The organism is Clostridium sp. AM34-11AC, from assembly GCF_003435375.1.
GTDB classification, from domain to species: Bacteria; Bacillota; Clostridia; order Lachnospirales; family Lachnospiraceae; genus Pilosibacter; species Pilosibacter fragilis.
Genome location: NZ_QWGL01000014.1, coordinates 1 through 57,383, shown reverse-complemented (window position 1 = coordinate 57,383; position 57,383 = coordinate 1). Strand labels below are relative to the sequence as shown.

Genomic DNA, 57,383 nt, shown 5'->3' with positions numbered 1-57,383 from the left:
CTCCCATATCAAGGTGAATGATGTAACCGTCTACGGCCATCTTTCGCAGATATGCCGACAGGTTGGTAATGCCAAGTTCCGCCATGCGTTCTTTTACCAGTTCGGCCTCCGCTTCGGACATGACAAATTCGACGCGGACGGATTTTTTGTTATGCCTGCCCTTCATCGTTCCAACCCTCTTTTATGAGATGAGACCTCCTGTGTTGAAACCACCGTCTTTGCTCTTTTGAGTTTTTCCCGCAGGGTGGTCTTTTCCAGCTTATCAAGATATTCCTCCAGATTTCCGGCTGTCGCATGATAGCTGCGTTTGAAGCGTTCCCGTTTTAGGATCATCATCAGCTCCGGCTCATTTTCCGGCAGATAAGTCATTGTTTTAGGGACTCCATGCTCTGGCATAAGCCGGTTCATAAGCTGTCTCCGTTCCTGATAGGGAATCGTGATAACATTTCCATCCTCAAATGCAACGGCTACATTTCCGATTGGACAGGTCAGCTTTTTCATCCGTTCCACATGTTCTCTATAATTTAGCGGATAGAGATCGCCAAATATTTTTCCGTCCCTGACTTCTTTCGAAGAGATGGCATAAGCCAAAACTGGATCATTTGTCTGTTCATGGTAAAACCGCCACACTTTATTTTCATGGCTTCCATCCAGATAAACTTCCCGTTCGCGCAGGGTATAGGTTCCGCAGGAGCGTGACATCCAAAGAAGCTGTTTATCCTCTGAACGTTCTGACACAGCCAGTTTTGAGATTAGTTCTTTATCCAGGTCAAAGTCCTCTTTATAATGTTGGGTATGAAGATCTACGATACGGGAAAGAGCACCCAGAAGATCTACATCCTCAAATCTTACCTCGGCCATCAGCGTTCCCTTTCCGGCACAGGAGGGATCATCTGCCTTGCTTCATGCTCCGGTTTGTCTGCTTTCAAACGGTCCATCAAAGACGGCTTTGCTTCCGGCACCAGCTCCCGGATTTCTTCATCCGTCTGTCCGTCTGTCAGATCCGGGCGCACAGGAGGTTCGTTGTTCAGCCTGCCATCCAGCATATTGTAGTTGCCGGTCTGACCTTCCTCATAAAGTTCCGCATTGCGCAGATAACTCTCCGGCGCCTGAAATGGCTGTCCGGCAAACAGAATTTCTCTTTGGGTGGTAAACTGTGCAAGGACCCCATTTTGCAGTCTTGCAAATTCTTCATACTGGCGCAGGGTAAGCCCTCGTTCCAGCATTTCCGCCTGGGTATGCGCCCAGCCTTCTCCATAGAGAAAATAGTACATGTCGGGCTGATCACAGACAAAACACAGGGAACCGTCCTGATTGTCATAGTAAGATGGCTGCATATTCTGGTAATGGCAGCGTTCCTCACGCCCCAAATACACACGGTTGTCCGCACCCAGCATAGCGACCATACCCGCGTAATTACTATGGACCGCAGAGCGGATTTCTACCAGCGGATCTGTTTGAGAAGGAATCTGTCTGCCCGGAATCTCATTTTGTTTTTCCGCTGCATCATTTCTTGGTATCACTTCTTCATGGCTGCGTGCATCCAGCTCCGATTGAGATGTTCCTTTCCGAACAGCACCGGGCTCCGGTTCTTTTTCTTTCACATAGTATCGGACATTTGCTGTCGTATGTTCGTTGGCTTCCTTTGCATAGTTTTCAGCAGCAGCTTTGGTATCAAACTCCAACGGTTTTCCATTTTCCTTGCACCAGCTTTGTGCCGGTCCGAAAATAGAAGTGCTGCTTCGTACTGCCCATACACCATAGGTCCGTTTCCTTTCCATTTCGCATCCCTCCTTATCGTTCCTGCTGTTTGGAAGTTTGTTGCTTTTTTACTGGGTCTGCCGGTTTTGTTGCCTTTAGCTGCTGACGGAGAGAATTCTTATGCTCCGGTTCGGAATCTGTGATGTTGACATATTCGCCAATGATACAGAGCGCTTCTCCATAACTGCCGGAAACAAATACCCGATCAGACATTTCTTTTGCCTGTTCTTTCAAACCATGCTCCCGCAAAGTACGGGAAGCAATACCCAGCAGATTAAAAATGTTCCCATCTGCTCCGATCAGCGGACAATCCGGTTTATCTGCCAACGCTTCCGGTGTTTCTATAAATCCGCCTAAATAATTCGGCACAAAGTCCGACAGCCATGTGCCGCCATAGACTTCATGGGTCTGTAAACGCCACAGGGCAAGTTTTCCTATATCCAGTTTCACATCATCAAACGGGTAAAGCAGACAGGTCAGTTCGCCGTGCTGAAAAGCAGCCACATTCTCAAACTGACAGCCATCTTTCAATATGCCTGCTTTTGTCAGCATTTCATTGATCCCGTCCACCCACTCTGTCAGATCCCCGCCACAGCCCTGTAAAATCAGTCCTTCCTTATCCGGCATGCGGCGAAGGTCCTCCGCGGTAATCGTGTTGATATTCAAAAAATCGCCTCCTATCGTTTTTGTTAAAATATATGTTTTGTCTGCAACTTAACCTCATTTCAAAGCACCGGAGTATTCTTATACAGCTCCCTTGAAAACAGGTGCAAAAAGCCCTTGAAAATCAAGGACTTTTAAGGCTAAGTTGCGGACATATCATGGTTGGTTTTGCCGCTTCCGGCGTTTGCGTTCCCGCTCGGATTTCCGTCTTGCATAGACCCGGCAGGCAGCGGAACAATATGCCTGGCTGGTTGTAGGAAGATATGCCTTTCCACACACAGGGCATATTTTCTGTCTCATGGAGGTGTCCTCGCCGGTAATGGCTGATTCCAGTGCTGCATCCACCGGCAGCACCGCTTTTTCAAAGTACCTGCAATAAGCACCGGTCCACCATTTATTCAGCATGTAACAAGGGCTGTCCAGAGGAAGGCAGATCTTATCCTGGGAGTCATAGTTGGCGCAAAGCTCCGTAACCAGCTTTCGGATCGTAGCCCGCTCCGAGCGGTTCAATTCTCTCTCCGCCATAACGCCTACCTTTCCGGGGCTCTGCTTTGCCGACCGCTGGAAATTTCGGTTGTATCAGTAACATTCCTGGGCTGTGAAAGGGCATCGGCGATAGAGTTCCGCTTTTTCTGTTTTGGTTCATGGTAAATAAAAAGTTCATTTTTTCCTGGTACATACAACAATCCATTTTCTTCGCAGCGGAAAATATCACATTCTTTGTCTGTTGAAACGGTATAAAAGTCTTTGTAATCATAAGGTGCTTTTTGCCGATCCTGATAGGTACACAGCCCTAAGTTGGGGTCACTTGCCAGCCGTTTCGATATGGCGAAAAAGTCGCCTTCTTTTTTGTGAAATTTTCGTATGGGCGTGAAGTGATAACCGCCATATTCAAAGGTTTTTCGATCGCTCATTTACGCCTGCCTTTCTTTACTGGAAATTCCAGCTTGAAATTCACATATTTACCGCCGGTATCATCCAGAATCACTTCCGCATCATAGGTCCTTCCTGTTTTTTCACTGTAAAGCCCGGACATAGAAATGCGGCCCTCTTTCAAAAGAGCCGCTGCCACAGACTTTGTGATAGATTTTTTCTTGCTGGAAAAGAAACGGTTATCTTTCCAAAGAGCAAAAGAACATTCCCTGTTGCCGCAGAAAAAACCTTTCTTTCCTTCAAATACCGGGGCACCGCAGCGGGGACATACCCCCACGGCTTCGTGTGCAGTTCCTTTGGAAGAAGGAAACAGATCCGCAAAACGTTCTTCCGGGGTAGTATGTTCTTTTACCAGCGTCCGGCTCATATCTGCAATCTGATCCATAAAAGATGTTGCCGACAGTTCGCCATGTTCCACTTGTTTCAGCATGGATTCCCATTCTGCAGTTAAGATGGGAGATTTGATATTGTCCGGCAGGACTGCGATCAGGTTCTTTCCTTTTTCCGTAGGAATGAGCTGCTTTTTCTTTCGCTGTACAAATCCGGCAGAAACCAGCTTTTCCAGTGTTGCCGCACGGGTAGCCGGAGTACCCAATCCTTTACGCTCGGCATCTTCCGGCATATCTTCCGCACCGGCAGTCTCCATAGCGGACAGCAGTGTGTCCTCCGTATAGTGTTTCGGCGGTGAAGTTTTCCCTTCACGGAGACTTGCTGATACAGCTTCAAAAGTCTGTCCTTCCTGCAGCACAGGGAGAGCGACAGCTTCATTTTCTTTGTGTTCCGTTTCACTCTGCCTGATACTCATACGGTGAATCCGTTCCACCTCTTTCCAGCCGGACTGTAAAATAGTCTTTCCTTTTGCCGTAAAAGTATATCCCTGGCAGTCCAATATAGCGGTGACCGCTTCAAATCGGTGTACCTGCGTTGTGGCACAAAGCAGTCTGACGGCAAGCAGGGTAAGCACATCCCGCTCCCCGGAAGGAAGCTCTGACAGGTCTGTCCGTGCGATTTCCACAGTTGGGATAATGGCATGGTGGTCAGTCACTTTGCTGTCATCTGTTACCCGGTCAATGTCCGGCTCTCCGGCGTAGCCTTTTCCAAAGGTCATATTGTCACGCAGCCACAGGATCAGGGAAGCGGCGGTTGCCTGCATGTCCTTCGTCAAATACTGGCTGTCCGTTCTCGGATAGGTTGCCAGCTTCTTTTCATAGAGAGATTGCACATAATCAAGGGTCTGTTGAGCCGTATAGCCATAAATACGGTTACATTCCCTTTGCAGAGTTGTAAGGTCATAAAGGCGGGGAGGCTGTATAGTTTTTACCTGCTTTTCCACAGAACGCACAAAAGCGGAGTTGTGGTCACAGTCCATACGGATTTTTTCAGCCTCGGATCGTTCCGTCATTTTTTCGCCGGAAGCAGTAAAACCTCCGCAGGTGATTTCCGGCACATAAAAAGGCTTACTGATGAAGGATTCAATATCCGACTCACGCTGTACCAAAAGTGCCAGTGTCGGTGACATAACACGGCCGACATTTAGGGTGACACCATACAGGACAGAAAAAAGCCGGGTGGCATTGATCCCGATCAGCCAGTCGGCTCCTGCCCGGCAGACCGCCGCATCATAGAGCTTATCGTAATCACTGCCGGGGTGGAGATGGTCAAAGCCCTCACGGATCGCCGCATCCTCCATACTGGAAATCCAAAGGCGCTCCATAGGCTTTTTACATCCGGCATATTCATAGACCAGACGGAAGATCAGTTCTCCTTCTCGTCCGGCATCCGTAGCGCATACCACGGAATCCACCCGTTTGTCCTTCATCAATCGGCACAAAAGGGCAAGCTGCGTTTTCTTATCCTTTGGCACTTCATATTTCCAGTTTTCCGGTAGGATCGGAAGATCCTCATACCGCCATTTGGCGTACTGTTCTTTGTAAGCCTCCGGCTGTGCCAGTTCCAAAAGATGTCCCACGCACCAGCTCACCAGATAGCCGGAACCTTCGAGATAACCGTCTTTTCTTTCCGTTGCGCCTAATACTGCTGCCAGTGACATAGCAACAGAGGGCTTTTCTGCAATCACAAGTTTCAATTTTTATTCCTCCTTCATAGTTTCAAATTCTTTATCCGCAAGTTTTCCGGTTTGCATAAGACACATCAACATAACGCCGGAAGCCATTCCTCCGGCAAAGGTAAGGAAATGTGAAATCAGGTTCCACATAAGCATTCCTCCTAAAAATGGGTAAAGAAAAACGCCCACTTCAAAGTGAGCGCATCAACAGGTATCTATTTTGTTTTTGGTTTCAAGTGATCCGGCAGGACGATCTCTCCAACCGGGATTTCCCGCAGTTCCTTTTTCATCCGATGGGTGAAGCGGATCGTCTTTGCCGTACCGCCGGTTTCCCGTCCGTCATATACAGCGATCACTCGGTCGGAGTGCTCCACCATATAGCGGTTTCTGTGGGAGTAGACGCTTGGGAGATATTTTTCCTGTATGACAACAACATCCGCACAAGCCTCCAGCAGTTCACGGGTTCTTGTTTTCTTATTCAGGCTGTCCAGACGTTTGCGGTAAGGGATCACTGCGATCAGCTCCAGCGCCGGATTAGTCTGCTTTCTTTCCAACACCAGCTCTGCAAAATACTGATCCACGCCATCTGCAAAGCCACTCATAAAACAGGTAAATCCATCTGTAACGGCAGCATCGATCTCATGTTCCAAAGCGGCTTTTATTTTGTTGATCTCATTCTGCGGCAAATCCCTGTGTCCGGTAACACAGCAAGTCTTTCCTTTCATCGGTCATCCCTCCATCTGATAGGTAAAATTCTTCACTTTTCATATAGTAATAGATTTAATTTAGCAAGTCAACGATAATACCCTTTTTCCTTTTGCGGATAATAAAGGGGCGTGAGGTACAATCTATTACAGAATGGGAGGTGAAGGCGATGTATGAAGATTTTGTCCCGGAACGATTAGCGAAGCTGCGGACACAAAAAGGAGTTTCCGCACGCGATATGTCTTTATCGTTAGGTCAGGCAAACAACTACATCAATAATATTGAGAATAAAAAGTCACTTCCCGCTATGCAGTCTTTTTTCTACATCTGCGAATATCTGGGTGTGACACCGCAGGAATTCTTTGATGAAGGAAATACCTACCCGGAAACCTTAAAGGAATTCATTGCAGAGGCAAGACAGCTTGATCCTCAATCCATGCAATATATCCTCGGTATTATGAAAGAACTCAATAGCAGAAAGTAAGCGGTCACGGTAATGGCCGCTTTTTTCGTGACTTTCTTTATTATATTTTATAATGTTCTCGAAATGTCCGCTCCCTATACCGATAAGTATTCAAAAACTGTTCTCCAAACAGCCTTTTTCTATTCGCCGGTACTGCCAAAGCTGCCGGTTCCTCGTTCTGTTCCCAGATCGGTTACAAAATCCGCAATGACGATCGGCGTGATCACAAGCTGCCCGATACGGGCTCCCTTAAAAAGAGACTGCGCCTGATTGCTTACATTGCTGATGATCGCATGGATCTCTCCACGGTAGCCGGAATCCACAGGCGGCAGTTCACAGACCAGACCTTTTACCGCCATGCTGGTACGGGGAAAGATATATCCCGCATATCCATCCGGTATTTCCAGTCCAAAACCCAAAGGAATTTTGGCGATTTCTCCGGGCTGTAAGGTACAGTCATAGGGCAGATAAACATCCGCTCCGGCATCATTGCCATGCGGACGGTAAGGACGCTGGTGCTCCGGTACGCCAAAGTCGATCAGTTTTATTTTCATCGGCAGTCTCCTTCCCAAAGAGCAGGATAATCTTTTTCCAAAATATCCTCTGGCGTCATATTTGCCTGCAGTTTTCGTCCGCAGGTCATTTTCCCTTCCAGACATCGATCCATCTGACAAAAAGGCCCGGTCAGTGATGGGGCAAACAAAGTAGGGCTTAGTTCATAAAGTTCTTTCCAGACCTTTAGCAGCACGATCCTTGTTTCATCTGTATTTCTCCGGCATACCCGCTGGCTGATGATATGTTTCCACTGATAAGGGGTGGCGCTGATGAGCAGTACATTCCGCAATCCCTGGGGCGTGGCATAGCCGGCCGCATCGTGCCCGCTTCCGGCAGTGCACAGGGCTTCATAACATTTCATGCTTTCATTACAGCTTTTTAAGTACAGTTCCCGTACCACTGCCGGAGCCGTCATAATAGAATACGGGACAGCGAAATCCGCCTGTCCCGTATAGTTGCTGTACTGCAGCGATGCACTCATAAATTTTACTTCGTTCTGGTGGCGGGTGATCTGCGCCAGAAAACGCCTGCTGGCGCCGACAATGGCTACCGTGATCACCGCAAATTTCTGGATGGTAGGATGGGGAAGCGCCCCCATAGCTGCTACTGTCTGAACGCTGAATGATTTTTCGTAGAGCTCCATCAGGTCGTCCATTGAGGCAATCTTATGTCCCTGCTGGGTAAGCCTTGCCGCAAAGACCATGTTTTTTTCTGCTTCCGCTACCGCCTGGCAGTTCAAAATTTTTACTTCAATCTGTTTAATTGGTATGTCCCTCCTTTACAATCGCTTTCAGTAAGAACAGATAGTTAAGACTGTCTGTGATCTTTTCGTCCCATGTGTCCATCGGATAAACCACTTCTTCGGCAAAGCACATATCGTATAGAGAAACAATATGCTTTGCCAGCATACCGGCAAGGGCACGCTGGGGCGTTGTGTGCTGTAAAGCTGCCGCTGCCTTAAATGCACCCAGCCGGTCCGGGTCATCCCCGGTGTATTCTTTGGTTTTCCGTTTCAAGGTATCAGCACAGAGCCGCACCTGTTCGTCAAAAACGGCATTGACTTCATTTTGCGTAATATAGCATCCCTCCTTTGAAAACAAGAAACCGGCTATTCTAAAGCATCTTAGAATAGCCGGCAAATAAATGGATATGTAATTGTTTATAGTGTATTGATCTCTTTTTCCAGTTCCTGGACCGCTGCTATGACTGTCTCAAATGTCGGAACATCCCCATACAACATATCCTGCATAGAGTTATAGTCCGCTTCCAATGCTGCAAACCGATATTCCGGCGGGAGTAATTTTAATGTGCCCGGCACAGCCTCCGGGTACTTCGCCCATGATCTGGGATAGAATTTCATTTTGAAATCTACAACTTTCTTCAGGAGGTCAAGCCTGGAAAAAGCAGCTTCTTTAACCGGTGTTGCAGCCATGCGGTAGAGATCATAATAATGTCTGGAATACCGCTGCGGCATTTCCAAATGTTCCGGTCTGTTCGCTTCATGGTGCAGGATTGTGGCTTTTTCCCAGAAGGTCCGTTCCGGGGCAACGGTAAGGATTGCGGTTTCTTTTTGCTCAAAAATCTTCGGATAATATTTTGCCGCGTATGGTTCGATCAGCGCTGTTTTTGCAGGAGTCCACGCTGCCAGCGCACCAATCTCTAAACGGATCACCTGTAAAGTCGCCGTATTCGTAAAAAGGTGCGGATAGGCGAAAATGACCGTCTGTTTATCCTTTTCATCTATGTAGACATTTGCTTCACAACCGATTTCCTGGGATAAGCCGGCTTTGACTGCCGGGCAGAATGTTTCGGACAGAAATACCTCTGCACGCACATTGGCTTCTTTGTTAAAAGCATCCTGTTTTGTATTGGAACGTTTCTCCCATGGTTCATCTTTGCCATATCCCAATACACGCCAGTCCAGAATCAAATCAATATCTTCTGAAAACCGGCTGATCAGGTGAAAGGCTTTTGAAAGGCTGGTACCACCCTTAAAGGTGATGGACTCTTTCCATGGTGAGCGGTGAAATAAATAATCCAGCGTAAAACATACCCAAAAGTCTTTTTCCACGATGGCATCATTCAGCCCCATTTTATCTGCTGTATTTCTGAACAGCTCCCTGCGGTCGTTATCTGAAAGTCTTGCTATATTTCTCATTGTACCTTTTCACCTCCACAAATCTGCCGTATCGTATCGTAAACCCAATCCGTAGACTCGGTTGCTTCCTTCAAACAAGCCTGTTTATCCTTGTCTGTCAGTTTTTCGGAAAGCATCTGTATGACTTCTGGCGTAACATTCGATCTGCCAAGCGTTTTTAATGCCTGTATAACCAAACTTGTCATATAGGACAATCCGGTAATCTCCTTATTGGTCCGGTGCTTAAATTCCAGCTTTGTAGAGTTCCACTCGTAGGTCTTATATGGACCATCGCTGATATAGGACCATACTGCTGTTACCTGTGTTGAAAGACCTAACAGGTTCAATGCTGTATTCCCACATGGGGCAATCGTCCAGTGATAACTTCGTGCCAATGCGTTCGCCACCGCTTCCGGGTCTGCCGCCACATATTCATCCAGAAGTTTGCTATATTTTGGTTTTTCATAAACTCCTTTCAAAATACGGCGCAATGTTCCTGATTGCACTAAACGGCTTAAACTTTGACGAATAGTGGATGTATCTGCAATATCCGCAAAATCAGACATCACAAAAACAGTTCCATCTTCAAGAGAAAGAACACGCTCTCGTATTCGTTTTGTATATCCGTTGTCCACAATACCGCCTCCCTTCATGTCACGAATATTATATATTATTCGTGACATGATTGCAATAGGTCCTATTCCTCTTATTTTGAGTGTTCCCATTAAAAATCTGATTTATACATCAAAAATCAAAAATTTTGCAAGGCAGTACAGTTTTCATATATGTCACATATTTTATATATTATTCGTGACATCAGGCAGTTGGCAGGTAGATCCAGTCGTGCATCAGGCACACGCTGGGTTCATCCTCCCTGGGAACCAGACGGTAGGTACATTCCCCATAGACCGTGCGTTTGTCCTCGATCTCCATGCCATAGGCTTTATAAAAGCGGTATTCCAGATTGGAGATAATACAGCGCAGGGTTTGCAGAGCCTCCCTTTGAGCTGATACGATCAGGTCACGGTCAATGCTGCGCTTCAAAAACAGCAGCGATTTGTAAAGCTGTACCTCTGTGCGGTAAGGGCGGCAGTCTTTCGTTTCCAGCCATCCGCAAAAAGCGACCGGTCCGCTCTGGATCACACTGCGGTCCGGGTGATAATACTCATAGCAGTCCAGGTTTGCCGTATTCAGAAGATAGAGCATTTCCCGGACTTCATTTTCCGGCATGTCGTAAAACCGCAAAAGCGAGCGGTAAAGATGGACATAGCCGGGAATGGAAATCATGGTATTTACCATAAAATAAAATCCTCCTTGTAAACAGCAGGTGCGGGAGCTTTTGCCCCCGCACCGTCTAAAATCTATATTTCGTTATCTACTTTCACGAGTTTTCCCATGACAAGAAAGCGTCCTGTGCCGCCCGGCGTACAGGTAGAAAGGGTCAGTACCTTATCGCTGCAGGTCACAGTCACATCACTTTCCACCGCAGAACGTTCCTTCATAGCTGTAAGCCAGGTAGTATAAGCACCGTCATCCTTCCAGGAAAGCTGCCAGGGAGAAGTTTTACTGCCGGATTCTTCCGGTTTTGCTGCAAATGCCGTAAAGATCTCCATGACATAACCCCCCTTCGGAGTAACGAGATACATCTGCCTGTGAGTATCAAAGTAACTTTGTTCATCGTACCGGTTCAGCAAGGCAAACATGGAACCATCCCGCATATTATGACCGTAAATGATCGTATTGCGGTCTGAAAAATCTGCCCGGTTTTCATAGTCGGCAAACAGGCAGCCAACCTTGTTATAGGTCCCGTCATAAAGATGGTTCAGGTAATACTCGTTGTTGTCGGTCTGCGTCACCGGATAATTGAGCACCGTATCAGGAAGAGAAAGCCATCCGATGATGTCCGGTCCATTTTCACGGAGCGTTTCAAAGTCTACCGAAGGCAGGACAATATCGGTATCGTCCCGTTTTGGTTCTGTCGGATCGGGTGCCGACTCCGGGGAAGCTGTCTGCTCCGGCACTTCCACATATCCGGCAAGATCTCGATAGGCATCTTTACTCTCAGCATACTGGTTCAAGTCACGGAACACCAAAAAACCGCTGCCAAGAGCCACCAGAACGCAGAGTGAAAGGACAGAAACCCCGACAGCCGTTCTTTTCAGGGAAGTCCTGCTGTATTTTCCCTTTTTGAAATAATACACAGCAAATACGCTGCCGCCGATCAGTGCGGCTGCCAGCAGTCCGCCATACAGGAAAATATACGGATCATCCCCGGTCTGCGGTACCGGCTTTTGAGGGGTGGAAGGATTGGAGGGAACAGAAGGCTTTTCCGGGTTCTTTGGGTTATCCGGCTTTTCCGGTTTTTCATTAAAGAACTGGACCGTAGATGTCTGATCTGCCTTGATCTCCACCGTAGCGGCATCAGGAATGATGTAATCCTTGCTTGCCCGGTTTGCAACTTCTGTTACGGTATAAATACCGACACGAAGGCCCTTAACTTCAATCACGCCGGATTTTGGAGTGGTGAATGTCTCGCAGTAGGAGCCGTCCGCACTCTTAACCTCGATGGCAAAACCATCTTTGCGCCCGTCGCTGGAATCCTTTGTGATCTTTAAGTTGCCGCGGTAAGCCTCATTGGTAAATCCGTGCCCGGCTTCTCCATTTTCCACAACTGCGACCTGTCCATCTTCTGTGATGGAAAAATAGTAAGCGTTTGAGTCAGGCTGATAGCCCTCCGGCGCTTTGCTTTCTTTGATAAAGTAGCCGCCAGCCAGAAGGTTTTCCGCCGTATGATAGCCTGCATCGGTTTCTTTCAGCGTACCGATCTTTTGATCGTCAGGATCATATTCCTGGTTGGCGTTGGAATCCGCATACAGGTCGAACACTGCACCGGGCAGGAAGCGCAGGAAAGAATTCTTGTCTTTCTTATCCTCCTTTTCCACAGGGGACGGTTCCTCCACAGCTTCGGTTTTAGTTACCTGCACACTGCCGCGGATCAGGGTGTTTTCCACACGGATCTCGATATGCTGTCCGTCTGCACCGATATATACATGGTGCTGCTGCGGGCTTACCGTATAAAGGTCAGGGGCAGAGATCTCCTTGACGATCCAGGGTCCGTAAGGAATGTTCTCAAAGGAAAAACTGCCGTCTTTTCCGGTAATAGCAGTAAGCAGCGCATTTTCTTCAGTAAATTCTTCGGTATCAGGTCTAAACAGACCCATGAGCGCACCGGCAAGCGTGACATCCTCGCCGCCTTCCGGGTTTTCCCCGACTTTTACACCGTCTACACGCCCACGGAGAAGTTCATTGGAAACAGCCTCGCCTTCATTGACAAGGATCTGTACCAGGGCGGTTTCCTGACCAGCATACTCAAAGACAACCGGATATTCCTGATTCGAAAGGATATAGGCGCCGTTGGTTGTGCGTTCCTTGACATAATAGCTGCCAAAAGGCAGGTCGGAAGCGAAGGAAGCGCTGTAACCGCCGGATTCCTCAGACGAAACAGAGACCACTTCCAGAAGTCCACCTGCCGGGATTACGCTGCCATCTGCCGCCGTCAGGTCTGCGGAAGCATAAAGTCCAAAGGAAATATCCTTATATTCCTCGTTCATGCCAAGACCGAACAGGTCATCGGTCTCCATTGCCTTGAAAAGTGTGACATCCACTTTCTGGCGTTCGTCATAAAGACCGGCCGCTGTCTGTGTAACCTCTACGGTCTCACCCGCATAGGTCAGTTCCACATATTCCGGTTGAGGATTCAACACACAGCCGGAAGGCGCCTGACGTTCCTCCAGACGATAACGGCCAAGATAGAGAGACCCGCTTTTCGCTGTGCCGTCCTCGCCGGTCGTAAGTGTTTCCACAACCGTATCTTTTTCTGCCCGCAAGGTACCGTCACCGGTATAAATATCTTCATCTGCGATCACATCATAGACCGCTCCAGGAAGTCCGGCAACCTCATATACCGGTTGGTACAGTCCGTCGTTTTCCTGGACAGAAGCAAATACTTCTCCGGTCTTTGTGATGGTAAGCTGGCCTTTCTGCGGCATATTGTACTGAGTGACCGTCACAACCGCCTCGCTGCCGTCAATGGTAAACGGTACCGGCTGATCGGAAAGCACATAGCCATAAGGGGCAGCCACCTCATAAAGTTCATAATCCCCGGCGGCCAAAGGCTCCGGCAGCATCAGCCAGCCCTCGTCAGAAACATAGAAGGTATCCAGTGTTTCCGGGTTCGGATAGTAGACGGTCTGGGTGATAAATTCCCCGGTGGAAAGATCCTTGATCTGAAAACCGGTTCCGGTCACAGGGATAATCTTTCCGGTCTCTGCGTCACATTTTTCAACTTTCAGACGGGCTGTGATGGTGCGGTTGTTCAGGATATAGCTGTAAGTCTTTCCGTCAGAGGAAATGAATACCGTAAAGTCCGGGACAAAGGCTTTGCCTTCCTCGCCTGCGATCTGATGGACCGTATAATGTCCATAAGGAAGCGGTTTACTGGAAGCAAAACCATCCGCATCCGTGGTAAGAAGGTCACGTTCACTTTCCTTTGCCGCGTCATAGCTCCCGGCTGCCTTTAAGTAAACTTCAAAGACTGCGCCTGCTTCCGGGCGTTCGATGATACCAGCATTGGGATCGTCGGTATTTTCGCCCTCAGGCACATCCGGGTCCAGGTCATCGGTGTGCTTGACAAGCTGGATATTTCCGTAAATAACCGTTTCCGTCACCTGATTTTCTGTGGTATTGAGTTCCACTTCATACAGGGAAGGGGATGCACCCACTTCATAAATGGTTTCATTCAGAAGATACCCGGTGCTCGGTTCGATTTCCCGGATCGTCCAGCCATCCCCGCATACATAATAGCGGGTCATAAAGCTGCCATCCGGTCCGGTAGTATAAGTGTCGATCAGTTCGCCATCACGGAAGATCCCATAGGCCGCCCCTGCAAGCGTGGCATCCCCCTGAGCATTTCCGGTGTCAGCATCACTCTTTACCACATGGACGCGAAATTTCTTCAGAATATTGCTGAAATGTACCGAAGAAGTCTGCCCGCTTTCAATGGTCACGTACTGTGCGGAAGGGGTCACATAGCGGTCCACCGGAAGTTCTTTTACCAGATAGGTTCCCGGCAGGAGCTTCTTTTCAATCTGGCCGTTTTCTCCGGTCGTAACTTCCTCATTGACTTCATTTCCCAAAATGTCCGTACCGGAGATATGGAAGGTGATACCGGAAACAATGCCGTCCTCACTGGTCTTGACAAGTTTTGCGGTACCGTAAGTTTCCGTTTTGAATTTTACAAAGAAGGAAACCGGATCGCTGGCGCCGGTCATCATGGTCTGGTAGCCGGGTCTGCCCCAGATCAGCATGTCGTTTGCCACCGGGATATTCTTTCGGAATTCAAACAGCACCGGGTCCATCATCATCTGCCTGCTGGTAAAGGTGTATTCATTTCCGTTTCTTGTCACAGAAACGCCGCTGCCTTTCAAAGCCTCCAGATCGATCTTCAAGTTATTGGTATCTGTGACCGTCAGGGTATAGACCTTTTTTTCTACATCCCATTTCAGTTCCAGTTCCGGTGCTTCGCTTTTCTTAGAAGAAGTAAAGGAAGGTACTGTGGAATGGGAAGCGACCTGTGCAAGAATCCAGTCATAGGCTTTTTCTGCCGGTCGTCCGGCGATCACGCTGAAATACTGGTCGGCGTCTGCGTGGCCGTTTCCGTGGCGGTTGTACGGATCGCTTCTAAGTTGCTGCTGGTATTCCCAAAGGATGATCTGGGTTGCCATCTTATAGTCATCCTCGTTGATTCCGGAAACAGGGAGCGCCGCACCGGGTTTCCAGCCATAGATCGCAGTCAGGGTGATCCCCCTCCTTGCCTCGGCAGGAAGCAGGTTCAGGTATTGGCTGTTGGTCCCGCTTTCCGAAACATAGGTATTTTCCGAAGTATGGTAAGGAATCCCGCTCTCCACACAGTAAACCTGGTGGCTGATCCCGTCAGAATCCGTCAGCATATAGTGCCGGTAAGCATTGCCCCCGGAACTGGTGTGTACATCGATGGTTCCGTCTGCATGGTAGGCAAGATAGGTGTAAGGCGCCGGGGCACGGTAGTGGTTCCCATCAGAGCCCACATACTGGTCGCCCAGCCAGGAGCTTGCCGTCTGTCCGACAGACATGGCAAAAGCCTGAGCCGGAAGAAGCCCCAAAATGCTTGCCATACAAAGCAAAAACGCCAACAGCTTGCGAAAGCCGCGGCGTCTGGTTATGATATGTTCCATGAAAAAATCCTCACTTTCATAAAATCTAAAAGGACAGCCTTATTTGCTGTCCTTGTCGTCAAAATCATCCTCGGAAAGATATTCCGGTTCCCCGTATGCCTCATCCGGGTCAAAGCCTTCGCCATAACCGTCATCCTCAAATTCCGCATCGTCCTCGGCCTGCTGTTTCGGACGCACGATTTTTACATAGTAACCGATCCCGCCGACCGCAAGTAAGGCAGCAAGGATAAACAGGATCGTGCCGACGCTGCCGGTTTCTTTCTTCGGCTTTTCCGGTTCTGCCGGTTTTTCAGTTTCCGCCGGCTTTTCTTTTCCTTTGCAGCCATTTAAGTCATTTTTGCAGACCGGACAGCCGGTATTAACCTTTCCTGCCTCACATTTTTCTGTGCAGTTACAGCTTTCTTCCTGGGGGATCATGCTCATGCTGCCATTGTTCTTTTCTGCAAGTGCCATCAGGTCGGACTCTGTGACGCCGTTTAAGAAGTAGACATTGTTATCTTCCCGTTTCCCGTCGATCACCAGATAAAAGACATTGCCCGCGTCCGTAGTGATGGTGTAAAACTGTTTTTCCCCATCCGTACCGCTGATGTTGTCCTGTACCGTTCCGGTGCCTTCCGGGGTAAATGCACCTTCCGGGATCGCAGAAGTATTTTCCTGCTGTCCGGTACTGTTATCTGAACCGGAAGAATTTCCGCCGCCGGAAGGGGTTGCAGCGTTTGAGCCGGAAGGTTTTTCTTCCTTAGGCGGTTTTGTCTGTGTACCGGACGGACTCTGGGGTGCTGTCGTAGCAGGTTTCTTTTCAGGAGCCGGTTCTTTGTAATACGGATTATCCAGCTTTACCACATCAGAACGGTTGCCGGCATAATCTTTTGCGTATATGCTTACCTGTTTTTCTGTTCCGGCATAATCTTTCAGTGCGACCGACGCTTTCCCGTCGGTGAGGGAGTTGATACGGTTTTCATCAACAAAGACCGCCTCCACGCCGGATAGATCGTCACTGCTTTCTATTTTCAGGGCATCGCCCTCCATGGAAGCAGTCAGCGTTGGCGGTGTGGTGTCTTTGGAACCGCCGGCATGAGCCGTTACAGGTAATGCGCTGACACTTACAAGAAGCGTAAGCGCCAGCAGCAGGGAAAGTTTTTTAAGCCTCATGCACATCCTCCTTCTCCTGCGGTAAAACAGTTTCCGAAGGGGCTGCCTGCTGTGATTTCAAAAAATCCGCAAGCTGCTGGGGCGTCAGTTTGAAACTGCGCGCCACCGCTACATAATCGGTATTTTCCAGCTCTGTTTTCTGTTCCTCCAGCTTATGGAGCTTTGCCTGCATTTCCGCAATCCTTGTTTTGGTCTTTTCAATTTCCTTTTCCAGTTTTTCAATTTTAGGATTCAATTTATTACCTCCAATCTGTTAAGGCAGACGCCCAAATGTATAAAAATGCTGCTGCCAGTAGCTTGTATTGATGTTTGCATAAGAAATCGGGTCTCCACAGTGGATCATCATTCCATTTCCCACATAGATCCCTACATGGCTTGCGCCGCTGGTGTTGTAGGTCCCCTGGAAGAAGATCAGGTCGCCCGGTTTTGCATCCGCACTTGATACCGGCGTACATACACCTAAAAGACCATCCGCGGTCAGCCTTCCGAAATTCCAGCCAACGCCGCAGTTGTTGATCACCCAGGACACATAGCCGGAACAGTCAAAGGAAGTGGAAGGGCTTGCGCCTCCCCATACATACGGATAGCCAAGATATTTTTCCGCCTCGGCCATCATTGCGGCAAACTGTTCATCCGCAAGGGCTTCCGGTGGAATGTCATAATCGAAGTAGTTTCCTGTGCCGCCTGAACCAACTTCCGGCAGGTGCCGTTCGCTGGTATCGCCGGTATCGGCAAAATACAGGGGATTCAAATACTGGCCGTCAACCAGGACTTCTAAGTGCAGGTGGGCCCCGGTAGAATTTCCGGTATTCCCGACCTTTGCGATCACATCCCCGGCTTTGACCTCCTGCCCGGCAGAAACAAGGATCTGGGAACAGTGCCCGTATTTGGTCGTCAGGGTATGTCCTTCGTATGCCTCGCCTTCAATAGCGACACACAAGCCATAACCGCCGGCATTTCCCGCAAGGGTGACCGTTCCGTCATGCCCGGCAAGGATCTCTGTGCCCTCCGGCATCCCGATGTCCACACCGGTGTGATAGTTCTTTTCCCCACTGATGGGATGTACCCGGTAGCCGTAATAACTGGTCACATAAGGGAGCCAGTTGGTGCCAAAGACATTTTTGACATACTGGCGGTTTCCTTTTGTCTGCAGCAGGATCTCGCAGATCTCTTTCTGGTCTGCGTTCATCCGGGAAACGACCAGGTTTTCTAGAGGTGTGACTGTGAGCTTGACATTTAAGATGCGCCATTCATAAGGCACTTCCTCCTGGGTTTCTTCCCCGGTTTCCGGATCAACGGAAGTTTCGGTGCGGTAACGGATCTCGGTTTCTTCTGAAAAGGACAGGGTATATTGTTCCTGGAAAAGCTGCCGCAGCACGCTTTCCACTTCATCGTAAGTAAATCCCTGATAAGCAGAAGTCAGATACCCCATCAGCACATACGGGTCATGCTCGATTGCGCCCAGGTTATACCGGTATTCGTCATAGCCGGGGCGGTCTGATTCCACCCGGTCTATTTCCATTTGCAGATCCGTTTCCCATTCGGTATAGGTAAGCTCCGCCTGGTTGATGTCCTGATCATCTGCAAGATAGGTAGAAGCAGCCAGACTTCCCAAACCGCCGGTCCCGATATTGGAGAACGTGGAAAACAGGGATGTGATCAGGAAAATTACCAAAAGGAGAAGCAGGAGGACAAGGCAGATTACAGGGTGCCGTTTGACCGCATGGACAATACCGACGCTGACCCTCTCTGTTGCGACTGCGGCATTTTTTGCCTGTTTCCCGGCTTCACGGGCAGCCTTGGCATACTGCCTTTTCAGTTTTTGTTTCTGCCATATCCGGGCAATCGCATGTTTCTTCAGCTCCGGGTGGTCGCTAAGAGCCTGCCGGTAAGCAAGTCTTGCGTTTGCTTTTGCTGATTTTTGCTGTAATTTCGCTGCCTTTCGGTAGGGGGCAGTTTTATGCCGGTGATATGCCGTGCGAAGCCCTGCCTCGCCCACAAGTTCAGAGCGGTGGGCTGCCTTGATGCCCACATTTTCATCCTCTGCCTCATAAATCTTTTTATGAGCGTAACCAATGGCAGTATTGGCGCCCGCCTTGACCGGACGCAGGGGTACAGGTCCTTTTACATGGACCTTTTGGGATTTGACCTCCTTTTCAAATTTTAAGTGTTTTTTGGCTTTTCCGGTCTCCGGGTCGGAAACCGTCTCCATGCGCAGTTTCTTCCGGGCAGGTAGACGATTTTGCGCCTGCTCTGCTTTTTGTGCAGTCCGTTCCGCCTTCCGTCTTGCATGGGTGAGCTTTTTATCCTTTGTCTCCGGCGGTAGTTCATCCGCAGTAAATTCCAGCTTGGATGTTTTCGGCGGTTCGCTATCCATACCCTTTTCCTTCTGCGCTGCCTGTTCCTCCGCCTGTGCCGCTTCCTGAAAACGCTGCTGATATTTGTTCCCATGCTGGTGTGTTCGGTAACGGTGTTCCTGACCGGATCTGTCTGTGCCGTTCGGTGGGGCTGAGCCTTCGGAAGAAGGAGCATATTTTCCGGTATCATGGTCTGTCACATCCTCTGTTACAAAAGAACGCCTGGAAGCCTCCTGCCGGAAATTGCTTCGCACGTTGTCCTGTATCGGGGGCGCTGTCCTGGTAGCATCCGGTGTCTCAAAGTGTTCCGAAAAACCATCCAAAGCGGTTGCATACGCTTCGCCCTGTTCCAGCAAGGACGCCGGTGTTTCCGGTGACAGATGGGAAAATTCCGTCTGTACAGGGATGTCCTGCCTGTGTGTCTTGCCGTTGACAGAAGAAGGGGTGTCCCGTGCCCTGCGCAGGTCAAAATCCTGTTCGGTCTGCCTGGCTGCCGGTTGATCCTCCCCGTGGGAATCACGCACCGGCATCCGGGTATCTTTGCGCTTCCTTTGAAATTCCCTGTCGTGTGCCATTGTTCTCACCTCCGATCCATTTTAATTTTTGTCTCACGCTTTGGTCCCCGCTACTTCATCCGGTCTTGTGGTAAGCACGCTGTACAAGAGTGTGTCCTTCGGGAAGTGGTCCACAAAGGGGATGATCACATTTCCAAAGAACAAAAGCCCCTCGCCGGGACCGGAATGGGTCACATACGAAAGCTGGTGCGGGGAGATTCCCAACTGCTTTGCCAAAATCTGACGGTCTCCCTGGGCCTGGTTGAGCATATAGATAAAGTCCGAGTTCTCAAAAATATTTTCGATCTCACGGGAAGCCAGAAGGTCCTTGACATTCTGCGTTAAACCTGATGGGATTCCGCCCCATTTACGGAAGCGTTTCCAGATCTCCACGCTGAAACTTCCTGTCTGCCCTTTCAAAAGAAGATGGAATTCGTCGATATAGAACCAGGTTGTTTTATGTTTGGAGCGATTGGCCGTGACACGGTTCCACACCGCATCCTGCATGATCAAAAGCCCGATTTCCTTTAAGGCTTTTCCCAGTGACTTAAGCTGGAAACACAGTACCCGGTGTTTATCCATCTGGATATTGGAACGGTGGTTGAACACGTTAAGGGAACCATTGACATAGATTTCCAGCGCCGTTGCGATATTCTGTGCCTCCGGTTCAGACTGTTTCAAAAGCAGCTCGTAAAGATCACCTAAGATCGGCATATTTTCCGGGCACGGGTCCTGCAGGTATTCCCGGTACACCAGTCTGGTACAACGGTCGATGATCGTCCTTTCAATGGGGGAAAGTCCTTCTTTGCCGCCGATGATAAGGTCACACAGCGACAGGATAAAATCACTTTTCAAAGTGATCGGGTTTTCATCATCGGAATAGTCCAGATTGATGTCCATCGGGTTGATGTAGTTCGTGGAAGTAGGGGAAATATCAATGACCTGCCCCTGGGAACCGAACTGCTGTACCAGCGGCCCATACTCATTTTCCGGGTCGGCGATAATGATGTCGTCCTCCGTCAGAAGGAACACATTGACGATCTCACGCTTGGCAGAGAAAGATTTGCCGCTTCCTGGGGTACCGAGAAACAGCCCATTGGGGTTTTTCAGCGTTTTTCTGTTCGCCATGATCAAGTTATTGGAAAGGGCGTTCAGGCCGTAATACAATGCCTCGCCCTCCTGGAACAGTTCACAGGTCGTAAACGGTACAAAAATCGCTGTGCTGCTGGTCGTAAGCCCGCGCTCAATTTCAATCTGGTTCGTACCAAGAGCAAGCGAGGACATAAGCCCCTGTTCCTGCTGGTAATCCAGCCGTTTTAAGGCACAGTTGTATTTCTGTGCCACACCCGAAGCGGCAAAAATATCATTGAACAGCTTTTGGCGTTTGGCAGCGATATTTTCCACCAGTACCGTCACAAGGAACATGCGCTCATTGCGGCTCTGCAAATCCTGCAAAAGATTTTTGGCTTCCTCTCCATAGGTGGCAAGGTCGGTGGGAATGATGTCCATGTCATACCCGGATCGGACCGCTTTCTTTTGTTCCTCAATGGTCATTTTCTGCAGGTCCGACATTTTGCGCTTGATGTTTCGGATCGCCTGCGCCTGGTCGATAGACTGGATATGCAGGTTGACGGTCACGGCGTCGTTTAAGTCAAGAAGATCCGCTAAAAGCCGGTCAGTAAGCTCCGGCGCTAGAATCTGCAAAAAGGAGACAGCACCGGAATGGTCGCCTACCCGAAATGTCTTTCCATCCTTTGAAAAAGACAGCCCGGATGGGGAAACGAAGTCTTTGGTAGAAAGACCGGTCTTAGGCAGATCCGACCACTGGAAATGAAACTTTTCCTGGCCGTCCGGGTGAAGCTGGCTGTGAAGAAGTTCCAGACGTTCCAGTCCGTTTAAGGATCTCGCCTGAACTCCCAGAGTCTTGAAATTTGCCAGCACATCCGTTTCAATGCGTTCCAGACGCATTTTCGCAGTACGCAGGTCATCTGCCTCGATCCCAAAGGTAATGTATTTGCGTTTGGTGAGACCGTTATTTCCTTTCTGCAACTGGTTCTTTAACATATCCCCGTATTCCTTGCGGATTCCGTCATACTCGTCGCCGCGGGGAGGGATGTCAATGCTTTTGGTAAAATCCTGCATATTGGCTCGCTGGTTGATAAAGGTAAGCTGCACATGGATCGAGGCGTCGAAGTAATTTAAGAAATCGCAGTAACCCTCGAAGATCTGTGCTTTATCATCTGCCTGTGCAAGCTGATAGTTAATATCAAAAAACTGCACCGTTTTGGTGTAAAGGGTATCGGTCAGCCGGCAGATCCCATCCCGGTACATTTCACGGTAGGGAATGCTCTGCTGGACCGTCTGCGGGGCATCTGCTTTCAGCCCGGCAAAAAAGCCGCCTTTTTTAGACGGCTTGGAACGGGCAGACTTAGTTTTGCCCTGCTTTGCATCGGCTCCGGTCTTTTTGGCCTGCCTGATGTTTTTTTGCAGACGCTTTTCCTGAGCTTCCTGCTGCTTGTTTTTTGGCAATCTTTGTAACCTCCTTCTTTGACATAGATTTATACAGGTTATCCGTCCTGTATGGACGGTCCTTCGGCCAGAGCTTATAACGGAGCCGGTTCTTCAAGATCTTTTCTGCCTGCTGCCCGTCACGCTCATACATGGCGAAGAAGAAAAAGGGCATCATCAGCCCGATCATCAAAAGTACAGCCGCCGAATTGCCGATCGCCCCGCGGGTAAAGAAATACACCGGAAGGCCGACAAGTCCGGCAAGGCTGAAACAAATAAGCTGGCGCTTCGTCAGATTGAAGGCCAGCTTAGTCTTAACTTTGGTTAAATCCTTTGGTACAGGTACATAAGGCATCTATACACCTCCCATCGTAATATAATTTCCGGCCCATTACCGTGCACCGAAATCGCGTACCGGTTTCTCCACAGCCGGACATTCCCGCACTTCCTGAGCCGCATTTTGCAGCCGTGCCAGGACAGAAACAGCCGGCTCTCTCTGACACAGGTATTCCTGGCTGTCTCGGATTCCGGCAATATTTTCCCGAATATCCATATCCACGTCGAGCACATCTGAAACCGGCATAAGCCAACGGTCTGCAAAGTATTTCAAAGGATTCTCAAGCGCCAGCACATCATCCAGCATTTCATCCCTGAACTCAAACTTTGTTGTCAGATAGGAATACGCCTCCTGCATGGCTGTAATTTCAGCAGCTTTTTCAATTAAGGATTCCTTATCTCTTGACATAAGGCTTTCCCTGTAAGCAAAGTAATTCTGTCCCAGCCGTTTCATCAGGAGCGTATATTTGTCCTGTGCGGAAGGTTCGCTTGTGAAATGTTCAAATTTTTGCGCTGCATCAATTTCTTTGAGAAGATCGCAGATCGGGAAACTGTGTTCATGGTTATTTTCTTCCCAACACCATCGGGCTACATCCAACGGGTCCTGAAAAGAAAGAAGCGCCTCTACTTCCGCCGGAGTAAATACATGCTCAACCTTCAGATAATAGTGGAGTTCCGAAAGTCCCTGTAACTCGTAAATACTGCCGATGTTCTGTGCATCCAGCATATCCGCATGAACCTTCAAACACTCGTCCAGCCGTTCCATAAGCAGCCGCTTTGCATCTTGTTCTATCAAAATCACCCCTTTCGCTCCGGCATAGTCAGCGTACAGTTCACTTCATTGCCCCATACATCCCAGCCGGGTGTCTTTTGTCTTGCAAACAGTTCCACTCTGGGCTGATCGCCCATGAGTTTTACGATCTTATCCCGCACCTCGTCCGGTTTCTTGCTGTGCTGCTCAATATGGGAGATCACAAACTGATGGATTCCCGCACATTGGCGTTTCGGACGGCCTCTGGTTGCCAGCAGGCAGACCTCCGCGTTTGAGCGGGTCCAAAAGCCCATGCCATAAAACCAGCTATCCGCTTTCCGGTTCTGTTTGAGCCATAGAAAAGCCAGCGTTTTATATTTGAATCCCCAGGCATCGATCACCCGGAAGGCTTCATTGAGCTGCGGGAAGGTCGCCCACAGAAAAAGGGCACTGTCTTTTGCGGCAAGTTCCGATACCGGCAGGGCACAGATTTCTTCAATGCTCATTGTGGGGTAATGGTTTTCCGCAACGCCGCTTCCATGTTTCCTGTCATAATGCCAGGGCGGATCGGCATAGATAATGCCGTACTGTTTCGTTTCCGGCATTAGCGAGCCTGCTCATTCTTAGATGTGGCCGGTTTGGCCGGCTGTTCTTTGACCTTACCGGCATTTTCTTTCAATGCACCGGTCAGGGAAGGCTTTTCCGCTGCTCCCTTTGTCGCTTCAAGAGTTGCCTGCAAATTTTCAATAGCCTGCCCGTACCCATCGATTAAGGCATCGTTGAGCTGCTTGCGGAACTCTGCCGTAACCGGCCAGCAGACATCTTTCCAGTTGCCTCCCTTATCCTGGGTTGCGGGCATATTGACATACAGCCCCTTTTCACTGGAACAGATACGGAAGCCGTCAATCTTAAAGCATCCGCCAATCGTAACATTGGCAAACGCCAGCAGGTTTCCCATTGGGGCGATCGGACGCACGCGGACATCCAGCTTCATGCCGTTTGCCATTTCCGGCGTCTGTGTCTCCGGCGCCATTTTTTCTGTATTGGTTTTACTCATATATAAAATCCTCCTTTTTAGAATTGGTTTTGTTCATGCTATCTTGCATTAAATATGGATTTGGATAACGAACCTGTCTTAAACAGGGCAAAAGCCAGCAGTACCGTATAACCCGCCGTTCCCCAGATCGCGCCGTGCACGTCGCCGGACGATGGGATAGACTGGACCAGCACTGCATAAATGGCAACACAGATCAGGATCAAAAACCCCTGAAAGCCCAGGGCAAAAAGGGAACGCAGATACCCGGTTCCCATTTGTCCCCATTCCCGGTTTGCCATTGTGGAAAACGGGATCGGTGCAAGGCTCACGGTTAAATAAATCTCGATCATACGGCCATATACAATGACAAAGATCACGATGGACAGTACCCACATACACAGATTGATGATGTTGGTTTCCAGCCACAGTCCAATCAGTTCCCACATTCCCATTGCTTCAAGCTGGGTTTTCAGATCAGACAACGCCGCCTGCACATCCAGGTTCCCGTTTATGACACCGGCACTTTGCGACACCACATTTTGGGCCACATCAAAGACCGCCATCACAATCGTAAAACAGTTGGTGAGCAGGTAAGTGGCAACAAAAGTCTTGAAAATCCACTTGAAGATGTTGAATGTATCGAATTCGTGCATGTTGTTCTTTTCGAGAATCATCTGGATCAGTTCATACACCAGAACAAAGGTCAGGATCATGCCCGCAATGGGAATGACGACGGTTTCTGAAAGATTCTGAATCATGGAAAACACGCCGCCATTCCAGCCCTGCGGGGTCTGTCCTACCTGATTTGCCACATCCGCAACCTGATTGTTGACGGAGTTGAAAATACTGGTGTACTGTCCGGTGATCGCATCGATCAGGCCCTCTTTAATCCAGTCTGTTATCCATTCAAACAGACTGCCCATAAGTCAGCCCTTAACCGAACAGGCCGGAAAGCAGCGGGATCAGCGTTGCACCAACCAGAGCGATACCTCCGCCTGCCATAAGCTGCTTGATCCCCTGGGATTTTGCACCTGGGTTATCATTTCCGTAACCTTCGAGAAGGTTTACAACACCCCATGCGCCCAGACCTGCGCCCAGGGCGATCACAAGGATCTTCAAAGTATCAATCGCGCTTGCAAAAAATGCCATATAGTTCCTCCTTTAATTTCAGAAATTTTAATTTGTGATATGGCCGTATCAGGCCGGAAACAAAAAAAGCCGCCGCACTGTTTTTAGAAAAAAATCTGTTTCAAACAGCACGGCGGCATGGGGCAGGAAAAATCCTGCGGTTATTTACTTTTCAGGGAGAATCACGAATCCTCAAAATATCCTCCTTTCATCGTGACAAAAACAAAGCCTGCCAGGGCGTCATGCTTTGACAGGCAGGAACAACTCTATAAAGTCTGGGAAGCCAGATCTTCGGCTGTGACTTCATAATTACGGTATCGTTCACCGGGACGCATCGGCATCCGGGTAGAAAGAAACTTTTCGATATTAAAAGCGTTCTTCTCATTAAAATCGGAAAGCAGTTTGTAATTTGGGTGTTTGGTTATATCGTATTTCCGGGAGAGGAACGGCCGCACACCCCTGATCTGCAGCAGACATTTGCCCCCGTCCATAACTGCCAGTTCATCCACCGACATCAGGTCCTTTCCCAGCTTTTGAAAATTTTGTCCGTGGGATTCCTGATTTCCCTTTGTGACACTGGTGTTATACAGATCAATAGTCTCTTTCCCTAATAGGGAGTTCCAGCTTTTTAAGGTAGTTTCTTCTTTGCCTCCTAAGAAAAGAGAGGCGTCACAGTTACCGATGATGGTGTCCATGTTGTCTTTATACAGGGCTTTGAGCTGGCTTTGCGCCTGCAGCACCAAGCAGGCAGAGATCTCACGGCTTCGGATGGTCGCCATAAGACGCTCCAGGTTCGGGATCTGCCCGATATTTGCCGCCTCGTCGATCAGGCAGCGCACATGGATGGGAAGCCTGCCCCCATATACATCATCCGCCCGCTCGCATAAGCGGTTAAACAAAATGGAATAGATCAGACTGATCAAAAATGCAAAGGTTCCGTCCGTATCACTCATAATAAGGAAAAGAGCGGTCCGTTCATCCCCCAGCATATCCAGATCCAGCTCGTCATACATGGTAATTTCCCTGACTTCTTTAATGTCAAAAGGAGCCAGTCTGGAAGCACAGGAAATAAGGATCGACTTCGCTGTTTTTCCGGCAGCGAGCTTATATTTTTTATATTGACGCAGGGCAAAATGATCCGGGTCTTTCTGTTCCAGAGCGTCAAAGAGAAGGTCAACGGCATTTTTGAATGACTCGTCATCCTCACGGACCTCCATTGCGTTCAGCATTTCTACCAGTGTGGCAAAATTCTGTTCGTTTACCGGAGCTTCATAGTAGATATATCCGATCAGTGCCGTATAAAGCAAGGTTTCTGCTTTGACCCAGAAATCGTCTCCGGCTTTTCCTTCGCCTTTGGTATTGGCGATCAGGGTAGTGACGATCTTCAGAATATCTTTCTCGGAATGAATGTAGGCGAATGGGTTAAAGTGCATACTTTTCTGAAAATTGATCGTATTGAATACCCGTATTTTATAGGGCTCATAGATAATCTTTCCTTTTTCATTACGCATAGGCTTTCCGTCCTTGTCCAGCTTTGGTGTGCCTCGCTGCAACATCTTTCCGCATTCCACAAGGACTGTACCTTTCGGATCGGTGACGACGTAGGAACTGTGCATTTGCATCAGATTGGGCTTGATGAAAAAGCGCGTTTTTCCCGAACCTGATCCTCCGACTACCAGTACATTTTTATTTCTTGCATTGGCCGGATTTTTGGGCCGTCCGTTTAACATCAGTCCTTCACTTTGGGTAAGAATGATATTGTTTTCCGGCTTTGGGTCCATAAATGGGGCAATATCGGCTTTATTTCCCCATCTTGCAGAACCATATTCCACATTTTTGCGGTATTTCTTAGCGTCTTTCCCTCTAAGATAGACTGCCAGCCGCATAATGGCTGCACCGCATAAACCAATCAGCCAGTCCATTGCCGCTCCCGGCCACATACTCTGAAACGCAAGGGCAAAGCCTTCGGACAGTCCTAACAGCTTTTGGGAAGCGTCTGCTCCGGGAGCCAGACGCACCGCCTCGCCCAGCTTGGCAAATACCAGAAGGAACAGAATATAAGGCAGATGGAGAATGACCTGTTTTTTCAGTGTTTCTGCATCAATCTTCATCGTTCCGGTCCTCCGTGTTCTTTGTTCTTTACACGGTCACGGCCAAGCGACTGCGCCAGTTCTTTGAACTTATGAAGCTGTGTAAGCAGCGACGGTCTGGTGCTGCGTGTAAGGTCTTTCTTCGTATATTCCTTAAAAGCTGCCGTCAGTGCATCCGCCTGGTTTGCCTTGAAATATACCGTCCATTTTGGGGGATCGGTCCCAAGTTCCTTTTCTATATGGTAGCGTACCTGATGTTTCCTGGCATACCGTTCAAAAGAGCGGATTCGCCCTGAAACTTCAATGGTATTGGCTCCGGGGTCTTTATAAGTCAGCCGCTTCATGCTGTTGCGCCCGACTTTTGGCATTGTGCGTTCCTGTTCCATCTTTTGGAGTACCGCAGCAATAGCCGCACGCAGTACCCGCCCTGACAGTTTTGCTGCCTGTATAGAAACAGAAACCGTTCGTTGTTCGAGATCTTCCTGCAAGAGCATCCTCCTTTCTGATAAAATCGGTATTTATAATATGGAAATAACTTTTTACCGGCTTTCCCCAAGAACCTGCTGTCGGGAAGCGTGTTCAAAGGCTTTTGCTGCCTGATCGACCTGAATTTTAGCATGTTTCAAAAGCGTCTTGATGATCGTAGCCGGGCGTTCCTGTTCCTCCAGATGATCGACCATCCCTTTGCACTCATCCGGGAGGTATTCCGCCATATCTTTCAACACATCGGAAAAGTTACCCATAAAGCCCCAGCAGCTATCCGACAGCTCCCCGTTTTTATAAAGCTCAAACCCATAACATTCGCCATGCAGATAGGAATCGTAAGCGGCGACTTCACTGCGCATCAGTGCGTCCGCTTTCTGCCGGATGGCGCCGGTCATCTTGTCAGCGTCAAATTCCTTTAGGGCATCTTCTTTGGAAACATAGATCCAGCCGACCTGTCCGCTGTCCCATTCTGCATGAGGGGCCCTGCCTGAGAAACTTTCTGTACTCATGGCAAGACCTGAGTGGTCGTAGAGATAGAGGGGGAGCATCAGATACTTTTCCGAAATTACTTTCTGCATTGCTTCATCGATCGCCCGTTCCTCTGTCTTTGGTCCATGCCGGAAACGGCTGCTTACAATGTTTACCATCCGTTCATAGCGTTTCATGCCGGCTTCATCATGTCCTACGGTATCTAAATACATTTCCCGCAGGAAGTCGTCTTTGTCCATATAGTTGTGATGGTCGCCCAGCGCATAGCGGGGATGGAAGCATACCATCGTCCCAAAATGTTCATCTACCTCACGGGGAGAGATCAGAATATCGTCCGGCTGCACCATAAGGGCATAAGGTTCATTTACTGCCATTAACATAATTGGCTCCTTTCTTTCTACAAATCCGGGCCGGAATGGTGCATCCTCGGTTTTTCCCGGTGTTCATTGGTTGCAGGCTGCTTGACTGCAATGATCTCGCCGGCAATCCTTGCAAATTTTTCAGGGTACTTGAACTGCTCCCCGTATTTCTCCATCAAGTCCGGGGAAAGGTCTGTAAAATCTTCCTCGCCAAGACCAACGATCAGAAAATTCCCGGACACAATATCATAAACGTGGCCGTCATCATCAAAGAGAGCCCGGTTCAGAGGCAGTCCCATCAGCTTGCCTTCATCATTGCAGATCAGAGCCACCGGGTCCTCATACGGATAGACCGCCTGAATGTCTCCACCCACTGCCGCCTGCAAAGATTTCAGACCGCTTTCAATCTCCGCAGCATAAGGGGACTTGCCCGGCTCTACCATTAACACTTTCATAACTGTATATCCTCCTTCTTTTTCATTGCCATACCGGGAGCGGCTGGCGTTTTTTCCTGGGTTTTTGCCACAGAGAGCTTCCCCAGGACGGAAGGCTTCTCCTGGTTTTGGGGCGTAAAAATACCGCCCTCCGAAACCTCGGCGGCGGCATGTTCCGTTTTGGTCTGTTCCAGTCCTTCAACCGTATAACCAGGTAAGAGAGTGCCATGAACCATAAAATGACGCTCATATTCTTTCGGAATTGGCGGGGAAATTTCCGTGAATAAATGGGAATAGGCTTTCTTCCGCCCGTCCAGGTATTTTATGGCTGCATTCTTATCTGTATATCGTTTCTGGTTTTGTCCGGCAATCTTTTCTCCATATCCCTGCTTCGGGGAATGAATACGGACTTCCCATGTCACATACCAGGCAACCGGAATACTCTGTTTTGTTTCCCTGTCATATTTCGTATCTTCCCAAATACTGCAGGTCATCTGATAGACCCGGTTGCTGATTTTCTGATCCGCCCTCCAGTTATCGGTGTCTTTCCACTGATTGCCGGTATGTTCAATCTCAGGTGTACGAAGATATTCCAAAGCCCGGTTGATCGTCTGTGTTGCCGCTGCCTGCTGTTCCCACTGTTTTGCGGCAGCCACCACGATTTCATAGGCTTTCTGCTCCCCGTCGATACTTCCCTGGCGCATGGCTTCCAGGCTATCGGTTCCCATTGTGATCAGTGTAGAAATATCCACATTTTCACAAACTACGCTGTGCTCAATTTTAAGCTCCGATCCCGGCGTCAAGTGGTCGCCATACCGGTAGGCACGATAATCTTTATTTTCTTCCAAAATGCTGTTCACCTCCTGCTATATTTCCGGCTCGTGGTTTTTTCTGGAAAACGTCTGTGCCGGTGATTTTTTATCTGCCGGCCTGTTTGCCGCAAGCTGATCCATCACGGAAGGACGGCCGACGCCGAACATGGATAGCTGCCCGTCCGCCGCCTCACGAAGTTCAGAAACAGAGAGGGGAAGCGTTACATCGGCATGGGTCAATAGCTGTTCCCGTTTCAAATCCTGAATGATCTCGTCAAAAACAGCGTTGATTGCACGGCGTTCTTCCCCCACAGGGAAGGCTTTCAATACCTCCATTTCTCCGTCTTTACCGGAAACCAGGGTAAGGGCACAGTCGGCATGGCCTGCCAGATAATCCGATGTGTAGGGCAGTTTGTCCTTGATATAACAGGCAAAGGCTCTGGCTGTCATTTCCACATTGCTGTCCCAATAACCGCCGTCTTTTTCACATTCTTTTCCCATGCGTACCGAATTACGGTAAAAATCAGTTTCCGTCCGTCCAATCTGCGGAGCTTCCTGCGCCTGCATCCCGGAAAGCATACGCTCAAAAATTTCCAGCCGTTCCCGTTCACTTTTGGGAATTACCCGGCCGGTAACATTCTTCTTAAATGCGCTGATCTGTTCCACAGAGCCGGGTTCGCCGGACAAAAATGCTTCCCGCAAGACTGCGTAGGTTTCCATCTGTTCCTCATTGCCATACCGTTTCAGGGAGGCAAGAACCGAGGAATCCAGCCAGCTTGCCGCATTTTTCCGGGTGCGTTCTGTTTGTGCTTCCGTGCGCTTTGCTGCCTGTTCCGGTGTTTCCGGTTTATACTTCATGGTGTCAATGAGTTTTTGGAACGGCGCATAGAGGTGGGGCTGTTCTGACAGCATCCCTTTTGCTCCCATCTTTGTACCAAGATAATCGTCAAGTCCATGCCACCATTCATGTGCCAGGGAACCGGCCCCGTGCATTTTTGTAAGATTGATGACTGTACGCAAAGGTTCATAATGAGCTGCAGCATTGCCACTGCCTCTTGCACCAAAAGCGATAGCAAGTGTTCCCTGATAAGCAATATCTTTATCGCTGATCTTAAGGGCTGACGCCAGATCCTTTAGTGCTTCAAATCCCATGTTAAGGGAGGTCTGCCGGTCGTTCTGGTTCATCCAGTTTCCAAACTCACCGCCGCGGAACCCAAAGGTATCAAGATAATGCTGTCCGGTGATCTCCACGCCATTCCGATAATCCGGTCCGGTACGTTTGACATGGGCAAGCTGTGGAGGGACAAAACGGATCTTTCCGTTTTTGTTCCTGCCTTTGGCAAGTTCCTGCACCCATTTCAGGGCAGCTTCTTTGGTCTCAAAATTGGTCCGCAGGATCGAATAGCCTTTTGTCACATAGTAGGTACCGGGTTTCCAGTCCCCATTTTTAGAATAGGTCTGTTTCCCGTCGTTGAAGTGGATCGCATAACCTTTCGGTATTTTCTGCTCTTTGGAAACACAAAACTGTTCCTTTTTTGCTTTCTGAGCAAAGTTGCGCTCAAAATATTCAGCCGAGCGGATCAGCATGGTATTGGACAATTTGTTTGTAATCACGGGATTGTCCTGACCCTTTTTCGTTGCCCGGTAATGGATTCCGCTTACCCAGCCCTGTACCTTTTCTAAATATCCATTGTCAACGAAAAAGCGGTCATAGGCTCTCATGGCATCCTCCACAGTACGGACATCTGAAAGCACTGTCTGCAATTCCCGGACTGTTTTTATATACTCCTTTTGCCTCGCAGTCCGTTTTTCCGGGGTGTCATCCGTGCGGTAATACTGAGGAGAGGCGTTTAAGCCGTCCCTTGCTTTTTTGATAAAATAGACCACGCCAAGAGGAATCCCTTCCTCCAGCATGGCTGCATAGTCCGGCTTTTTCCAGACATTATCCTTTTTCACAAATTTTTCGGCTTCGCGCTCATTCATGGCTTCCAGATCATCCGCATACAGCCCGCGGTCTTTCCACAGGTCTTTTTTCGCACCGCCGATCTTTTCACCGAAATCTTCATGCACTCCTGCCAATCTTCATCACCTCCAGTCAGTGTAAAATTCTTATCGCTCCGGGGCAGGGCGACGTTCTTCGTTTTTGTGAAGTTGTGGGAGGTTTCCTGTGAGCCGGTCAGTTTCCCTGCGGATCAGTTTGTCCAGAGCGCCTAAATCCTCTGGTGCAATGGCAAACTCCCGGTAATTTTCATACCACAGGCCCGTAGAGATTGCCGCGATGGGCGCAATTTTCTCCGAACCGGATGGAAGAAGGCGATACACAGGGGCTTCGTCATAAAGAAGCATCTGCTTTGCCGTTCCCTGTGGTATGCGGTACTTATCCATATCCGGGTTCTGGGCTGCCTCCATATATTGCATATTCAGGCGTTCTTCTAAATCCTGGGGCATATAACGAAATGCCTGATCCATCCACTGTCTGAACATCGTGGAATAGTGGTACTGCCATTCCGTAACTTGATTCGGGGCATAAGAAAACCCCCAACTTTTCAGAGCATCTTTTTCGTAAAGCTCCATTTCAGTCCATTCTTTCAGGCTGACCGTAGCCGCTGAACCATCTTTGCGTTCGATATTGACGCCGCAAGGATAGAGGATATTTCTTTTTATATCCTGCCGCAGCGTGTCTAAATCCATCATCAGGACATCTCCGTACAAGTGACCGCCCTCTCTGCGATCCGTATGAAACAGGAAAGCCCTCGCTCCGATAAACTCCGTTGTTGAGATCATTTGATAAAGATCCGCCGTAGAACAATAAGCAAACAAAGCGTCGGAAAGCCATATGTGATTTTTTCCCATGATGGCAATGGAATCAGCCCCGGTATTTGTCGCCAGAGAACGCATATTAAATTCGCATTCCCTAAGAAAATCTCCGGCAAAAATATGGAGCTCATACGCAAAGACGGATAAGTCTGTATCACGGATCAAATGAATCTGCGGTAGTGGTTCCTGATTCAATCAAATTCCTCCTTTCATGTGAAGCAGCTCTTTGACCTGCTCATTTTCCGCAAACGGCTGGCTATCTGTCTCCGCCATTTAATCAATCCCTCCCATCTGCCGGTAGCTGCCCGCCGGCAATCTTGCCGACAATCTCCGGACCGGTTTCATAAATCTGCATGAGGCGTTTTGCTGTGCCGCAGGGCTGTGCAGCTCCGCTGGTCCAAAGACGCACTGTGGATGGGGCAACATTCATCAAAAGAGCAAAGCCCTTTTCGTTCATGTCCAGCTTTTTCATCAGCGATTTAACCATATCGGGGCCGTAGTCTGGACACCGGGAAGCCTCGGCAATCATCTGCAAAGCGGTATTTTCAATTTTTTTCATTTTCAAATCCTCCTGTTATTTGTTTTCCAGCCTTATGCCGGAGCAAAGCTGATCTGGTTGTGTTTCATCCTTTTGGCAAAATCCGGCAGCGAATAATTTACCCCGTCAATTTCTGCATGGGTGTCATCCAGACGATGACAAACAGCAAAGTGCCTGTCCCCGTTTCCATAGAACAGGCAGAGTAAACCATTGTCGGGAATGGAAAACAGCGCTTTTCCGGCGCTGTCTGTAAAGCAGATATGTTGAGATCCATTCATGTTGAAATCCTCCCTAAATTGAAACAGCCGCCTCTTTTGGGCGGCGTTGGTGCTGGCTGGTTTGCAGTTGTTCCCGAACCAGCAGCAATTTCTCATTGTAATCTTTTCCCATCCGGGGAGGGTTGACACTTACCCGGATATGACGGAAACGTTTATCCTCGTGAAGCATGGTCTTGATTTTCCGGGCATTGACAAATCCGGCAAGGTCGTGGTCCATATAAAGGGTAACACGCCGGATCTCCGGGTGGCGTTCCAGGAAAGAAGTCAGCGCCACATGGGAAGTACCTCCCAAAGACAAGCGGTAACCATTCCATTTCCATCCCTCCAGCTCTTGAAGTGTCGCATGGGAAAGCGCATCAATAGGAGCTTCAAAGACTGCCACATGCCGGCTGCCCGGACTTTGCGGGGGATAACAAAAGTTATATCCTTTGTCGCTGCCATAGACATCCTTTTTGAGATTGCCGCTGATACTGCGCATACAGGCAAACTTCGCTTTCCCGGAATCATCTTTCCCAACAAACACACAAACCGGTTCTCCATGATACCGGGCTTCGTAAAAAATCCCGGCTTGTAAACACTGGCGAATGACTTCTGAGCTGATCCCCCGTTTCTGCAAATAGGAGACCGCAGCGGTCGCGCAACGTCTGGCCCAGGGGAGAGCGAATGTTTTCTTTTCCGGCTCTTTTGATACCTGTATTTCTGCCGTACTTCGGTAAGCCGGTTCCTGTGGGATTTCGCCACCTACCAGAGCATGAACCGCATCCACAAGACCATATCCCCGAATCTGGATCAGGTAGTCCAGCGCATTGATACTCCGTCCGCGGCTGTTCCAGTACCAGTACCTTTTCCCGGTCACATATACCAGACTGTCATGCTCCTTATGCCGGAAATTAGGTCCATCCTGTTTCAGCACGCCGGGTTCATGGAATTGCAGGTAAGTAAACAAGTCAGCTTCCCGCGCTGCCTGAATCTGTTCTTTGGTTACGCCGGGCATAGTACCGGCACAGTGTTTCTTTTCATTGTGCTTTGCCTCCTTCCTGTGATGAAATGAAAAAAGACACCCAAAGGTGCCTAACAGCCGTACAGGTCGTGATTGACCTCGGCACGGTAATAGCTGTCCATTGTAGCCGGGGCATTATACAGCGCCGCCAGCAGATACGCTTTGATGTTTCCGACCTTCGTTGTGTTCTTGTCGATACAGTCAAAGACATACTCTAAGTGGCCGGAATTGATCTTCAGGAACCGGCTCTTGACGATCTCCCTCGGAAAATCATCTCCGGCAATGCGAATGTAAGGGCGTTTCGACAAAATCACTTCAAGCATAAGTTCAAGGGCTTCATCCAAACGTTCCCTGCCATACCGTAAGACCAGTAAGTCATATTCAATATTTTCTTTGATGATTTCACGATAGGCTTCTATCAGCTCTATCCGATCCATCCCATCCGTGCGGTTTGCCGCTTCCGGCTCTGCCGGATAGATTGATGGATAAGTTATTGATTTATCTTTTTTTGATTTTTTTGTTTTTAATGGATTAGTATTTAATTGTGCCGGATTTTCCTGTTCAGGTTCCGCCTGTTTAGGTTTTGCCTGTTCTGGTTTTACCTGTCTTGGATTTTCCCGTTTAGGTGAAAGCCCTGTGTTTTCGGTACTTACAGGCTGCTCATGGATCGTATATTCAATGTCTCCCAACTGCCCGTTATCATAGCGGAGGCGCTGTCTGGTGAGATAACCATGCCGCTCCAGTTCCTTCAGGGCAGTAGTGATAGAATCCACACCATCCTTGCAGATATGGGCGAGTCCCTTTGTGGTATAATCCCAATCTTCCGGCAGCGACAACATAAGTGATAAAAGCCCCTTTGCCTTTAAGGACAACTCCGTATTGCGCAGATGGTGATTGCTCATTATCGTAAAGTCCTTTGTTTTCTCTACACGGAATACTGCCATTGTACCGCCTCCTTTCTTCGACTATTCCGTTACAAGGCATGATCCCTGCGGTCATAATGGAGATGACCGTCAGAGACCTTCGCATGGTTTTTCAGTTTCACTTCGCCCCGTTCCTGGCTCTCTAAAAATTTCTGATAGCCGGCATCTGTAAGGAACAAGCGCATCTTATCGCCTTTGTCGCCAACAGGGGAATCGTAAGACAATACATCAAAGACGATCATGTGCTTTACTTCTGGATCAAAGCGTTCAAGTGCCATGATGTCATGCCCCTTCAATTTTTCTGCCCCTGATTGTTGTCTGGCCTCGGCGATCTTTTCTCCAATCGTCCGGGCTGGATAGGGCAGACGGTAATTCTTCTGAATATCTTTTACCAAGTCCATGCACTCTGCATTTGACAGAACACGAAGTTTTGCCATAAGACCTTCTGCCGCCTCCCGCTGTTCGGAATTATTTGAATACCGCACGGTCATATAAAGTTCATTCAGGATCTTTGTCTGATAATCGCCCTCCACTTGAAAGAGCAGCTTTTTTTCCATTTCGTTTAATTCCATGTGGATCTCCTTTCTCTCGAAAATGAGTATGAAAAAAGGGCGTCCACCTATAAAAGTGAAACGCCCACGGCAACCAGCGGTCAGACATAAAGCCGGACCGCTGGCACTATTAAATTTTGTCGTTAATAAAACAGCCTCCTTTTTTCTTTATAGTTTTCGTCAATTTTCAACTTGGAAAAGGAATTGAATAAAAGACGACAAACGCTCAAACCCCTTGAAAATAAAGGCTTTTTCTGTTTGTCGTTATTATACCGTAACGGCACACCACCGCTTCGATTCTGATCAATAAGAAGTTAGATCCAAGAGCCGTCTCCGGAGTCCTCGGCCACGCCAATACCAGCACCACATTAAATATCTACGCGTACTTCTTTCATCAAAGCAGCAAAGAGGCTGCAAGCATCATGGCGGATGCTCTTCTGGATGAGCCGGCAGTAGTCAATCACAGGTAAAAAATTGAATAGTAGACAAATAGTAGACAAAGCCCCTTTTTTTGCTCTTTTTGCCCATAATATCAAAACCCTAAAAACACGAAAAACCCTTGATTTCTCAAGGGTTTTTTACTCAGCTCCCGGCCGGACTCGAACCGGCGACCTACGCATTACGAATGCGTTGCTCTACCAACTGAGCCACGGAAGCACCTTTAAAAAATGCTGCTGCATAACGCAACAGCAAGTGACCTGTCCGGGAATCGAACCCGGGTTTACGCCGTGAGAGGGCGTCGTCTTGACCGCTTGACCAACAGGCCTTAGTATTTAAGTAAGTCGAGGCGACAAGATTCGAACTTGCGACCTCTGCGTCCCGAACGCAGCGCTCTACCAAACTGAGCCACGCCTCGTCTCGATTACGTACGTAAGTATAATATAGATTTATGAAAATGTCAACTGCTTTTTTTGATTTTTTTCTATTTTTTGCATTTTTTCTACATTATCTACATTTTCTACTCTTCTTCCCATTTTCAATCTGTCACACATGCCTGACGGATTAAATTTTCGAAAAGATATTTACAGAAAAGTTTTCTTTTTGAGCAGAATAGTGTTATAATATCAAAAAGAGAACTCATCGCATCTGCTTATCTCAATCGAGAAGTCCCGCTTCTATAAGGGTCAGAGCATAACAACCTTTCCGAGCGGGAATATCATCTCCATCTGGGAGAAGCACTCTGCGAAGATATGCTGTGATCCTGAAAAGAATTTGTCAGCCTGTACTGACCGTGTTCACACATCAGAGTTCATGTGCGTTCAACTTAAATTTTCCGTAATTTTATATCCAGAGGGGGCGTTTTTATGAAAGCAATCAGAATCCTTCTTTCCATTGCCATGCTGATCGCTGCCGGTCTCGGCGCTTTCAATGTAATTCCGTTGCGAACTGCGTACTTCACACTGATCATTCTTGTGGCGATCACTGTGAGTATCCGGATCATCCACCGGATCGCCGGCAACGGCGCCCCAAATACCATCATCCGGATCATCAGCGAGATCATCGCGTCCCTCTGTATCCTCGGCTTCGCATTCTTTACTTATCGCACGATCGGATAGATTTACGAGATATAATCGCAGGCTGGAAAATCAAAATCCATGCCTGTGATTGTTCTATATAAGATCACTTTTTCCTATATTACACTCGGAACACAGTGTTTGAAGATTTTCTAATACAGTCTCTCCTCCCTTGCTCCAAGGTATAATATGATCAACCTGCAAAATAACTGATGGATCTTTTGCTGGCGATGCGCCACATTTACAGCATTTAAAGTCATCTCTTCTCAATACTAAGAATCTAATTCTTAAATTAATTGATCGCGATGTTTTATGGTTCCGCCCTTTATCTTTTATTGTTTTCTTATTAACCGCTACTGAATCATTCTCATCACTGGTTTCATTTATATATTTTACAAACGCTTCCAACGAATGTCTCCATCCACCAAATCTTTTTTCAAAAATCCCCATTGAATATTTTGTTAAGTCTCTCATTTGCGAATATGATGGTTGCTTACCCAACTTAATCCATACTCTTTCAATGTCTTCATATAGTTCCTCATCTGAAATTCCTATTTTTGATCTCGAAGGTGCAAGTCCTGCTAATTCTAAGCATTTAAACCAAGATCCAAAATGCCTTGTTAATGTAGTAGCATGAAAACGACCATATTCATTGTATTCGCTCAATGTAACAGTATTTTTCTTCAAAAAATGAGCTACATTTCTTAAGTCCTCTATTAATTCATCATCAGAGGAATTTCGATGATATTCATTTAGTTCAAATTTCACTGTTACCTCCCATCTCTACATCATCTTCTTGATCGTCTCGCAAAGCTCCGCCACAGCGGTCTCCTCATTTCCGTTCTTGATATCTTCCACCACACAAGTCTTGATGTGGTTGGATAAGAGAACTTTGCAGAAGCCGTTTAAGGCAGACTGGACGGCAGATACCTGAACCAGGATATCCGGGCAGTAGCGTTCGTCCTGAACCATAGCTTTGATGCCACGGACCTGCCCCTCAATGCGGTTTAAGCGGGTCAGAAGATCTTTCTCTTCCTTTTCTGTTCTATGTTTGTGGCGGCAGTGGCAGACAGCATCATCGGACGGTGTTTCTGTTTCGGCAGTCACCGTATTTGCTGTTGCTTCTGCTCCTATTACCCCTGTTGTCTCCATATTTACATTTACTGTCTCCGCTTCTCCGGCACAGCAACATGATTTTTTCTCCATGCACAACCTCCCCAATTTTACGTTCCTACGATATCATGTTTTCTTCTCTGATCTGCCTCACAGGCATTTGCCTATATAGCAGGAAAGCCACCCCGGGAATCTTTCATCCCGGGGCAGCTGATATTCAATCATTTTTTGCAGTCAACTCTCAACCGATCACCTTGTAATCCTTATCCTCGATGGCTTTTTTAAGCACTTCGGTCGGAACATCTTTTGTGAGTGTCACCGTTGCGGTTCCTTTTACGTGATCTGCCTCTGCAACGGATACGCCGTCAATGGCCTCAAGTGCTTTTTTTACAGTTGCCTCGCAGTGCGGACACATCATACCTTCAACTTTTAATGTCTTTTCCATCATGTTACTCTCCTTTTCTTTATTGTTATGGATTTTTGTTTTTATCTTTTTGTCCCTGTCGGAACGCCGGATATCAAAGAAATTTAAGCGCAGGGCGTTGGATACAACGCAGAAGCTGGATAAGCTCATGGCTGCGGCACCAAACATCGGATTCAGTTTCCAGCCGAATACCGGGATCCAGAGTCCCATGGCAAGCGGGATCCCGATCACATTGTAGAAAAATGCCCAGAACAGATTCTCGTGGATATTCGTAAGCGTCGCACGGCTTAAGCGGATCGCTGCCGGGACATCGGATAAGCGGCTCTTCATGAGGACCACGTCCGCCGCATCGATAGCGACGTCGGTTCCGGCTCCGATGGCGATTCCCATATCGGCTCTTGTGAGGGCCGGAGCATCATTGATCCCGTCGCCGACCATGGCAACCTTGCCTTTTTCCTTGAGCTTTCTGATCACACTCTCCTTACCATCCGGGAGGACTCCGGCGATGACCTCATCGACACCGGCTTCTTTTCCGACAGCCTTTGCGGTGCGCTCATTATCACCGGTCAGCATGACTACATGGATTCCCATGTTCTGCAGCTCCCTGATTGCCTGTGGGCTGTCTTCCTTGATCATATCCGCAACAGCGATGATGCCCACAAGCTTCTCATTCTCCGCAAAGAATAACGGAGTCTTTCCGCTCTCCGCGAGAGCTTCGGATTTCTTCTTCATATCTTCCGGAACAGCCACATGAGTTCCGACAAACTTCATGTTTCCGCCGTAGATCGTATTTCCATTTAATTTCGCAGAAAGTCCGTTTCCGGGAAGTGCCGCAAAATCTGTCACATCAGCTGCGGAAAGCCCCATTTCCTCACCCTTTAAGAGGACTGCCTTCGCCAGCGGATGCTCGCTCTTCTTCTCGAGAGCGTATGCCATGGAAAGAAGTTCTGACTCGCTCACTCCCTCTTCCGGAACGAGATCTGTCACGCGGGGGTCCCCGCTTGTGATGGTCCCCGTCTTATCTAAGGCAACGATCTCTACTTTTCCCGTTTCTTCCAGCGAAACTGCTGTCTTAAAAAGGATTCCGTTCTTCGCTCCCATTCCGTTTCCCACCATGATGGCTACCGGCGTTGCAAGTCCTAATGCACACGGGCAGCTGATGACGAGAACGGAGATCCCTCGGGCTAAGGCGAAGGCCATGGTCTCGCCTGCGAGGAGCCAGCCGATGGTCGTGATGATCGCGATCGTGATCACGGCAGGTACAAATACGCCGGATACCTTATCGGCGATCTTCGCGATGGGCGCTTTTGTTGCCGCCGCATCGCTGACCATTTTTATGATCTGGGAGAGTGTGGTATCCTCTCCGACTCTCGATGCCTCGCAGCGGATAAAGCCGGACTGATTTAATGTCGCAGCCGAGACAGGGTCACCTGCCTCCTTATCCACCGGAATACTCTCCCCGGTGAGAGCAGATTCATTTACTGCGCTGTTTCCCTCTAAGACGATACCATCCACGGGTATATTTTCACCCGGACGGACCACGAAAATATCGCCTTTTTTAACCTGGGCGATCGGAACCGTAGTCTCAACACCGTCCCTTTCGATCACGGCGGTCTTCGGGGCCAGCTTCATTAAACCTTTTAAGGCATCTGTGGTGCGTCCCTTTGATCTCGCTTCCAGCATTTTCCCGACGGTGATAAGGGTTAAGATCATCGCCGCGGACTCAAAGTAGAACTCGTGCATATAGCTCATGACTGCATCCGCGTTCCCTTTTACCTGAGCATCTGTCATCATAAATAAGGCATAGGTGCTCCAGGCAAAGGAGGCACTGGAGCCCAGTGCTACCAGAGTATCCATATTCGGAGAACCGTGGAGCAGGCCCTTAAAGCCACTGATAAAGAATTTCTGGTTGATCACCATGACGATCACGGTGAGAAGGAGCTGCAAAAGCCCCATCGCCACATGGTTTCCGTTGAAGAAAGCCGGAAGCGGCCAGTTCCACATCATGTGTCCCATGGAGAAATACATGAGGACTAAGAGGAAGCCGATGGAGGAAATGAGTCTCTTCTTTAAGGCCGGGGTTTCATGGTCTTCCAGAGCAGATTCATCATAGAGAGTGCCGTTTCCGGATCCGTCTGCCTTTTCCACTCCTTTTACGGACGCGCCGTAACCGGCAGCCTGAACTGCCTCAATAATTTCTGAGGAAGAAGCTGTACCTTCGACACCCATCGAGTTCGTGAGCAGGCTCACGGAACAGGAGATAACGCCCGGCACTTTGGAAACTGCCTTCTCCACGCGGGTCTGGCAGGCAGCACAGCTCATTCCTGTTATTGTATACTGTTCCATCTTTGTCGTTCCTTTCTATTTACATATACCCATACGGGGTATATGTAAATAATAGCACGAACGGCAGAAATGTCAAGACCTGTATTTGAGATTTTTTCTGTGACATACTCCCTCCACTTAGCTAACACTTGAAGTGGGGGCTTCTCGTTCGATTGCCCTATTGGGCAAAGCATAGGCGAGCTATCCCCGTGTGTCCCACGGTTCTGTTATTACGAGCGGGACTGTTTCGTATCTACGCAGTCCCGAACAAAATCTACGTTTTGGAGGAGATCAGGAAATTTTTCTTTCTGTTTCAAGTTCAACTCCCGATATTCTCAATCCTTCCCTGCAAATATTGATAGCTGCATTCTCATCACGGTTCATCTGATTTCCACAGGTGCAGCTATAGATACGATCTTCCAGTTTCAACTCCTTTTTGAGTTTTCCGCAACAGCTGCAGATTTTTGAGCTGGGATACCACTTATCGATACGAACCAGTTTCTTGCAGGCACGTTCTAATTTGTAGGAAAGAAACTCAGTAAACATTCCCCATCCATTATCATGAACACTCGTTCCGAACCTTGAATCCTGGCTCATTTCTTTCATGTTCAAAGATTCTATGCACACAAGATCGTAAAAATTGGTTATCTTTCTGGATTCCTTGTGCAGATAATCTTTCCGCTGATGTGCAATATGAGCATGGAGTCTGGCTATTTTCTTTTTCTGTTTCATGTAACGGCTGCTCCCCTTTTCGCAATGACTCAGCCTGCGCTGCTCCCTTGCAAGTTTTTCCTGGGATTTTCGGAAAAAGTGGGGATAATCCGCATGAGCTCCATGGGAATCTACATACAATTCTCTCATAGAAAAATCAAGTCCGACTGCGGTTTTTACTGACCTGATTTCATGTTCCGGTTCTTCTGCCGCATACAGTAATGATACATAATACTTGTCATCTGCTTCCTGGCTGACGGTGGCACCCTTCAATATGTAACGATCATCGATACTCCGATGCTGTTTTATGCGGATCCAACCTGCTTTCGGAAGTTTCAGTTTACCATTCTGCAAAGTAATATTTCCATTTACACAGTTTGTCGTATAACTTCTTACCGGATTCTTTTTTGACTTGAAATTCGGAAAGCCAACTGAAGAATCCCGAAAAAAGTTCTTATAGGCAGCCTGCAGATGCAGCTGCGCATTACACAAGGCCAGGCTGTCTACCTCCTTCAGCCACGGAAACTCTGCCTTATATTTTGCAGGCGTAACCTTTAATACTTTTCCGGTTTTCTCATAATATTCGTTCTTTTCTGCCAGCATCCGGTTATACACGAAACGCACACAGCCAAATGTCCTTGCAAATAGTTCTTTTTGAGATTTATTCGGGTAAATCCGAAAACGGTACACGATGTTCACTCTTATTTTCTCCCTGTGTTTCTATGTACTGGCGAATAACCTCAATGGGTGCACCACCAGCACTTAACAGACAAAAACTCTGGCTCCAGAACATTTCTTCCCAAAGCTTCTGCCGAATCTCCGGATACTCTTTTTTAATCAATCGGCTGCTTGCACTTTTATACGCATTGATAAATTTGCTGAGTTCCGATTTCGGATGGGCCCGGAACATGATATGAACATGATCCCGATCATGATTCCATTCCTCTAACGTAATATGATACTTCGGAGCGATATATTCAAAAATCTCCCGAGCCCGATCAGAAACAGGATCCGTCAGTATCTTTTTTCGGTATTTTATAACCAGAATCAAATGATAATAGAGTAGAAACACTGAATGTGCATTACTGTCCAATTTTCTCATAAAATCAGCCTTTCCTTTTACTTTCGACTGATTATATTATAACACAGGAACACTTGTTTGTCTATGCTTTTCAGAACATTCGTTCTTCTATATTTGTTTTCATTTATGTGCACAGATATGTGCAGTTTTAATATGCCAGATATTGCATGATTTTCCCAAAAGGCAATTTATCTCACCACCTAAAGAGGATGGGAGAATTCTTGCAAAGTGTTGTTAAAAATGGACTGCGATTAAGAAGTCATGGCTGCATAACGGCTTTATACGATGTAAAGCCTTCCCTCTGATACCATCTTTTTCGCGGTATCATGCCGGTGTAAATTCTCTTACTTGCCGGTCGTTCCAATGTAATTGATTCCTTCTCCATCCAGTACATCACTGCCGATAAATTTCTTTTCTTCCGGATTGAAAACAAAATCAGACACTTTATATCTGGCAGTCCGTACATCCCGAAGCACTATATGCATTTTTTCCTGTTCGTCCTCCCAGATATCCGCCTCCGGTATACCTAACTGGATCATTTCATCTAAAAATACATAGGAATCCTCTCCGGAAACTGCCTGTATCAGAAATCGACAGCTGTCATCCATAGTCAGTTCTCCATCTATGAGCATATCTTCCTGCACATAGATCTGAAGTTCCCATTGTGAGTCTTCGTGCACAAAAGGGAAGGAAGAATAGATTGCCATTCCTTGTAAATTTCCTTGCGCATTCCCGATTTTCCGCGGTTCTTTCGCTGTTTCTGTCAATTTTTCTTCCATCCTCTGTTTCAGACACCCGGAAATTTTGAAGGTAATTGAATCAATTTGAAGATTGGTTTTCTGATGACGTGAAATAGAAAGTCCAAGCGTATACATGTCCGCGCTGCCATCATCTTTTACACATTGAAATACCATCTCACCATTTCCATCCTCCAATGCAATTATATGAAATTCTGAAATATTTTCCGCAATGTTATGATAATCGCTTACAAAAGTTTCTGGTTCCGACACGATTGACCATTCTCTGCTTTTGTTATCATTATGAAGTTCCAGCAGCAGAGAATCTCCATCAACAGTTTTCGCCGACCACTGATCTCCATCGACAGTAAATGATACTGGTTTATAGGGTCTGTTTAAAAACATGACCAGCGCACCAACTGATGCGCATAGCACAGCAGTTAAAAGGATCATCGTTTTCTTTTTCATACCAATCTCACTCCTTATTAACATGATAACGACATACTCGCAGAAAATCATAACCATCGACGGAATACCATCTCTACTGCTTATCTCTCCGGAATAACTCAACCATCATGATCACAATCCCCAGAACAACGAAAAGGATCGCCATGCCAAACACTTCCGACAGCCCCATTTCCGCCACCGTAGTCATAAATCTCCCCGGTGGAGTTGTCCATCCGGACGTCAGATTACTTCCCGCAACAAACAGCACCGCCATCGCCCAGATACTTCCGATCAAAGATAAAAAGCCACCGATCAGCACTCTCTTCATTCCGCATTCCTCCTCACTGAAAATCTGTTACCACTCACACTTTTTTCATCCTGTTACATTTCCAATTTCTTTCTATCCTTCTCCTGCCTGAACGTTCCATATTTTCTGGAATTCACATGTTTTCTGCCAATTTTATTATAGCATACGGTTCTTTTTAATGGAGGATTCTAATGAAATCGTACATGTTTCGTAAGGATTCCGTAACTTCCCATTCATCGTGCAGGAAGCTGCAAAAAAGTCTCCGGAACAGATCAAAAAATTTTCCAATCTGTCCCAGAGACTTTTTATCCTGTCACAATCCATATTCTGCGATCCCGGTCTTCCTATGAGACCAAAAATGCGCTATTTCAGTATTCCTTCTATTCTTTTCATGCACTCCTCAATCGTCTTCCTCGGTACCGCCACATTGATCCTCTGGAATCCGGTTCCTGTCTTTCCGAAGATCTTTCCGCTGTCCAGCCACAGCTTCGCGTCGTAGATGATCCGACGGTCCAGCTCATCGGCATCAATTCCGGTCGCTCTGAAATCCAGCCACAAGAGGTAGGTTCCCTCGCCGTCAATGACGTTCACTCCCGGCATGTTGTCCTTCACATATTTCTTTACGTAGGCGATATTTTCCCAGACATATTTGAGCATGCTCTCGTACCACTCGTCGCCCTTCTCATACGCCGTCTGTGTCGCCACAAGTCCCAGTACGCCCAGCTGGCTGATTCCCGCGGCATCGACCTGATGCTGAAATTTTTGTCTCAGCTCCTTATTCGGGACAAATATATTCGAGATCATCATGCTGGCCAGGTTGAAGGTTTTGCTCGGAGACGTGCAGACCACGCAGATGTCCTCGAACTCCTTCTTGATGGACGCAAACACCGTATGTTCACCCCGGAACACAAAATCGTTGTGAATCTCATCGCTGACCACCGTGACGCCGTGCTTCACACAGATATCTCCCATTGCAGTCAGTTCTTCCTTCGTAAACACTCTTCCTGACGGGTTGTGGGGATTGCAGAGAAGGAACAGCTTCACATCATGTTCCACGATCTGCTTTTCAAAATCAGCCAGGTCGATATGATACCGGTTATCGTCCCCCAGGATCAAGTCATTGCTGACGATCACACGGTCATTGTCCCGGATCACCTCGGAAAATGGATAGTAGACCGGCTGCTGGACCAGTATGCTGTCACCGACCTTTGTGAACGCCTTTACCGCCATTGCCAGGGCAAATACCACACCCGGAGTCTTGATCAGCCAGTCCTCTTTGATCTTCCAGTGATGATGCCGTTCCATCCATCCTGCCACCGCGTTAAAATATACTTCCTGAGTATCGCTGTAACCAAAAATTCCATGTTTTGCCCGCTCGATCAGCGCATCCTCCACGTAGGAAGATGTCTTGAAATCCATGTCTGCCACCCAGAGCGGGAGAACGTCTGCCGGCTTTCCTCTCCTCTTTGCAAAGTCATATTTCAGGCAGTCCGTGCCCCGGCGATCAATGATCTCATCAAAATTCAAATTTCTTTCCGTCATACCGATATCCTCTCTCCTTTTGCCCCATGTCTTATTTCAGCTCGCCAAATACCTTCGATAATTCCGCGAGAAGATCCTCGATATCCTCAATTCCGACCGAAAGCCGGAGCGTGCACGGCGTGATTCCATTTTTCAGCCGTACTTTCTCCGGCACATCCGCATGGGTCTGGGTCGTCGGGTAGGTGATCAGTGTCTCCACGCCGCCGAGGCTCTCCGCAAATTTGATCATTCTGACACTCTCAAGGATCTGCAGCGCATGGGGCTCTGTGTCCACATCAAAGGTCAGCATCGCGCCGAATCCTCTTGCCTGCTTCTTCATGATCTCATAACCCGGGTGTTCCGGAAGTCCCGGGTAATAGACATGTTTCACCACTGGCTGTTCCTTCAGCCAGTTTGCGATCTTGATGGCATTTTCCTGGGACCGCTCCATGCGGATTCCGAGAGTCTTGATGCCTCTTAAGATCAGCCAGCAGTCGAACGGTGCAAGTCCGGCTCCTGTGGTCTTTATGATAAACCGTAGTTTTTCCTGAACTTCTTCGTTGTTTGTCACGATAAATCCGGCTAAGGTATCGTTGTGTCCGCCCAGGAACTTCGTTCCGCTGTGGATCACGATATCCGCGCCGAGTTTTAACGGATTCTGAAAATATGGGGACAGGAATGTGTTGTCGACGATCAGGTAGAGTCCGTGTCTTTTTGCGATCTCCGCGATCTTGGAAATATCAGATACGTTCATCATCGGGTTCGTCGGCGTCTCTATGTAGACCGCCTTCGTGTTCTCCTTTATGGCACCTTCAATGTCATCCCTGGAACAGTTTAAGTATGTAAACTCATATCCGTTCTTTTTCGAGACATTGTCGAACAGACGGACACTTCCGCCGTAGAGATCTGCCTCAGCGATAATATGGTCACCCGGCTTGAAGATTTCCATAAGCAGTGTGATCGCCGCCATTCCGCTCGAAAGGGCGAAAGCATCGATGCCGCCCTCCAGGCTTGCAACCACCTTCTCAAGCTGCTCTCTTGTCGGATTCTGAAGTCTGCTGTAATCGTATCCGGTGCTTTTTCCGACACCTGCATGGGCGTAAGTCGCTGTCTGATAGATCGGGTAGCTCAGTGCTCCGTAATTATCTGTTTTTCCTTCTGTTTCCTCTAAGTGTAAACATCGTGTATTAATTCCTCTCTCCATATCTTTTCACTCCTGTCTTGTTTTCTCTTGTAAATAGAGAGTTCATATTCCTACTACCCCCATAGGATATTTGATAATAATCTACCACCGGACAGCAGTTCTGTATAATCTTTCTATTTTATGGTTACATATAGGGAAAACCTATAACTATTCGATAAAAAGAAACACCAATCCAGGTCATAGAACCGAATCATTTTCTAAAAAAGATGGGAGTCTTCTCGACTGAAATAAAAAACGAGCAACAAAACCGGATTTACACCAGTCTGCTACTCGTTCATCAACAATGATATTTCCTGTTTTCCGAAAAAATCAAACAGAATTTTGTCCAATATGCTCAACGATCGTGTCGACGATCTCCTGCTTCGGCTTCCCGATGGCTGTTCCCAGTTCCTCATACAAGAGCTTTTCCGCGATCTGGAAATATTTCGTATCCGTCGCTGTGCATTTCTTTCCCTGCGCGAGTCGCTGCTGCTTCCGCTGGTAGATCATCTTTATGATCACAACCAACGCCTTCGGGTCATTCGCCTTGATCGCCTCTTTATACTTCTGCTCCCGCATCTTCTCGTTCTCCGTCCATGGCGTCGAAATTTCTGGGATCTTTTCGATCAATTTCCACGCATTCTCTTCTGTCAGGCATGGTCTCAAAGCAGAGTCCGAATTCGACACAGGCACATATATCGTTTCCTTTTCATCCTCCACCGGATGCATCCGATAATACAATTCAGATAATCATAGATCAACATATCCCACAATTTTAATTGATCTGTAAGAGGATCCGCCACATTATTTCTTAAAAGCTGAAACGCTTTTAAAAGATACTGCTTGTTCCCATTCTCATACTTTTCATACGCTGGTATTCCAAGTGCCTGAGCGAAATCTTCCTGATGAAGCCGAAAAGGTCGTATGAGACCATTGATGTACGCTGCGTTCTTTGGAATTACACGGTCATATCGTTTCGTGGCAAATAGTATCTCGTCATCCCTTGCAGCACCTGTATTGATAATAAAACTTTCAGGAATCGATATTCCCAATTTTGAAGCCGCAGTAAGTGATAGCTGCTCATTTGTCACAATGTCAGAAAGACGTACATGGCTTTTTTTCATTTCGTCCAATGCGATCGCCGTGTTTCCGTTCGCTCCATTCTGCAGCGCCAATGAGTCCTCTGTAAGAGACTGTCTGAATTTCAGAATCGATTTTCCTCACACATAAAGCTCTTTCCGCCTGAGATTCGTATATGGTCTCCTGCCCCTAATCTCACAGCTCTGCGCCAGATCAATATCCGCATAAAGAATCTGCTCCCTATCATCCGCCTTCAAAACGGTATTTCCATTCGCATCGACAATGATCGATTCCCCTGAAAAATCCATTTCTCCTTCCATCCCGACACGATTGCACATGGCGATAAACACGCTGTTGTGGAATGCCTGCACCCGGAGCTCCCACTCAAACATTTCAGACGGCTCCGCCTTCGTATTTACAGTCGGAATCAGGATCAGATCCGCTCCCATCAACGCCTCCGTCCGGATACTCTCCGGATAATGCCTGTCAAAACATATCACCAGACCGATCTTCCCGAATTCCGTCTCAAATACCTTAAATCCATCATCGGCAGGTGTATAATAATCCTGCTCAAAAAACTTGTCCGCCTGTGCCACATGTACCATCTTCTGGACACCGGCGATCGTCCCATCCTTCCGAATCAGAAGACTCGCGTCATAGGCTTTCCCATGTTCCTCCAGATAAAGATTCGGCACCACCATGATCTGATGTTCCCTGGCCACATCACAAAACGCCTTCACGATCTCCGAGTCTATCCTGACCCGGTATCTCGACACATCCTTCCCCGGATACTGTGGAAAAAACTCCGTGAGCTGAACCTCCGGAAAAAGGATCAGGTCTGCATGCTGCGAAGCCGCTTCCCTTACCGCCCGCAAACTGCCCTCCAAATTTTCCTGAACACTTCCCTTATTTTCCATCTGACAAAGCGCAATCTTCATAACAGATCTCCACATTTTTCGTACAGTTTTGATCAAAATATTTTCATCTACACCACTTTATTTTCTTTTCCGCATCACATATCCTATCTAAACATTTCACCGGTTCCGCTCTCCATCACCGTCTCATGTATAACAACGGATACGGATTTCCCTCCTCATCAAGTTCCGTCCGCTTATGCGTCTCAAATCCCATATGCTCATAAAATCCAACCGCCTGCGGAACATACTCCTTGATCTTTAAAATCTCCGCATCCGAAAGAAACAAATGCGTCACCCGGACCGAGTCCTCTCAGGCCTCAACAGGTCCCGGAAGAAATTGCGTCCGTTCCTTTAATTCATATATCTTCAAAACATTTCTCCCAACTATCTCTAAATCAGAAAAACTCATTCGCCTTATCCGGCTGACAGATCATTTTCAGTTTCTCCGAAATCATCTGGACCTTTTCAAGATTCCCGCTTCTGGCACTCTGCGGACAGATCTCCACGCATCTCATACATGAAATGCAGGCTTCTCCGTTCGTCATCTTCGGATCCTCAAACGATATCGCTCCAACCGGACAGCTCTCCGCGCAGTTTCCGCATCCCATACATTCATCTGACACCTGGATGTCCATCGGCAGAACCTTGTATTCCTTATAAGGCCTGTTTCCCGGCACCTCAACCGGACAGACATTCCCCTTTAGGCGCTCCTTCACCTCAGCTGCAAACGTATCAAGTTCATCGTAATCCTGCGCTGACGGACGCCCCGCTTCGATCTGATGGGCGATTGAATGTTCCGCCACAATCGCAGCAGCCCCAATACATACAAAGCCCTGAGCCTCAAGCACATCCTTCAATTCCACCAGAGTATCCTCATACGCTCTTCCGCCATATGTAACCAGTAAAAATGCCGGCGTGCGGTCACCCTTCATTTTCCGAAGTCTCTCGGTCGCAATTCCCGGAACACGTCCTCCGAAGGACGGAACTCCCACAATACAAAAATCCCCCTGTTTCATTTCATGATTTTTCATATCCCGTCTCGACAGGTCAATATTTTCCATACTGCCAAAACTTTCTCCCATATGTTTTACGACTCTTTCTGTCGTGCCCGTCGGACTAAAATAAACATTATAATTTGCCATAATTTTCCCCTTTAAAAGCTCTCCTGAATAAATCTTTAATTTTCCTAAAAAATACTCTCTCCAATATCCGACTCTTTCCGTCGTCACCCACATTCTATCATATCAGCCCCAAAAATCAAACTACAGCTTAACAATGCGCGACCCGCAACCTTGCGATGCCGCGGCTGGGAATTTATCCTTGATATACTCGATCATCCTGCCGGCGATTCCCTGTCCCTGATATTCCGGATCTACCAGCACATAATGGATCTGCGCCAGCATCTCCGTATCATCAAGTACCCGCGTCAGCCCCACAAGCCGCTCTCCATCCCAGACAGTCAGCACCGTGGAGAATTCATCAGAGCCTTGTATAAACGCTCCGGATAGTTTCCGGACACCCAGTCCACCGATAAACATAGTTACATGCAAAAATCCACTCCGTATCGGCTGCGCCGATAGGAGTTTTACTTTCCAATTACAGCTCTTTTTTTATCTGCACCCGGTGTTGTAACGATCACCTTCTCCGGTGTGATACTAAGTGCTCCCTTAGCTGTTGCGGCACCTTTAAACATTGCTTCCACCATCGCCTTGAATGTATCTACGACCTTGCCCTCTGTGACATCCTTAAACATTTCTTAGCTGCTGCCTGCCCGCGAAATGCCGTCAATACTGTCTCTATGCAAGCGATCCACGCCATCAGGACCGTCACCGCAAAAAAGCTCCTATCCAATTTTTGCTTCACTCTGTGACCGTGTCTTCTCAATCAGCTTCGCATACACCCGCTCCACAAACCACGGCTCCGTAGATTTCTTTAACGCCTCCTCCGGCGTAAACCAAGCGACCCCACTGTTCTCATCCGCCTTCACAGACACCTGTTCCTCAGAATCCGCCTCCAGGAGATACGTCACATTCAGATGCAGGTGACTGGACACATACCGTCCTTTTTTCACATGTCCGTCAACGGTGAGTGATTCCAGAGAAAAAATCTCCTCCGACACTGACCTAACATCGGAAATTCCTGCTTCTTCCTTCACCTCCCGGATTGCAACCGCCAGAAGATCTGTCTCCCCATCCGCATGCCCGCCAAGCCATGACCAGGAATGATAAATATTGTGATACACCATAAGGACTTTACTCCTGTCCTTATCCACCACCCAGGCCGAAGCCGTCATGTGCGCCACCACATTATCCCGAAGAAACGCGTCATCATTCTTCTCGATCCAGTTTAAGATCAAAGCCTTATCCGCCTCTTCCTGCTCATTATAAGGCACATACCTGCTGATCTGACTTACCAGTTTCTGCCGATTCATCGCATAATTTCCTTCCAATATCATTCTTCTCTATCTGATAAAATGCGTCCGCACGACCTCTTCCTTCTCCGGAAGACCATACTTTTCTTTTCCAAGCTCAATGCTCTTCATGAGAAATGTCATATTTCTCGCAAGAACCCGCATCGTCTGAAGACCTTCCGCATCCCCCACAGCTTCTCCCGGTCCGCGCCCGTGGATGGAGTTCCAGTACTGACTAGATGCGATCGGCATGTTGCTGATCGTAAAATACTTATTTAACTCGTCAAAAGTCGCCGAACATCCCCCGCGTCTCGCACAGACAACGCTCGCCCCGACTTTCATTGTCTTATCAAAGGATGTACTATAAAACAGCCGGTCCAGAACCGCGATGAGGGTCGCATTTGCGGACGCATAATAAACAGGGCTTGCGACCACCAGTCCATCAGCCTCCGAAAGCTTCACCGCCAGCTTATTCACCACATCGTCGAATACACACTTCCCAAGCTCCGCGCATCGATTACAGGCAATACATCCTCTTACCGCCTCACTGCCGACCTGCACGATCTCCGCGTCGACTCCCTCTTTTTCAAACACCGTCTTCATCTCATTCAACGCGATCGATGTATTTCCATTCGCCCGCGGGCTTCCATTGATCATCAATACTTTCATTATTTATCCTCCACACTCAATTTCAACACGTCCGGTCTCGCGTAATGTCCACAGACATCATGCTCCATCCGGCTCGCCGGGACCTTCTGCATGTCGAGGTCCGCGTAGATGATCTCCTCTTTATCCCACACAGTCTCACTCACCGCATGCCCGTAAGGATCGATCACGCAGCTTCCTCCCCGGCACACGATATCATTTATCTTCGCGATCTCCTCATCTCCGCTGGCGGTCTTCGGGTACATATCCTTCGTAAAGTACATATCCGCATTGATGAAGAAGCAGTGTCCCTCGATGGCGATATGGCGGATCGTATTCTGCCACTCCTCATTGTCATTCGTATTCGGGGAAATATAGAGCGCAACTCCCTTCTGGTAAAGCGCCACTCTCGCAAGCGGCATGTAGCTCTCCCAGCAGATCAGATTACCCATCGGTCCCCAAGGCGTCTCCATTACCGGGAAGAAATCCTTATCCGCATCTCCCCAGATCACACGTTCGCTGCCGGTAGGCTTCAGCTTTCTGTGATTCATCGTCTGTCCGTCTGGTGCGATCATGATATTGGAATTATAAAGTGTCGCCGTCACAGCGTCCCGCTCCGAATACCCAACACTCACATATACCGAATGTTCCTTCGCGCAATCAACGATACTCTGCATCTCCGCTCCATCCGCCAGGATCGAATTGTCATAGTAAGTCTTCCAGTCCTCTCTTCCCGCCCTGCTGCGGCTTCCGACGGTAAATCCATAAGTCATTCCATATGGGTATCCCGGAATAAAAAGTTCAGGAAAAACGATCAGTTCCGCTCCCTTAGCGGCCGCCTCCCCGATCAGGGTGATGATTTTCTCCACACATTTGTCCTTATCAAACATGACTGGTGCCGCCTGCACCAATGCAAGTTTACATGTATCCTTCTTGATGATCATAATAATTTTCCTCCTGTCGTTACCGTAAACTCAGATGTAAAAAGTGAATTTCCCTTATTGTTTCCCTTGTGCTATATCAACCCACCGGTGTTTACAAACTCTGATACGGACAAATACAAGGGTGCAGGACATCCGGTGGATGTCCGCTTTGCACCGACCGTAGCGAAGCGAAGACCACAAGAGGTCCGGCGGACCTCTGCTCTGTGCCGACCGGTTCACAACGTCCAGGGGACGTTGGCTCTGAACCGACCGTAGTGGAACGAAGAGCGGCAGCGGAGACCAAAAAATATATAAAACAGTATATCACAAAACAAAAGCAACATGGTAAACTGATCGAAATATTTATGATTTTTGTAACTGATAAAAGATGTGCCCCATCGGCTCAAATCTTCCCCGGGCCAATGATCTGCACATCTTTTTCACTTTAATCAGGACACCTGATTTCTCAATATCTCATCCACCGTCAGATACGCTCTCTCATACCCCAGTACCTCACCGAGCTGCATCATATACGGTTTCTGCAGTCTTGCCTTTTTCAACGCTTCATCCTGCATGAACACGTCCCTGGCCGTTCCATCCGCCAGCACCTGTCCATGAGCCATAATGATCACGCGCTCAAAATTCTCCGCCACAAAATCCATATCGTGAAGGATCGCGATCACAAGCTTTCCTCTCTCCGACAGGCTGCGGATAATACCGCCAATGATCTGGCGTCCCTTCCAGTCCTGGGCGATCGTCGGCTCATCTAAAATCAAAACATCCGTGTCCATGGCAAGAACCGAAGCGATCGCAGTCATCTTCCGCTCATATAACTCAAGGTCATAAGGATTTTCCTTCTCCTTACCCGACAACCCTGTCAGCTCCAGCGCCCGCTTTGCCTCTTCCTCCGCGCGTTTCGGATCCATCCCGATATTCATCGGACCAAACATGATCTCGTCCATCACATTGTATTTGAAGATCTGATCATCCGGATTCTGGAACACATAGCCAACATTTCCAGCTAACATCGCCACCGTTTTTCCAGAAATGTCCTCGCCGCGGAAGTAAATATTTCCGGATACCGGCTTCAGCAGTCCCTTCAACAGCTTTACCAACGTAGTCTTTCCCGCTCCGTTCTGGCCAATGATCGCCGTCGGACGCTTATCCAGTCTCATGTTCAACGCCTTTAAGACCGGCACATCCGGAAGATAGGAAAAATCCAGATTCTTAATGAGGAACTGTTCCTCGCCTAAAACTTCTGAATTCTTTTTTTTATCCGCCTTTGCAGCTCCTTTTGCCTCTGCTCTTCCCGCATGTCTCTCTTTCAGCACTCCGGCAGCCTCTTCCACAGTGACCGGATACGTTCCATCCGGCAGAGTCACATGTTCTGCCTTACAGATCCGGGTAAATGCCGGTTCCTGAATCCCATAATCCGCAAGATCCGGCATGGAAAATACCTTCTGCGGCGTATCAAACGCGATCTGCTTTCCACCATGCAGAAGAAGAATGCGGTCGCAGTAAGCCGCCAGTTTCTCGATCTTCTGCTCGATCATTAAGATCGTGATACCGGAATTCGTCAGGGTCTCAACCGCCCGGAATACCTCGTCGCTTCCCTCCGGATCAAGCTGGGAAGTCGGTTCATCAAGGATCATGACATCCGGCCGCATGACCAGCACGCTGGCGATCGCCACACGCTGCATCTGACCTCCGGACAGATCAAACGGATTTCGATCGCGATACTGCCAGATATCAAGGAGCTTCAGGGCGTTCTCCACCCGCTCCTTCATCTCTTCGGCCGGAATTCCCAGGTTCTGCATTCCGAAAGCGACTTCCTCATATACATTGTCCTTTGCTCCGGACAGCTGGTTAAACGGATTCTGGAACACCAGACCCACATGACCACAGAGCTGTGATACCGGAGTCTTTCCGGCCTCTATGCCGTCCACAATGACTTTTCCGCCGTAAGCTCCCTTGTAAAACTGCGGAACAAGCCCCATAATCGCCTGGCTCAGCGTGCTTTTTCCTGCTCCGTTTTCTCCGATAATACCGATAAACTCTCCCTTTTCTACTGAAAAGTTCAAACCATCCAGCGCCAGTTTCTTCGCGTGAGGATAGCGGTATCGTAAATTTTCAATGATTATCTCAGACATACAACGATCCTCCATGCAATAGCTGCCAGAATGCAGAGTCCCAGTAAGATCGTGATCTCCTGGTCTCCCTTGTGACGTTTCCGATCTGACAGCCAGGTTTTCTTTTTTCCTGCGCCGAATCCACGCACCTCCAGAGCGATCGCCCGCTCTCTGGTATTGATCAGGGAACTCATGACCACCGGGGAGATCAGCGGTAAAAATGCCTTAGCACGGGTCCGCAGATTTCCTTCTGTCTCCAGTCCGCGGCTGCGCTGCGCGTCCATGATCGTATTCATAGTTCCCATCATCTGCGGGATGATCTGGAACACGGATGTCACGATGTAACCGAAACGCGGTGAAAACCCACGTTTCTCCAGCTCATCCACAAACTCAGACGGCTTGGTAGAGAGGACGAACACCGCAAAGGACAGCAGCATGTTCAGAATGTTTAAACCGATATGGAGGGCGTAAAGTGTGCCCTCTCTGTAAAATTTCAGCCCGCCGATCAGAAACAGCACATTCTCGTTTCTCTGGTTGAACAATCCATGGATCAGGAAAATCGTCAAAAGGATCGTAAAAGAAAAAGCGATCAGCGGAAACGTCTTTTTCAGGATCTTTCCGCTGGCCAGAACACAGAGACTGACTGCGATAAACACACCAAACATCCAAAGCTTTCCAGTGATCAGCGGAATACTGATGGCGGCAGCGATATACATCAATTTTGTAAAGGGATGCACCTTCGTCAGATATGTCCCGTTATCTACAAACAGGCTGATACTTTTCATATATTTGTTTCCCGGCAGCTGCTCCGAAGAACAGCTGCATTTCCTTTTCTAAATCTGATTAGTCCAGAGTCTCGATCTCGGAATTTGCCTCATACAGCGTTGTAAGCTTCTTTGGAAGACCCTTCAAAATAAAGAATACAACGATCAGAGTGATCAGTTTGTCCGGAACATCCACAACAACTTCATCTAACAGAGATCCCAGAAATACCGGCATGGAAGCCGCCTGAGTTGCTGCGAACACAGCGTCACCCCATACATTTCCAGTAGTACCGCCCCAGAATAATACGTTTAACGGGGTGGAGATCACAACCGCTGCAAGACCGGCTGCACAGGCTGTAAGAATTGCCTTCGGGAATGATTTCATAAATCCAAGGCGGGCCATGATTCCAACTGCCGCTCCAATACCTAAGCTTGTCAATGCATAGATAAGCGTAATATTATCTCCCGCGGAAAAACCATAGATCAGGTTGTTCGCCGCACCGCAGATCGCGCCGATGATCGGACCGCCAAGGCATCCACCGATGCATGTTCCGATAGAATCCAGCCATAACGGAAGTTTTAATACACTCGCAAACAGCTTTCCAAGATAATTGATACCGATGCAGGCCGGGATCAGCACGATCACTGCCGCATCAAACTTTGTTTTAAATAAATTCTTCATACCTCATATACCCTTTCTTTTTTCTTAATCTTCATCCTTGCCAGTTTATCAGGAGCTTCTCACGTCTTTCCTGACCATTTCTCCCAGAAGCACTAGATTCCGCTACCTTAGACTCACTAAAATCTAAGACGGCAGCATCTGCTCCCTTCCCATACATATCCTCCCTCCGGAACATACTAAATTGTGGCTTCACCGCAACCATCCAGTTGGCGCATCAAGCGCAAAAGCTTCCAAATAGGTAACTGTTCAGTACCTTCACAGTCACGAGCAAAAATCCATCAAAAATAGGCTTCGCCTATTCAACTCCCCTACCCCTC

Annotated in this window: 61 protein-coding genes, 3 tRNA genes and 1 pseudogene (1 of these 65 running past the window's edge); 3 read left to right on the top strand and 62 right to left on the bottom strand. The window is 48.2% G+C overall.

The features are described 5' to 3' along the window. The 9 genes from mobC to DW826_RS10050 all read right to left on the bottom strand — a co-directional run. On the bottom strand, window positions 1-166 hold the beginning of the coding sequence (gene mobC, locus DW826_RS10090; RefSeq protein ID WP_117552652.1) for a plasmid mobilization relaxosome protein MobC. It extends 179 nt beyond the left edge of the window; 166 of the gene's 345 nt are visible here — the first part of the coding sequence; its start codon is at window positions 164-166; the stop codon falls past the left edge of the window. Beyond that, window positions 163-861: a hypothetical protein gene (locus DW826_RS10085; RefSeq protein WP_117552651.1), complete on the bottom strand. Its 699-nt coding sequence runs from the start codon at window positions 859-861 to the stop codon at window positions 163-165. Before DW826_RS10085 ends, mobC begins: the two co-directional genes overlap by 4 nt. Beyond that, the gene (locus DW826_RS10080) at window positions 861-1,781 is read right to left on the bottom strand and encodes a DUF4316 domain-containing protein (protein ID WP_117552650.1); all 921 of its coding nucleotides are present in this window, start codon (window positions 1,779-1,781) and stop codon (window positions 861-863) included. Before DW826_RS10080 ends, DW826_RS10085 begins: the two co-directional genes overlap by 1 nt. A gap of 13 nt (window positions 1,782-1,794) precedes the next feature. After that, on the bottom strand, window positions 1,795-2,427 hold the full coding sequence (locus DW826_RS10075; RefSeq protein WP_117552649.1) for a hypothetical protein: 633 nt from the start codon (window positions 2,425-2,427) through the stop codon (window positions 1,795-1,797). Window positions 2,428-2,580: 153 nt separating this feature from the next. Continuing rightward, window positions 2,581-2,949 (bottom strand): cysteine-rich VLP protein, encoded by a 369-nt coding sequence (locus DW826_RS10070; RefSeq protein WP_055156923.1) that lies wholly within the window; start codon window positions 2,947-2,949, stop codon window positions 2,581-2,583. Between the two features lie 5 nt (window positions 2,950-2,954). Next, window positions 2,955-3,338: a hypothetical protein gene (locus tag DW826_RS10065; RefSeq protein WP_025580944.1), complete on the bottom strand. Its 384-nt coding sequence runs from the start codon at window positions 3,336-3,338 to the stop codon at window positions 2,955-2,957. Further along, window positions 3,335-5,443, bottom strand: a complete 2,109-nt coding sequence (locus tag DW826_RS10060; protein WP_055156921.1) for a DNA topoisomerase 3 — start codon at window positions 5,441-5,443, stop codon at window positions 3,335-3,337. The genes DW826_RS10065 and DW826_RS10060 overlap by 4 nt, the downstream gene beginning before the upstream one ends. A gap of 3 nt (window positions 5,444-5,446) precedes the next feature. After that, on the bottom strand, window positions 5,447-5,572 hold the full coding sequence (locus DW826_RS10055; protein WP_081017347.1) for a DUF3789 domain-containing protein: 126 nt from the start codon (window positions 5,570-5,572) through the stop codon (window positions 5,447-5,449). A gap of 65 nt (window positions 5,573-5,637) precedes the next feature. Then, on the bottom strand, window positions 5,638-6,147 hold the full coding sequence (locus DW826_RS10050; RefSeq protein WP_055158503.1) for an SLOG family protein: 510 nt from the start codon (window positions 6,145-6,147) through the stop codon (window positions 5,638-5,640). Window positions 6,148-6,296: 149 nt separating this feature from the next. Here DW826_RS10050 and DW826_RS10045 point away from each other — a divergent pair, with 149 nt between their 5' ends. Continuing rightward, window positions 6,297-6,611 carry a helix-turn-helix transcriptional regulator gene (locus DW826_RS10045; RefSeq protein WP_005361112.1) on the top strand — a complete coding sequence of 105 codons (315 nt, stop codon included), beginning with the start codon at window positions 6,297-6,299 and terminating at the stop codon, window positions 6,609-6,611. A gap of 119 nt (window positions 6,612-6,730) precedes the next feature. On the opposite strand, the gene DW826_RS10040 is transcribed toward DW826_RS10045, so the two are convergent. The 29 genes from DW826_RS10040 to DW826_RS09900 form a co-directional block, all read right to left on the bottom strand. Continuing rightward, window positions 6,731-7,144, bottom strand: a complete 414-nt coding sequence (locus tag DW826_RS10040; protein WP_005361111.1) for a deoxyuridine 5'-triphosphate nucleotidohydrolase — start codon at window positions 7,142-7,144, stop codon at window positions 6,731-6,733. Next, complete coding sequence (locus DW826_RS10035; RefSeq protein ID WP_199596375.1) at window positions 7,141-7,908, bottom strand: FAD-dependent thymidylate synthase; 768 nt, start codon at window positions 7,906-7,908, stop codon at window positions 7,141-7,143. Before DW826_RS10035 ends, DW826_RS10040 begins: the two co-directional genes overlap by 4 nt. Next, complete coding sequence (locus DW826_RS10030; RefSeq protein ID WP_223385985.1) at window positions 7,904-8,245, bottom strand: hypothetical protein; 342 nt, start codon at window positions 8,243-8,245, stop codon at window positions 7,904-7,906. The genes DW826_RS10035 and DW826_RS10030 overlap by 5 nt, the downstream gene beginning before the upstream one ends. Window positions 8,246-8,304: 59 nt before the next feature. Further along, window positions 8,305-9,303, bottom strand: coding sequence for a nucleotidyl transferase AbiEii/AbiGii toxin family protein (locus DW826_RS10025; RefSeq protein ID WP_064785857.1), 999 nt, complete (start codon window positions 9,301-9,303; stop codon window positions 8,305-8,307). Continuing rightward, window positions 9,300-9,917: a DUF6088 family protein gene (locus DW826_RS10020; protein WP_055158509.1), complete on the bottom strand. Its 618-nt coding sequence runs from the start codon at window positions 9,915-9,917 to the stop codon at window positions 9,300-9,302. Before DW826_RS10020 ends, DW826_RS10025 begins: the two co-directional genes overlap by 4 nt. 181 nt (window positions 9,918-10,098) lie before the next feature. Beyond that, window positions 10,099-10,581 (bottom strand): hypothetical protein, encoded by a 483-nt coding sequence (locus DW826_RS10015; RefSeq protein ID WP_015542949.1) that lies wholly within the window; start codon window positions 10,579-10,581, stop codon window positions 10,099-10,101. Between the two features lie 62 nt (window positions 10,582-10,643). Beyond that, a complete protein-coding gene (srtB, locus tag DW826_RS10010) occupies window positions 10,644-15,554 on the bottom strand; it encodes a class B sortase (protein WP_117552648.1) in 4,911 nt (1,636 codons plus the stop codon). 39 nt (window positions 15,555-15,593) lie between these two features. Continuing rightward, complete coding sequence (locus DW826_RS10005) at window positions 15,594-16,706, bottom strand: DUF4366 domain-containing protein (protein ID WP_117468867.1); 1,113 nt, start codon at window positions 16,704-16,706, stop codon at window positions 15,594-15,596. After that, on the bottom strand, window positions 16,696-16,941 hold the full coding sequence (locus tag DW826_RS10000; protein ID WP_117505244.1) for a DUF4315 family protein: 246 nt from the start codon (window positions 16,939-16,941) through the stop codon (window positions 16,696-16,698). Before DW826_RS10000 ends, DW826_RS10005 begins: the two co-directional genes overlap by 11 nt. An 18-nt stretch (window positions 16,942-16,959) precedes the next feature. Continuing rightward, window positions 16,960-19,638, bottom strand: coding sequence for a CD1108 family mobile element protein (locus DW826_RS09995; RefSeq protein ID WP_117552647.1), 2,679 nt, complete (start codon window positions 19,636-19,638; stop codon window positions 16,960-16,962). 33 nt (window positions 19,639-19,671) lie between these two features. Further along, window positions 19,672-21,948, bottom strand: coding sequence for a VirB4-like conjugal transfer ATPase, CD1110 family (locus DW826_RS09990; RefSeq protein WP_117552659.1), 2,277 nt, complete (start codon window positions 21,946-21,948; stop codon window positions 19,672-19,674). Between the two features lie 97 nt (window positions 21,949-22,045). After that, the gene (locus DW826_RS09985) at window positions 22,046-22,480 is read right to left on the bottom strand and encodes a PrgI family protein (RefSeq protein WP_117552646.1); all 435 of its coding nucleotides are present in this window, start codon (window positions 22,478-22,480) and stop codon (window positions 22,046-22,048) included. Between the two features lie 36 nt (window positions 22,481-22,516). Continuing rightward, complete coding sequence (locus DW826_RS09980; protein WP_222847487.1) at window positions 22,517-23,263, bottom strand: hypothetical protein; 747 nt, start codon at window positions 23,261-23,263, stop codon at window positions 22,517-22,519. After that, on the bottom strand, window positions 23,260-23,817 hold the full coding sequence (locus DW826_RS09975) for an MT-A70 family methyltransferase (protein WP_005361089.1): 558 nt from the start codon (window positions 23,815-23,817) through the stop codon (window positions 23,260-23,262). The genes DW826_RS09980 and DW826_RS09975 overlap by 4 nt, the downstream gene beginning before the upstream one ends. Continuing rightward, a complete protein-coding gene (locus DW826_RS09970; protein WP_117442477.1) occupies window positions 23,817-24,269 on the bottom strand; it encodes a SpoVG family protein in 453 nt (150 codons plus the stop codon). Before DW826_RS09970 ends, DW826_RS09975 begins: the two co-directional genes overlap by 1 nt. 38 nt (window positions 24,270-24,307) lie before the next feature. Continuing rightward, a complete protein-coding gene (locus tag DW826_RS09965; RefSeq protein WP_117442478.1) occupies window positions 24,308-25,171 on the bottom strand; it encodes a VirB6/TrbL-like conjugal transfer protein, CD1112 family in 864 nt (287 codons plus the stop codon). 10 nt (window positions 25,172-25,181) lie between these two features. Continuing rightward, complete coding sequence (locus tag DW826_RS09960; protein WP_005361081.1) at window positions 25,182-25,397, bottom strand: Maff2 family mobile element protein; 216 nt, start codon at window positions 25,395-25,397, stop codon at window positions 25,182-25,184. A gap of 245 nt (window positions 25,398-25,642) precedes the next feature. Beyond that, window positions 25,643-27,487, bottom strand: coding sequence for a VirD4-like conjugal transfer protein, CD1115 family (locus tag DW826_RS09955; RefSeq protein WP_117552645.1), 1,845 nt, complete (start codon window positions 27,485-27,487; stop codon window positions 25,643-25,645). Next, window positions 27,484-27,960 carry a PcfB family protein gene (locus DW826_RS09950; protein WP_223385988.1) on the bottom strand — a complete coding sequence of 159 codons (477 nt, stop codon included), beginning with the start codon at window positions 27,958-27,960 and terminating at the stop codon, window positions 27,484-27,486. Before DW826_RS09950 ends, DW826_RS09955 begins: the two co-directional genes overlap by 4 nt. 45 nt (window positions 27,961-28,005) lie before the next feature. Then, window positions 28,006-28,821, bottom strand: a complete 816-nt coding sequence (locus tag DW826_RS09945) for a hypothetical protein (RefSeq protein ID WP_117442480.1) — start codon at window positions 28,819-28,821, stop codon at window positions 28,006-28,008. A gap of 17 nt (window positions 28,822-28,838) precedes the next feature. Beyond that, window positions 28,839-29,255, bottom strand: coding sequence for a DUF3846 domain-containing protein (locus DW826_RS09940; RefSeq protein ID WP_117552644.1), 417 nt, complete (start codon window positions 29,253-29,255; stop codon window positions 28,839-28,841). After that, window positions 29,252-30,082 carry a hypothetical protein gene (locus DW826_RS09935; RefSeq protein WP_117552643.1) on the bottom strand — a complete coding sequence of 277 codons (831 nt, stop codon included), beginning with the start codon at window positions 30,080-30,082 and terminating at the stop codon, window positions 29,252-29,254. The genes DW826_RS09940 and DW826_RS09935 overlap by 4 nt, the downstream gene beginning before the upstream one ends. Window positions 30,083-30,100: 18 nt before the next feature. After that, window positions 30,101-32,029: an LPD1 domain-containing protein gene (locus tag DW826_RS09930; protein WP_242994080.1), complete on the bottom strand. Its 1,929-nt coding sequence runs from the start codon at window positions 32,027-32,029 to the stop codon at window positions 30,101-30,103. 126 nt (window positions 32,030-32,155) lie between these two features. Further along, complete coding sequence (locus DW826_RS09925; protein ID WP_117468897.1) at window positions 32,156-33,058, bottom strand: hypothetical protein; 903 nt, start codon at window positions 33,056-33,058, stop codon at window positions 32,156-32,158. An 82-nt stretch (window positions 33,059-33,140) separates the two neighbouring features. Continuing rightward, entirely contained in the window at window positions 33,141-33,422 is a 282-nt protein-coding gene (locus tag DW826_RS09920) for a hypothetical protein (RefSeq protein ID WP_005361060.1), read from the bottom strand. A gap of 32 nt (window positions 33,423-33,454) precedes the next feature. Beyond that, the gene (locus DW826_RS09915) at window positions 33,455-33,679 is read right to left on the bottom strand and encodes a hypothetical protein (RefSeq protein WP_055156485.1); all 225 of its coding nucleotides are present in this window, start codon (window positions 33,677-33,679) and stop codon (window positions 33,455-33,457) included. Window positions 33,680-33,692: 13 nt separating this feature from the next. Next, on the bottom strand, window positions 33,693-34,625 hold the full coding sequence (locus DW826_RS09910; RefSeq protein WP_242992161.1) for a DUF3991 domain-containing protein: 933 nt from the start codon (window positions 34,623-34,625) through the stop codon (window positions 33,693-33,695). 125 nt (window positions 34,626-34,750) lie between these two features. Next, window positions 34,751-35,623: a DUF6017 domain-containing protein gene (locus DW826_RS09905; RefSeq protein ID WP_005361053.1), complete on the bottom strand. Its 873-nt coding sequence runs from the start codon at window positions 35,621-35,623 to the stop codon at window positions 34,751-34,753. A gap of 29 nt (window positions 35,624-35,652) precedes the next feature. Next, window positions 35,653-36,174, bottom strand: a complete 522-nt coding sequence (locus tag DW826_RS09900; protein WP_005361050.1) for a DUF5720 family protein — start codon at window positions 36,172-36,174, stop codon at window positions 35,653-35,655. A 269-nt stretch (window positions 36,175-36,443) separates the two neighbouring features. Here DW826_RS09900 and DW826_RS18965 point away from each other — a divergent pair. Next, window positions 36,444-36,623: pseudogene (locus DW826_RS18965) on the top strand (site-specific integrase); the annotation flags it as partial. A gap of 114 nt (window positions 36,624-36,737) precedes the next feature. On the opposite strand, the gene DW826_RS09890 reads toward DW826_RS18965, so the two are convergent. The 3 genes from DW826_RS09890 to DW826_RS09880 all read right to left on the bottom strand — a co-directional run bounded on the left by DW826_RS09890 (window position 36,738) and on the right by DW826_RS09880 (window position 37,009). After that, window positions 36,738-36,810 (bottom strand) — tRNA-Thr (locus DW826_RS09890). 37 nt (window positions 36,811-36,847) lie between these two features. Next, window positions 36,848-36,919: transfer RNA gene (locus DW826_RS09885), tRNA-Glu, on the bottom strand. 16 nt (window positions 36,920-36,935) lie between these two features. Then, a tRNA-Pro gene (locus DW826_RS09880) sits at window positions 36,936-37,009 on the bottom strand. A gap of 448 nt (window positions 37,010-37,457) precedes the next feature. Between DW826_RS09880 and DW826_RS09875 the strand changes: the two genes are divergently transcribed. Beyond that, window positions 37,458-37,709, top strand: a complete 252-nt coding sequence (locus DW826_RS09875) for a hypothetical protein (protein ID WP_015554284.1) — start codon at window positions 37,458-37,460, stop codon at window positions 37,707-37,709. A 54-nt stretch (window positions 37,710-37,763) separates the two neighbouring features. On the opposite strand, the gene DW826_RS18615 is transcribed toward DW826_RS09875, so the two are convergent. The 21 genes from DW826_RS18615 to DW826_RS09765 form a co-directional block, all read right to left on the bottom strand. Next, window positions 37,764-38,435, bottom strand: a complete 672-nt coding sequence (locus tag DW826_RS18615; RefSeq protein WP_117552641.1) for an HNH endonuclease — start codon at window positions 38,433-38,435, stop codon at window positions 37,764-37,766. Window positions 38,436-38,450: 15 nt separating this feature from the next. After that, the gene (locus tag DW826_RS09865; RefSeq protein WP_117471811.1) at window positions 38,451-38,774 is read right to left on the bottom strand and encodes a metal-sensing transcriptional repressor; all 324 of its coding nucleotides are present in this window, start codon (window positions 38,772-38,774) and stop codon (window positions 38,451-38,453) included. Between the two features lie 247 nt (window positions 38,775-39,021). Then, a complete protein-coding gene (locus DW826_RS09860; protein ID WP_117552640.1) occupies window positions 39,022-41,550 on the bottom strand; it encodes a heavy metal translocating P-type ATPase in 2,529 nt (842 codons plus the stop codon). Between the two features lie 270 nt (window positions 41,551-41,820). Continuing rightward, window positions 41,821-42,939 (bottom strand): RNA-guided endonuclease TnpB family protein, encoded by a 1,119-nt coding sequence (locus tag DW826_RS09855; protein ID WP_117552639.1) that lies wholly within the window; start codon window positions 42,937-42,939, stop codon window positions 41,821-41,823. Further along, window positions 42,902-43,342 (bottom strand): IS200/IS605 family transposase, encoded by a 441-nt coding sequence (tnpA, locus tag DW826_RS09850; RefSeq protein ID WP_117552638.1) that lies wholly within the window; start codon window positions 43,340-43,342, stop codon window positions 42,902-42,904. The genes DW826_RS09855 and tnpA overlap by 38 nt, the downstream gene beginning before the upstream one ends. A gap of 323 nt (window positions 43,343-43,665) precedes the next feature. Next, window positions 43,666-44,526 (bottom strand): hypothetical protein, encoded by an 861-nt coding sequence (locus tag DW826_RS09845; protein WP_117552637.1) that lies wholly within the window; start codon window positions 44,524-44,526, stop codon window positions 43,666-43,668. 73 nt (window positions 44,527-44,599) lie between these two features. After that, window positions 44,600-44,833: a hypothetical protein gene (locus tag DW826_RS09840; protein ID WP_015554280.1), complete on the bottom strand. Its 234-nt coding sequence runs from the start codon at window positions 44,831-44,833 to the stop codon at window positions 44,600-44,602. Between the two features lie 342 nt (window positions 44,834-45,175). Beyond that, window positions 45,176-46,354, bottom strand: a complete 1,179-nt coding sequence (locus tag DW826_RS09835) for a MalY/PatB family protein (RefSeq protein WP_117552636.1) — start codon at window positions 46,352-46,354, stop codon at window positions 45,176-45,178. A gap of 31 nt (window positions 46,355-46,385) precedes the next feature. Next, complete coding sequence (locus DW826_RS09830; protein WP_117552635.1) at window positions 46,386-47,537, bottom strand: PLP-dependent aspartate aminotransferase family protein; 1,152 nt, start codon at window positions 47,535-47,537, stop codon at window positions 46,386-46,388. 309 nt (window positions 47,538-47,846) lie between these two features. Beyond that, window positions 47,847-48,146 (bottom strand): hypothetical protein, encoded by a 300-nt coding sequence (locus tag DW826_RS09825; protein ID WP_347472324.1) that lies wholly within the window; start codon window positions 48,144-48,146, stop codon window positions 47,847-47,849. A gap of 590 nt (window positions 48,147-48,736) precedes the next feature. Continuing rightward, on the bottom strand, window positions 48,737-49,534 hold the full coding sequence (locus tag DW826_RS09815; RefSeq protein WP_117552633.1) for a carbon-nitrogen hydrolase family protein: 798 nt from the start codon (window positions 49,532-49,534) through the stop codon (window positions 48,737-48,739). A gap of 115 nt (window positions 49,535-49,649) precedes the next feature. Further along, a complete protein-coding gene (locus tag DW826_RS09810) occupies window positions 49,650-49,808 on the bottom strand; it encodes a hypothetical protein (RefSeq protein WP_242994079.1) in 159 nt (52 codons plus the stop codon). A 100-nt stretch (window positions 49,809-49,908) separates the two neighbouring features. Then, window positions 49,909-50,655: an EFR1 family ferrodoxin gene (locus DW826_RS09805; RefSeq protein ID WP_117552656.1), complete on the bottom strand. Its 747-nt coding sequence runs from the start codon at window positions 50,653-50,655 to the stop codon at window positions 49,909-49,911. Between the two features lie 120 nt (window positions 50,656-50,775). Then, on the bottom strand, window positions 50,776-51,063 hold the full coding sequence (locus DW826_RS09800; protein ID WP_242994078.1) for a GNAT family N-acetyltransferase: 288 nt from the start codon (window positions 51,061-51,063) through the stop codon (window positions 50,776-50,778). 35 nt (window positions 51,064-51,098) lie between these two features. Beyond that, entirely contained in the window at window positions 51,099-51,266 is a 168-nt protein-coding gene (locus tag DW826_RS09795) for a hypothetical protein (RefSeq protein WP_015554274.1), read from the bottom strand. Window positions 51,267-51,356: 90 nt separating this feature from the next. Continuing rightward, the gene (locus DW826_RS09790) at window positions 51,357-51,944 is read right to left on the bottom strand and encodes an NUDIX hydrolase (protein WP_347472323.1); all 588 of its coding nucleotides are present in this window, start codon (window positions 51,942-51,944) and stop codon (window positions 51,357-51,359) included. Window positions 51,945-51,974: 30 nt separating this feature from the next. Next, window positions 51,975-52,592: a flavodoxin family protein gene (locus DW826_RS09785; protein ID WP_015554272.1), complete on the bottom strand. Its 618-nt coding sequence runs from the start codon at window positions 52,590-52,592 to the stop codon at window positions 51,975-51,977. Next, entirely contained in the window at window positions 52,592-53,512 is a 921-nt protein-coding gene (locus tag DW826_RS09780) for a carbon-nitrogen hydrolase family protein (RefSeq protein WP_117552631.1), read from the bottom strand. The genes DW826_RS09785 and DW826_RS09780 overlap by 1 nt, the downstream gene beginning before the upstream one ends. Before the next feature lie 428 nt (window positions 53,513-53,940). Then, window positions 53,941-55,641, bottom strand: coding sequence for an ABC transporter ATP-binding protein (locus tag DW826_RS09775; protein WP_117552630.1), 1,701 nt, complete (start codon window positions 55,639-55,641; stop codon window positions 53,941-53,943). Continuing rightward, window positions 55,629-56,405: an energy-coupling factor transporter transmembrane component T gene (locus tag DW826_RS09770; RefSeq protein WP_117469629.1), complete on the bottom strand. Its 777-nt coding sequence runs from the start codon at window positions 56,403-56,405 to the stop codon at window positions 55,629-55,631. The genes DW826_RS09775 and DW826_RS09770 overlap by 13 nt, the downstream gene beginning before the upstream one ends. A 58-nt stretch (window positions 56,406-56,463) precedes the next feature. Next, entirely contained in the window at window positions 56,464-57,066 is a 603-nt protein-coding gene (locus DW826_RS09765) for an ECF transporter S component (protein ID WP_117504062.1), read from the bottom strand. Window positions 57,067-57,383 lie beyond the last annotated feature (317 nt).

What these genes read in the sequence shown, in the direction of transcription:
- DW826_RS10080 (WP_117552650.1), bottom strand. Translation starts at nt 1,781, where the DNA reads ATGGAAAGGAAACGGACCTATGGTGTATGGGCAGTACGAAGCAGCACT.
- DW826_RS09990 (WP_117552659.1), bottom strand. Translation starts at nt 21,948, where the DNA reads ATGTACCGGGATGGGATCTGCCGGCTGACCGATACCCTTTACACCAAA.
- DW826_RS10025 (WP_064785857.1), bottom strand. Translation starts at nt 9,303, where the DNA reads ATGAGAAATATAGCAAGACTTTCAGATAACGACCGCAGGGAGCTGTTC.
- DW826_RS10065 (WP_025580944.1), bottom strand. Translation starts at nt 3,338, where the DNA reads ATGAGCGATCGAAAAACCTTTGAATATGGCGGTTATCACTTCACGCCC.
- DW826_RS10045 (WP_005361112.1), top strand. Translation starts at nt 6,297, where the DNA reads ATGTATGAAGATTTTGTCCCGGAACGATTAGCGAAGCTGCGGACACAA.
- DW826_RS09900 (WP_005361050.1), bottom strand. Translation starts at nt 36,174, where the DNA reads ATGGAATTAAACGAAATGGAAAAAAAGCTGCTCTTTCAAGTGGAGGGC.
- DW826_RS09950 (WP_223385988.1), bottom strand. Translation starts at nt 27,960, where the DNA reads ATGCTCTTGCAGGAAGATCTCGAACAACGAACGGTTTCTGTTTCTATA.
- DW826_RS10040 (WP_005361111.1), bottom strand. Translation starts at nt 7,144, where the DNA reads ATGAAAATAAAACTGATCGACTTTGGCGTACCGGAGCACCAGCGTCCT.
- DW826_RS09780 (WP_117552631.1), bottom strand. Translation starts at nt 53,512, where the DNA reads ATGATCATCAAGAAGGATACATGTAAACTTGCATTGGTGCAGGCGGCA.
- DW826_RS09830 (WP_117552635.1), bottom strand. Translation starts at nt 47,537, where the DNA reads ATGGAGAGAGGAATTAATACACGATGTTTACACTTAGAGGAAACAGAA.
- DW826_RS09785 (WP_015554272.1), bottom strand. Translation starts at nt 52,592, where the DNA reads ATGAAAGTATTGATGATCAATGGAAGCCCGCGGGCGAATGGAAATACA.
- DW826_RS09835 (WP_117552636.1), bottom strand. Translation starts at nt 46,354, where the DNA reads ATGACGGAAAGAAATTTGAATTTTGATGAGATCATTGATCGCCGGGGC.
- DW826_RS09945 (WP_117442480.1), bottom strand. Translation starts at nt 28,821, where the DNA reads ATGTTAATGGCAGTAAATGAACCTTATGCCCTTATGGTGCAGCCGGAC.
- DW826_RS10070 (WP_055156923.1), bottom strand. Translation starts at nt 2,949, where the DNA reads ATGGCGGAGAGAGAATTGAACCGCTCGGAGCGGGCTACGATCCGAAAG.
- DW826_RS09995 (WP_117552647.1), bottom strand. Translation starts at nt 19,638, where the DNA reads ATGGCACACGACAGGGAATTTCAAAGGAAGCGCAAAGATACCCGGATG.
- DW826_RS09845 (WP_117552637.1), bottom strand. Translation starts at nt 44,526, where the DNA reads ATGAAAAAGAAAACGATGATCCTTTTAACTGCTGTGCTATGCGCATCA.
- DW826_RS09965 (WP_117442478.1), bottom strand. Translation starts at nt 25,171, where the DNA reads ATGGGCAGTCTGTTTGAATGGATAACAGACTGGATTAAAGAGGGCCTG.
- DW826_RS10005 (WP_117468867.1), bottom strand. Translation starts at nt 16,706, where the DNA reads ATGAGGCTTAAAAAACTTTCCCTGCTGCTGGCGCTTACGCTTCTTGTA.
- DW826_RS09765 (WP_117504062.1), bottom strand. Translation starts at nt 57,066, where the DNA reads ATGAAGAATTTATTTAAAACAAAGTTTGATGCGGCAGTGATCGTGCTG.
- DW826_RS09905 (WP_005361053.1), bottom strand. Translation starts at nt 35,623, where the DNA reads ATGGCAGTATTCCGTGTAGAGAAAACAAAGGACTTTACGATAATGAGC.
- DW826_RS09875 (WP_015554284.1), top strand. Translation starts at nt 37,458, where the DNA reads ATGAAAGCAATCAGAATCCTTCTTTCCATTGCCATGCTGATCGCTGCC.
- DW826_RS09930 (WP_242994080.1), bottom strand. Translation starts at nt 32,029, where the DNA reads ATGAATGAGCGCGAAGCCGAAAAATTTGTGAAAAAGGATAATGTCTGG.
- DW826_RS10055 (WP_081017347.1), bottom strand. Translation starts at nt 5,572, where the DNA reads ATGTGGAACCTGATTTCACATTTCCTTACCTTTGCCGGAGGAATGGCT.
- DW826_RS10015 (WP_015542949.1), bottom strand. Translation starts at nt 10,581, where the DNA reads ATGGTAAATACCATGATTTCCATTCCCGGCTATGTCCATCTTTACCGC.
- DW826_RS09770 (WP_117469629.1), bottom strand. Translation starts at nt 56,405, where the DNA reads ATGAAAAGTATCAGCCTGTTTGTAGATAACGGGACATATCTGACGAAG.
- DW826_RS09960 (WP_005361081.1), bottom strand. Translation starts at nt 25,397, where the DNA reads ATGGCATTTTTTGCAAGCGCGATTGATACTTTGAAGATCCTTGTGATC.
- DW826_RS09970 (WP_117442477.1), bottom strand. Translation starts at nt 24,269, where the DNA reads ATGAGTAAAACCAATACAGAAAAAATGGCGCCGGAGACACAGACGCCG.
- DW826_RS09940 (WP_117552644.1), bottom strand. Translation starts at nt 29,255, where the DNA reads ATGAAAGTGTTAATGGTAGAGCCGGGCAAGTCCCCTTATGCTGCGGAG.
- DW826_RS10050 (WP_055158503.1), bottom strand. Translation starts at nt 6,147, where the DNA reads ATGAAAGGAAAGACTTGCTGTGTTACCGGACACAGGGATTTGCCGCAG.
- DW826_RS09975 (WP_005361089.1), bottom strand. Translation starts at nt 23,817, where the DNA reads ATGCCGGAAACGAAACAGTACGGCATTATCTATGCCGATCCGCCCTGG.
- tnpA (WP_117552638.1), bottom strand. Translation starts at nt 43,342, where the DNA reads ATGAGAAAATTGGACAGTAATGCACATTCAGTGTTTCTACTCTATTAT.
- DW826_RS10085 (WP_117552651.1), bottom strand. Translation starts at nt 861, where the DNA reads ATGGCCGAGGTAAGATTTGAGGATGTAGATCTTCTGGGTGCTCTTTCC.
- DW826_RS09790 (WP_347472323.1), bottom strand. Translation starts at nt 51,944, where the DNA reads ATGAATCGGCAGAAACTGGTAAGTCAGATCAGCAGGTATGTGCCTTAT.
- DW826_RS09955 (WP_117552645.1), bottom strand. Translation starts at nt 27,487, where the DNA reads ATGAAGATTGATGCAGAAACACTGAAAAAACAGGTCATTCTCCATCTG.
- DW826_RS09985 (WP_117552646.1), bottom strand. Translation starts at nt 22,480, where the DNA reads ATGCCTTATGTACCTGTACCAAAGGATTTAACCAAAGTTAAGACTAAG.
- DW826_RS09840 (WP_015554280.1), bottom strand. Translation starts at nt 44,833, where the DNA reads ATGAAGAGAGTGCTGATCGGTGGCTTTTTATCTTTGATCGGAAGTATC.
- DW826_RS09775 (WP_117552630.1), bottom strand. Translation starts at nt 55,641, where the DNA reads ATGTCTGAGATAATCATTGAAAATTTACGATACCGCTATCCTCACGCG.
- DW826_RS09920 (WP_005361060.1), bottom strand. Translation starts at nt 33,422, where the DNA reads ATGAAAAAAATTGAAAATACCGCTTTGCAGATGATTGCCGAGGCTTCC.
- DW826_RS09915 (WP_055156485.1), bottom strand. Translation starts at nt 33,679, where the DNA reads ATGAATGGATCTCAACATATCTGCTTTACAGACAGCGCCGGAAAAGCG.
- DW826_RS09815 (WP_117552633.1), bottom strand. Translation starts at nt 49,534, where the DNA reads ATGAAGATTGCGCTTTGTCAGATGGAAAATAAGGGAAGTGTTCAGGAA.
- DW826_RS09860 (WP_117552640.1), bottom strand. Translation starts at nt 41,550, where the DNA reads ATGGAACAGTATACAATAACAGGAATGAGCTGTGCTGCCTGCCAGACC.
- srtB (WP_117552648.1), bottom strand. Translation starts at nt 15,554, where the DNA reads ATGGAACATATCATAACCAGACGCCGCGGCTTTCGCAAGCTGTTGGCG.
- DW826_RS09795 (WP_015554274.1), bottom strand. Translation starts at nt 51,266, where the DNA reads ATGTTTAAGGATGTCACAGAGGGCAAGGTCGTAGATACATTCAAGGCG.
- DW826_RS09805 (WP_117552656.1), bottom strand. Translation starts at nt 50,655, where the DNA reads ATGGCAAATTATAATGTTTATTTTAGTCCGACGGGCACGACAGAAAGA.